The organism is Microbacterium sp. NPDC055903 (assembly GCF_053615555.1).
Map to the genome: position 1 here is coordinate 561029 of NZ_JBSHCA010000002.1, position 57113 is coordinate 618141.

Here is a 57113-nt window from a genome sequence, read left to right on the forward strand (position 1 = left end):
CTCGGACGTCCGCGCCGTCGCAGGAGAGGCCGAAGGGCATCGCCATTTCATCGGTTCGATCCTGTCCGCCAAGGACGCCTCGGCGACCGACCTGATCCTCATCGACGGGCAGCAGCGGATCACGACGCTGATGCTCCTCGTCGCCGCACTGCACCACACGGTGAGAGACGGCGACCCGACGATGGCCGCCGAGTTGGAGCGCGTGCTCGTCCGCGGTGAGGATGATCGCCGAACCCGGTTGCGCCCCCATGACGCATGGGCCGAGCTCTACGACTCCGTCGTCCTCGACCGTCGGGACGGCGATCGGGATTCGCGCTTCGACGACAACTACGCGTTCTTCCGCAGCCAGGTGCACGCCGATGAGGCGCCCCGAATCTGGCGGGGGTTGAAGAGACTCGAGCACGTCTCGATCACTCTCGGCCCAGACGCGAACGCCCAGCAGATCTTCGAGAGCCTGAACTCGACCGGCGAACCGCTGCGCGATCACGAGCTCATCCACAACTACATCCTGATGGGGCTCACCCACGCGGAGCAGCAGGACGTCGAGGAGCGCTTCTGGCTGCCGATCGAGCGGCACACCGGCGAGAGCATCGGTGCGTTCTGGCGGCACTACCTCGTGATGACCACCGGCCGAGAGGTCGCCATCGACGGAGAGCACGGCGTCTACAGCGCCTTCCGGCGGTCGTTCCCGCGCGTGGACGTCGCGCATCTGCAGGCGGATGCCGCGATCTGGCGGCACTACGCCGAACTGTACGAGGTGCTGCTCGACCCCTCGCTGGAGCCCGACGACGAGATCCGCCGACAGCTCGCCTTCGTGAACACCTTCGGCCGGGCGCCGTATCCCCTGGTGCTGAGCGCGTACAGCGATCACCGCCGAGGCGTCATCGACCGCGCGACGTTCATCGAGACGCTCGAATGGATCCAGGCGCTGTACCTGCGGCGGGCGATCGTGAACCTGCCCACCGACCGCCTCATCGCCCGGCTGTGCCGAGCCCGCCGCGAAGGCTCGACGGCACTGCGGCGTGCCTTCGCCAGGATCACGCCGTCCGATGAGCGGGTCAGCGCCTTCATCAAGTATCGGGAACTCCCCCACGCCGCGTATGTGCTCGCCCGGCTGGAGGGAGTGACGGACCCGAGCTCCTTCGACCTGGAGCACATCGTCCCGCTCGCACCGGGCGAGACCTGGTCCGGCGACGGCATCCGCCCCTGGAGCGATTACTCGGAGGACGAGCAGAACAGCCATCGCGCCCTCGCGCCCACCCTGGGAAATCTGACGCTGCTCGAAGCGCACCTGGCCGAACGGGTGTTCGGCGAGTCCTTCCCCGACAAGCAGCGGGGCGCGTACTCCCGCAGCGCGATCGCCGCGACGCGGGAGCTCGCCGAGATGGAGTCCTGGGGCACTGCGGCGATCGCCCGTCGCACCGAAGGCCTCACGGAGACGCTCCTGCGCATCTGGGCACGACCGGACTCGCAGGAGATCGACGACGACGGGCTCACCCCGATCCTCGACGCCGTGCGACGACGCGGATGGCCGGCGGGGTGGGATCGCGAGTTCGCCTATGTCGAGTACCGCGGCGAGCACTGGGATGTGCGCGACATCAAATACCTGTTCAACCGCGTGTTCCGTCGCGCCTGGACCGACGACCGTTCGGCAGCGCTGTCGTACAGCGCCGCCCACGGCGGCCCCCTCTACGACGCCATGGCCTGGAGAGGGCACTGGGACGAGCTCGACGAATCGCACTTCCTCTACATGGGTTGGGACTCCAACTACATGATGACCGCCGTGCAGGGCGTGCTCGAGGAGTCGGGAATCGCCGCGGAGGTCTTCGTGAAGTACTCCTACATCGGCGACGTGATGTGAGGACGCCGCGGGCCCGTCCCTGCGAAAGACAGCCCCGCGGCGCGTGGTTCACGCTCTCGATGCCTTCCGGCGGATCAGAAGCGCCGCCCCCGCCAGGGTCCCGAGCGCACCTGCTGCGACGAGCGGCGAGACGTCGGCCGACCCGGTCTGCGCGAGGCGGTCCGCCTCGACGTCGGTGCGTGTCGTGCTCGGGCTCTGCGTACCGCCCTGCGCGACGGGTTCGGTCGGCTCGGTCGGCTCCGTTGGCTCGGTCGGCTCCGTCGGCTCGGTCGGCTCCGTCGGCTCGGTCGGCTCCGTCGGCTCGGTCGGCTCCGTCGGCTCCGTCGGCTCGGTAGGCTCGGTCGGCTCCGTCGGCTCGGTAGGCTCCGTCGGCTCGGTAGGCTCCGTCGGCTCGGACGGCTCGGACGGCTCCGTAGGCTCCGTAGGCTCCGTAGGCTCCGTAGGCTCCGTAGGCTCGGTCGGCTCGGTCGGCTCCGTCGGCTCAACCACCACGCATCCACCAGGCAGCGGTGCGCCAATCGCATAGGCAGTGGTCGTGCCGCGCAGCTGAGCGAGGACGTTGGTGGCGTCGCCCTGGATCCCGGAGATCCGCGCGCGCTCATCCGATTCACGGGTGAACTCGAGCGTTCCCGTGCCGAGCTGCGTGGTACCGCCCACGACGACGAGATGCGCGTCTGCGGGACTCAGCACCAGGTCAGCAGCGAACGGCACGTCCGTGACGCTTCCCCCCTGAGCCGTCTGCGCGCTCCCCCACTGCACCCATTGCGTGCCGGTCGCGCTGTCGCAGCCGCTCGCGATCGGGACGTTATACGATCCGCCCGCCGCATGAGCAGGGCTCGCCGTCATCACGACTGCTCCGATGCCGACGATCACCACGATCATCCCCTTCGTCGCGCGCGTGCCGAATCTCATCATTATTCACTCCCCAGTTGTCGACGTCCCCTGGCTGCGGGAACAGCACGAAGCTACGGGTATTCGCGCACCGTTCAGGCGTACGAGGTCGCAATCGCCCCCGCGCGGGGGTCAGCCTGATGGTTCCGCGTAATAGAGCGACGAGTCCGCATTCTCTCCGAGATACATATCGTTTCGCTACCGCGCCGCGAGGCGGGCGTCAACCCCGTGGGTGAGGCCGTCGCCGCGGCATAACCTCGCCTCACCACGAGAGGAGAGCATCATGTCGAACCCGTTCCCGCCACCCCTTCCGCTCCCGGACGACGACCGGCACGTTCAGGATCCCGCCACGCGCGAGGTCGACGGCGAAGAGGTCCTCGACCCGGATACCGACCCCTCGGGGGTGGATAGTGCGGAGGCCGATCGACTCGCCACCGGTGCCGACGAGGAGAGACCGCTGTGAGCGCGCCGTCCGACGGAACACGGGTCCCCACGGAAGAGGAGGTCCCCACGAACGACCAACTGCGCGAACCGAGCACCGAGAAGGAACCAGGCGAGGAACCGAAAGCGCCTCCGAGGCCAGACGAAGAGCCCAGCCACGAAGCTGTGGGCATCGGAGTGATCGGGCGTCCGCAGGTGGAGTCGGAGGAGAGCTGAGGGAGCGAGTGGGGCCGGTGGGACTTGAACCCACGGATCGTCGAGTTATGAGCTCGCTGCCTTGACCAGCTTGGCTACGGCCCCGCGAAGATCCAGACTACCGGTGCTCCGCATCCCCGACGACGGTCGCCGCCTCATGGGCACGGACGTGGTCGAGGTACGTCTCTGCGTTCGCGACCAACCCCGCGCGCTCCTCGTCGGTGAGGGCTCGGCGGACCTTCGCAGGGACACCGGCGACCAGCGATCCGTCCGGCACGACCGCGCCGCCGAGGACGACGGCCCCTCCGGCGATCAGGCATCCGCTCCCGATCACCGCGCCGGAGAGGATGACAGCACCCATCCCGATCAGCGTCCCGTCCCCGATCGTGCATCCGTGCACGACCGCGTTGTGGCCGACGGAGACGTTCCTGCCGATCCGCGTGCCATGCCCGGAATCGACGTGCACCGACACGTTGTCCTGCAGATTGCTGTTCTCACCGAGGACGATCTCCGCCGAGTCGGCACGGATGACCGCGTTGTACCAGACGCTCGATCCCGCAGCGAGCCGGACTCCGCCGACGATCCGCGCGCCATCGGCGACGAACGCCTCAGGATGGATCTGCGGCGCACCGTTGGCGAGGGCGATGACGGATGCGGAAGACGAGACGCTCATAAGGCGAGACTATCCTTCCATCCCCGTTTTCCCGCGTGATTCCGGGCCTGTAAGCCCAGCCTCAGCTTGCTTGCGGAATGCCTCAGCCTGAGTAGCGTTGGGGATATCAGGTTCGAAGAAGCCGTTCCAGAGGAGCAGACATGAGCAAGGCAGACACCATTTCCACCACCGTCAGCGACCCGACCGTCGCGGCTGCGGCAGCGCAGTTCCTCTCCCCCGTCGTCCTCGGCCTCCAGGCGCTGACCATCAACGGCAAGCAGGCGCACTGGCACGTCCGCGGTGCCAACTTCATCGGCGTCCACGAGCTGCTCGACACGATCGTCGCCCACGCCGGCGACTTCGCCGACACGGCCGCGGAGCGCATCGTCGCCCTTGGCCTCCCGATCGACGCCCGTCTCGCCGCTGTCGCCGCCAAGGCGCCCACCACGGGCGTTCCGGCCGGCTTCGCGCAGTCGGACGAGATCATCCGCACGATCATCGCCGACATCGACGCCGTCCTCGTGGACGCGAAGGCCGCCATCGAGGGCCTCGACGAGATCGACCTCACCAGCCAGGACGTGGCGATCGAGATCGTCCGCGGGCTCGAGAAGGACCGCTGGTTCCTCGTGGCGCACATCGCCGCCTGAGTTCTCCGCGAACGAGGAAGGGCACCGGACGAACGTCCGGTGCCCTTCCTCGTTCGATCCGTCCTGATCTCAGCCCTCGTGCGTGAGCCGGCCTCCGAGCAGCGTGGCGAACACAGGCATCTCTCTCAACAGCGCCGGTGATGCCCTGCGAGGATCCAGCCCGACCACCGCGATATCGGCCACGGCTCCCGGTCGCAGGGCGCTGCGCGCACTCGCCCTGATCGCGTCATCGAGACCGATCGTCTCGTCCGCGTGCCAGGTCGCACCGGCATCGTCCTCCCTGCTGACCGCGGCGGCGATCGTGCGCCAGGGGTCCAGCGGGGCGACCGGAGCATCGGATCCGAGTCGCAGCTCCACCGCCGCATCGCGAAGCGAGCGCATCGGATAAGCGAGCGAGGTCTGTGCCCGCCACAGATGTTCGGCGAGGTCCCTGTCATCGACCGCATGCGCGGGCTGGATGCTCGCCGCGATGCCGAGCCGGGACATCCTGGCCAGATCCGCGTGGCGGATGAGCTGGGCGTGCTCGATCGTCCCCGTGGCGCCGGTCAGGGCGAAGGCATCCAGAGCGACGGCCGCGGCGACGTCCCCGATCGCGTGCGCTGCTACGGAGAGACCCGCTCCCGTCGCCCGTGTCATCAGCGCCGTCAGCTGCTCGGCATCCACGTTCAACGCGCCCCGGTCGTCCGACTCCGAGTACGCGTGCGTGCACGCGGCCGTGCGCGTTCCGAGTGAGCCGTCGGTGATGATCTTGAGAGGTCCGACGCGGACCGACGACGGTGTCCCGGGCAGCACCGCCCCCGAGGTCAGCCCCTCTGCGATCGCGCGCTCGAGGTCCTCCGGATAGGTCGCGAATTCCACACGGAGAGCGGAGAACCCGGCAGCGGTGCGGCGGGTCCACGTCTCGGCGTTCCAGGCCATGTCGAAATCGACGATCCCTGTGACACCACGCGTCGCCGCCCGTGCTGCGGCACGGAGCACGGCGGCATCCGCGTGCGCGACGTCCGCGCCGTTCAGCCGTTTCGAGATCTCGAACGCGTCGCCCTCACGGAGCATCCCGTCATCGCTGACGAAGCCCTCTCTGCGCAGCGCCGCGGAGTTCAACCACACGCTGTGCACGTCGGCGTTCACAAGATACGTCGGCACTTCTCCGGTCTTCGCATCCAGTACCGCGAGGCTCGGCGGCTCCGGCCAGAGCGCGTCACGGAAGCCGGCGCCGACCCTCCGTCCGTCCTCGAGCGGCACGACGTCCGCCATCCGGTGCGCAGCTCCGGCGGCCGACCTGATGTCGTGCAGGGCCGCACGTTCGGAGGCCAGCGCCCACTGCACCGTGTGCACGTGATGATCCCAGAGCCCCGGGGTAGCCCAGGCTCCGCCTGCTTCCCAGATGTCACCGGACGGGGGCAAGGCCCCGGTCGGCGCGATGTCGACGATCCGGCCGTCCGCGATGAACAGGTCGACCGGATCGTCGTCCATGAGGAACTCCGCGCCCGGGCCGACGAGTCGCACCGCGCGGAGCGTGCCGACCTCGCCGCCCGCCGTCACAGACTGCTCCGGGCCCGCGCATCCTGGGCGCGCCGCATCTCCGCCGCAAGAGCGGGGTTGCGGTACTCCCCCTCGCTCTCCAGCTCTGCGATCACCCGCTCGATCGTGGCGGCGTCCTTGTTCTGGCTCAGCTTCCGTTTGGCCACCACGCGGGTGGGAGTGAGGCGGAAGCCGACCGTGCCTGCTTCGAGGCGCCGCACGAAGGCCTCGTCGTTCGGACGCTCCCACATCAACCTCGGCTGGTTCATCCGCGACTCGAATCGCTCGACGAGGCGGTCGAGCACGGCGAGGTTCTGCTCGGTCGTCAGCAGTTCAGGGATGCCGGAGAGATGCACCGCCGTGTAGTTCCACGTCGGCACGCCAGGCGTCTCCGGTCCGTACCACCCCGGCGACACGTACCCGTGCGGACCCTGGAACGCGACCAGCAGCTCGCGCTCGCCCATGCCGTGCACCGCGTCATCCGGACGGCCGACATGACCGACCACCGTCAGATCGTCGCGGTCGTCGTCCAGCAGCACGACGTAGTGCGATGCGACCGGGCCATCCGGGCCCGTGCTCATGATCGTCGCCCACGGGTTCTGCTCGATCACCCGACGGATCTCCGCGACGTCCGCGAGGGTGAAACTGGGGTTCTGGCGCATCGTCCCAGCCTACGCGCGAGCGTCCCTGGTTCATCCCTTCGGCAGCGGTATCGCCTGGGTCTTCCAGTCCTCGTATCCCTTGTCGCCCGCCATGAACGCATCGACTTCCTCGGTGGTCGCACGCAGTTTCGGATCGTGCTGGAGGTACTTCCGTGTCTCTCTGGCGACGAGGCCGGACAGCACGAGCAGGCCGATCAGGTTGGGCAGCGCCATCAGCCCGTTCATCACGTCCGAGAACGCCCACACGACGCCGAGCTGCAGGGTGCAGCCGACGAAGACGACGAGGGAGAAGACGATCCGGAAGGGCATGACCGCGCGCCGACCGAGCAGCCGTTCGATGTTGCGTTCGCCGTAGTACGACCAGCCGAGGATCGTGGAGCCGGCGAACATCACAAGACCGATGGTGACGATGTAGTGCCCCCATTCGCCGGGCAGGCCGTGCGAGAACGCCTCCCCGGTCATGAGCGCGGGACTGATCTGAGCGCCCGTCTCCGGGTCGGTCATGTTCCAGACGCCGGTGGTGATGATGACCAGGCCGGTGCAGGTGACGACGATGATGGTGTCGATGAAGGTCTGGGTCATCGACACCAGCCCCTGGCGGACCGGGTGGCTCGTCTTCGCCGCGGCCGCCGCGATCGCGGCCGATCCCATGCCCGATTCGTTCGAGAAGATGCCGCGGGCGACGCCGAACTGCACCGCGATGATGATCGCAGATCCCGCGAAGCCGCCGATCGGAGCCGTTCCGGTGAAGGCATCCGTGAAGATCAGCGCGAACGCCGCGGGGACGTCTCCGATGTTCGCGATGAGGATGTACAGCGCCCCCAGCACATAGAAGATGATCATGATCGGGACGAGGCCCGCCGTCACGCGACCGATGGCCTTGATGCCGCCCACGAGCACGAGCAGGGCGAATGCCGTGAGCACGAGGCCCGTCACCCGCGTCGGCACGGCGAAGCTGTTCTCGAGATTGGAGGCGATCGAGTTGCCCTGCGTCATGTTCCCGATGCCGAAACAGGCGAAGACCGCCGCCACGGCGAAGAAGAGGGCGAGGAACCGTCCGAAGCGGTTCGGGATGCCACGCTCCAGGTAGTACTGCGGTCCCCCGGACTTGTCGCCGGCGGCATCCGTCTTGCGGAACCGGACGCCCAGGAAGGCCTCGGAGTACTTCGATGCCATGCCGAGCAGGCCGGTGACCCACATCCAGAAGAGGGCCCCTGGTCCGCCGATGCCGATGGCGGTGGCCACGCCGACGATGTTGCCTGTTCCGACCGTCGCCGCCAATGCCGTGGTGAGCGCTTGGAACTGGGAGATGTCGCCGTCCGCACCGGAATCCTTGCGGGTGAACAAGCCCAGTCTGAGGGCGGCGCCGAGGCGGAGGAACTGGATGCCGCCGAGGCGGAACGTCAGATACAGACCCGTGCCCAGCAGCAGGGGGATGAAGGACGAAAGGCCCCCAGACGATGCCGCTGAGCCACGAGAGGAAGGTCTCGACGCCGGATAGGTCCATGACGATCTCCTATCTCGCGATCGGGCGGAACGTGAGGTCATCCTGGCACGGGTGACACCGGTGCACCCGTCAGCGCACGCGGAATGCCCGATCAGGCCTGGCAGCGAGGGCACCAGTAGAGCTTGCGCGCGCCGATCTCCTCCAGGGCGATCTCCGTGCCGCAGATACGGCAGGGCAGGCCCGCACGGTGATAGACCCAGTGCCGATCGTCTCGGCTGGCCATCGCCGCACGGTACTGCTCGGGAGAAAGATCGTCCATCGTCATCATCTGACCGGTCTCCACGCCGATGGCGAGCAGTCGGACCCAGTCGTGCCAGAGCGCGCGGACGACGTCCTCCGGCACGCTCTTTCCTGCAGTGTGCGGGTTCAGCCGCGCGCGGTACAGCATCTCGGCGCGATAGACGTTGCCGATCCCGCTGACGACGGCCTGGTCCATGAGCAGCAGCGCGATCGGTGTGCTCTTCTTGCGCACCGCCGCGACGAATCGCTCCTCGTTCTCGAGAGGATCGCCGACGAGGGGGTCTGGACCGAGCTTGGCGACCGTGGCGAGCATCTCGTCCGGCGTCTGGAGCACGCACGCCGTCGGGCCTCGGAGGTCGGCGCAGGTGAGGTCCGTCAACAGGCGCAGCCGCACCTGACCGACCACGGGAGGCGGCCACTCGGAGCCGTCGTCGCTCAAGCCTCTGGTCTGCTCGGACATCCGCACGTGCACACGCGTGCGCCGCGGTGCTCCGATCGACGTCAGGGAGTTCTCCCCCGCATCGTCCATGATCGCGTCGTCGAGCTCGGTCCCGCGCTGGTTCGTCTGCCCCATCCTGCCGTTCGCGGAGGCGATGGTCGGATCGACGAGGATCTCTCCCGCGAAGTCCCAGGCGCCGTAGAGACCGAGGTGCACCCGCAGCCAGACATCGCCCTCTGTCTCGAGGAACATCTGCTTGCCGACTGCCGTGACGCTCAGAGCTTCGCGTCCGTCGAGAACCGCAGCCCCCTCGGCGAAACGGCCCTGAGGGCTCGACGCGCCAAGCGCCTTCCCGACGAAGTTCCGGTCGAACTGACGCGCGATCCGGTGGACGGAGTGCCCCTCGGGCACGTCAGGCCCGCGGATCCGGGAGGAGCGAGCCGTCGCGCTCGTAATCGGCGATCTGGCCGATCCTGCGCACATGCCGTTCGTCGTTCGAGAACGGCGTGGCGATGAAACGGTCGATGAAGCTCACGACCTCCTCGAAGGTGTGCTGCCTGGCCCCGATGGAGATGACGTTCGCGTCGTTGTGCTCGCGGGCGAGCTCGGCGGTGGAGAGGTTCCAGACGAGCGCCGCCCTGATCCCCGCGACCTTGTTCGCCGCGATCTGCTCGCCGTTGCCGGATCCGCCGAAGACGACGCCGAGCGCCTCGACCCCTGCGGCCTGGTCCCGCACCACGGCTTGCGCTGCCCTGATGCAGAACGCGGGGTAGTCGTCGACGGCGTCGTAGACCACAGGACCGTGATCGACGACCTCGTGTCCCGCGCCGCTCAGGTGCTCCTGCAGCTGAGTGGAGAAGTCGAGGCCTGCGTGATCGGTGGCGATGTGGATGCGCATGGAGACCATCCTAGGGAGCGATGCCGGCGGCGGCCGGCTTGAAGCCGGCCCTCACGTTCTCGCAGCATCCGGGGCGGCACACGTCGTACCAGGGTCCGAGCGAGGTCACGTGCGCACGATCGGCGGCCCCTCCCCCTTCGAGACGCTCCTGGATGAGGTCGACGATGCCGGCGACGAAGGCCTCGGACACTCCCGGCGTCGGCGTGCGCACGAAGCGGAGCCCTGCCTCTTCGGCCGCCTCCGCCGCCTCGGTGTCGAGATCCCAGAGGACCTCCATGTGATCGCTCATGAAGCCCACCGGCACGACGGCGACGGCGGCCTTGCCACGGTCCGCGAGCTCGCCGATCACGTCGCAGACGTCGGGCTCCAGCCAGGGCTGGGACGGCGGACCGGAGCGCGACTGGTACACGAGCTCCCAGGTGACCTCCGCGGCTGCGGGGATCTGCGCACGCACCGCATCCATCACCCAGGCGGCGACGGCCTCGTGCTGCGCCGCGTACGCGCCACCGGGCCCCCAGTCGATGTCCCTGGGGCCAGAGCGGAGCGCGTCGTCCGTCGGGATGCTGTGGGTGGAGAACAGGACGTGGATCGCCGCGGCCGCGACGCCGTCGGCGAGGAAGCCGTCCACGGCCGCCCTGACACCCTCGACGAAGGCCTCGACGAACCCAGGGTGGTCGAAGAAGGGGCGGATCTTGTCGATGGCGACCGCATCGCCGAGACCGGTCTCCGTGAGCACCTGGGCGAAGTCCTCGCGGTACTGCCGACAGCTGGAGAAGGAGCTGTACGCGCTGGTGGCGAAGGCGATGAGCGTATCGTCCCCGGCCGCGTGCGCTTCGCGCACCGCATCCGCGAGGTACGGCGTCCAGTTCCGGTTCCCCCAGTACACCGGCAGGTCGATGCCCCGCCGGGCGAGCTCGCCCTCCAGAGCGGCCTTCAACTCCCGGTTCTGCGCATTGATGGGGCTGACTCCGCCGAAGTGGCGGTAGTGGTGGGCCACCTCCTCCAGACGCTCGTCGGGGATGCCGCGGCCTCGCGTGACGTTGCGCAGGAACGGGATGACGTCGTCCTGTCCTTCCGGTCCGCCGAATCCGGCAAGCAGGATGCCGTCATAGGCGACCGGCGTCTCGACGTGTGCGGGCCCGGAAGCGGCCGCGGGGGAAGCGAAGGGCACTGAGATCGGTTCGTTCGCACTCACACCCCCATCCTTTCACCTCCCACCGCCGGATCGGCGCGCGTCCTGGCGTAGGCTGTCATGGTTGCCGTCGACGCCAGCAGCGTCGTGGAACGGTCACGCCCCTGACCCCTGGGAGAAAAGCTGTGCCTGGAGAGAACCTCACCCGAATCGAAGCGCAGGAGCGCCGCGCCCTCATCGACACCCATTCGTACGAGGTCTCACTCGACCTGACGAAGGGCGCGGAGGTGTTCGGCTCGCGCAGCGTGGTGCGGTTCGCGGCTCAGCCGGGCAGCTACACCTTCATCGACCTGATCGCCAGGGATGTCAGGGAGATCTCGCTGAACGGGGAGCAGCTCGACCCCGAGGAGGTCTTCGCCGACTCACGGATCGCGCTCCCCGAGCTTCAGGAGGAGAACATCCTCGTCGTCGACGCCGACTGCGCGTACACGAACACGGGCGAGGGCCTGCACCGGTTCGTCGACCCGGTCGATGACGAGGTCTACCTCTACTCGCAGTTCGAGGTGCCGGACTCCCGCCGGGTGTTCGCGGTGTTCGAGCAGCCCGATCTCAAGGCGACCTTCCAGTTCACCGTCACCGCCCCCGCGGCGTGGAAGGTCGTGTCCAACTCCCCCACCCCGGAGCCCATCGTCCATGACGACGCCCGGATCGCGACGTGGGGCTTCGAGCCGACGCCGCGGATCTCCTCCTACATCACGGCTCTCATCGCCGGCCCCTATGAGGCGACCTTCTCCGAGCTCACGAGCGCGTCCGGCCGGGTCATCCCGCTCGGAGTGTACGGTCGCAAGAGCCTCTGGCAGCACCTCGACGCGGACTACATCTTCGACAAGACGCGGGAGGGCTTCGCGTACTTCGAGTCGAAGTTCGGCGTGCCCTACCCCTTCGCGAAGTACGACCAGCTCTTCGTCCCCGAGTTCAACGCGGGAGCGATGGAGAACGCCGGCGCCGTGACCTTCACGGAGACGTACGTCTTCCGCAGCAAGGTGACCGACGCTGTGAAGGAGCGCCGCGTCGTCACGATCCTGCACGAGCTCGCGCACATGTGGTTCGGCGACCTCGTCACCATGAAGTGGTGGAACGACCTCTGGCTCAACGAGTCCTTCGCGGAGTGGGCGTCCACCATCGCCACCGCAGAGGCGACCGAGTGGACCGAGGCGTGGACGACGTTCAACGCCATGGAGAAGACCTGGGCCTATCGTCAGGACCAGCTGCCCTCCACGCATCCGATCACGGCGGAGATCAACGACCTCGAGGACGTCCAGGTCAACTTCGACGGCATCACCTATGCCAAGGGCGGCTCCGTCCTGAAGCAGCTCGCCGCGTGGGTCGGCATCGAGGCGTTCTTCGCCGGTGTCTCGCAGTACTTCCAGAAGCACTCCTGGGGCAACACCGAGCTCAGCGACCTTCTCACCGAACTCGAGGCGACCAGCGGCCGCGAGCTCGGCACCTGGTCGAAGAAGTGGCTCGAGACGGCGGGGGTCAACACGCTCGCGCCCGTCATCGATGAGGACGCCGACGGCGCCATCACCCGCTTCGCCGTCACGCAGACGGCGCCCGCCGACTATCCGACGATCCGTCCGCACCGGCTCGGCATCGGCTTCTACGAGCTCGCCGGCGGTGCGTTGACCCGTACGCACTACGTCGAGATCGACGTAGACGGCGACCGCACCGAGGTTCCCGAACTCAAGGGCATCGCGCGTCCCGACCTCGTCCTGCTCAACGACAACGACCTGGCTTACGCCAAGATCCGCCTCGACGAGCGCTCGCTCGCCACGGCCGTCGCGCATCTCGCCGACATCGCCGATCCCCTGGCCCGCTCGCTCGTCTGGGGCGCGGCATGGGACCAGACCAGAGACGCTGAGAGCGCCGCGAGCGACTACATCGACCTCGTGCTCGGCAACATCGGTCGCGAGACCGAATCCACCACGGTGCGCACCACGCTCGCCCAGCTGCGGACGGCTGCCTCGCTGTACGTCGCGCCAGCGGACCGCGACGCCGCGCGGCGCAAGGTCGCCGACGGCCTGTGGTCGCTCGCGCAGGGCGCCGCCGCGGGAAGCGACAGCCAGCTGCAGTTCGTCACCGCCTTCGCGAACTCGCTGGTGACCGAGGAGCACGCCGGCGTCGTCGGCCGACTGCGTGCCGGCGAGGACACCCTTCCCGGGCTCGAGATCGACACGGATCTCTCCTGGCAGCTGCTGGCGGGGCTGGCGTCCATCGGCGCCACCGATGCGGCATCCATCGACGCGGCGCTCGCCGCCGACAACACGGCCAAGGGCGGCGAGTTCGCCGCGCAGGCACGCGCCTCGCTTCCCTCCGTCGAGGCGAAGCGGACGGCTTGGGCATCCCTCATCGAGAAGGACGATGCACCAAACACGATCGTCCGCTCGGCGGCGCTCGGCTTCGTGCACCCCGCCGGTGCCGACTCGCTCTCGGCTTTCGTGCCCGCGTACTTCGAGATGCTCCTCCCCATCTGGGAGTCGCGCACGTACCAGATCGCCAACTACCTCATCACGGGGCTCTATCCGACTCCGCTCGCGAACGTCGAGCTCCGCGACGCGACCCGCGCATGGCTGTCGGCCAACCAGGACGCCGCCCCCGCGCTGCGCCGGCTGGTGAACGAGAACCTCGCCGACGTCGAGCGCGCTCTGGCCGCTCAGAGCCGGGACGAAGAGCGCTGACCGAAACCTCACCGGAACGGGCCTCGGCGGAGCTGAACCAGCTTCCGCAGAGGCCCGTTCCGTAGAATCGACGTGATGATGCTCCCCCTCGCGACCCCAGAGACACCTGCGCCCGCGGACGACGCCGTGACCTGGCTCTCCCAGGCATGGGCCAAGATCGCCGAGTTCTTCGGCGTCGTCGGAGAGAAAGCCGTCGGCGTCGCGCTCGTCGTGATCGTCGCCTTCCTCATCGGCCTGGCCCTGCGATACGTGGTGCACAGGGTCGTGAAGCGCATCGTCGACAGCGCCAAGTCCAAGGCGAACGTCGACGACACCCAGGCGCTCGAGCGCTCGCCTCTGGCGGATATGCGGCTGGTCCAGCGCACCAGGACCCTCGGATCGATCCTGCAGAACATCATCAACGTCGCGGTCACCGTCGTCGCGCTCCTCATGGTCGTCTCGGTGATCTCGCCCGATCTGATCGGTTCGCTCACCCTCCTCACCGCGGCCCTCGGAGCCGGCCTCGGCTTCGGCGCGCAGAACATCGTCAAGGATGTGCTCAACGGGCTGTTCATCGTCGCCGAGGACCAGATCGGCATCGGCGACGTCGTCGACCTCGGCCTCGCCTCCGGTGTCGTCGAGTACGTGAGCGTCCGCATCACGCAGGTCCGCGACGTCAATGGGACGCTCTGGTACGTGCGCAACGGCGAGGTGCTGCGCATCGGCAACATGTCGCAGGGCTGGGCCCGCGCGATCATCGATCTCGGCGTCGCGCCCGATGCCGACCTCGACACCGTGGAGCAGGCGATGCTCGAGACCGCGCAGGGGCTCGCCAAGGATCCGAAATGGCGCACCCGGATCGTCGAGAAGCCGGAGCTGTGGGGTCTGGAATCCGTCACCGGCGACGCGCTCGTCGTCCGCGTCGTGATCAAGACGCGCGCGAACGCGAAGGACGACGTGGCTCAGGAGCTGCGCACCCGGCTGAAGAGAAAGCTGGACGAGCTCGAGATCGCTCTGCCGAGCATGACCACCGTGACGCCGACGGGTTTGGACGGGGCGCGTCGCGTCCGAGGCGCGAATCCCCCGAAGACGAAGCCGAACGCCGTCACCGGGGTGCCTCCGGTCGCCGAACGCGGCATCTGGCGACGCAAGAAGAATGACGCTCCGGAAGGCGAGCAGAAGTGACGTTCTACGACGAGGTCGGCGGGATGCCGACCTTCCGGGCCATCGTCGATGTGTTCTACCGCGAGGTCGCGATCGATCCCGTGCTCAAGCCGATGTACCCCGAAGAGGATCTCGGCCCCGCATCCGAGCGTCTGACGCTCTTCCTCGCCCAGTACTGGGGCGGCCCCACCACCTACGGGGAAACGCGGGGACACCCCCGATTGCGGATGCGCCACATGCCGTTCCACGTCGACCCCGACGCCCGCGATCGTTGGCTGCGCTGCATGCGGACCGCCGTCGACGAGGCGCAGTTGTCGCCTCTGCACGAATCCACGCTCTGGGACTACCTGGAACGCGCGGCCTATGCCATGGTGAACACATTCGAGCCGTCCGGCATCGGCCCGACAGCGGCCGGCAGGACGACGCTTCAGACCCGCAGTCAGGATTCGACGGAGAACACATGACGACCACGCCCCTGTCCACGGATGTCCTGGTGATCGGATGGGGGCTCGCCGGCCTCGTCGCCGCGTCAGAAGCCAGTGCGGCTGGAAAGCGCGTGGTTCTCATCGACCAGGAGCCGCGGTCCAATCTCGGCGGGCAGGCCTGGTGGTCCTTCGGCGGGCTGTTCTTCGTGGATTCGCCAGAGCAGCGCAGGATGGGCATTAAGGACTCCCTCGACCTCGCGACGCAGGACTGGTTCGGCAACGCCGGGTTCGACAGAGAAGAGGATGCCTGGCCGCGACGATGGGCCGAGGCGTACCTGCAGTTCGCCGCCGGAGAGAAGCGCGCATGGCTGCGGGAGAAGGGCGTGGGCTTCTTCCCGGTCGTCGGATGGGCGGAGCGGGGCGGCTACGGGGCGCTCGGGCCAGGCAACTCCGTCCCCCGGTTCCACATCACATGGGGCACAGGGCCGGGCGTCGTCGCCCCGTTCGCCGCGGCCGTGCATGCTGCGGAGGAGGCCGGGACGCTGACGATCCTCCCCCGTCACAAGGTGACCGGGCTCACCGTCTCGGACGGCGTCGTGACCGGTGCGCACGGCGATGTCCTCGCCGAGAGCACCGCTGCGCGCGGCGTCGCCTCCGATCGCGAGAGGGTCGGCGTCTTCGAGATCACCGCGGGCGCGACCATCGTCGCCTCCGGCGGCATCGGGGGCAATCACGACCTGGTCCGCGCCGCCTGGCCCGCGCGGCTCGGAACCGCCCCGGAGAGCATGCTCTCCGGGGTTCCCGCCTACGTCGACGGCTCCATGCACGCGGTGGCGGCGACGGCAGGTGCCCACCTGATCAACGGCGATCGGATGTGGCACTACGTCGAGGGGATCAGGAACTGGGATCCGGTGTGGCCGGAGCACGGCATCCGCATCCTGCCCGGGCCCAGCTCGCTCTGGCTGGATGCCACGGGAAAGCGGCTCCCCGTGCCGCTGTTCCCCGGCTTCGACACGCTGGGCACGCTCGCACACCTGAGGCAGACGGGCCATGACCATTCCTGGTTCATCACTTCGCGTCAGATCGTGGAGAAGGAGTTCGCGCTCTCCGGAAGCGAGCAGAACCCGGATCTCACCGGCAAGGACGTCGGACTCCTGCTGAAGTCGCGCCTCGCCAAGGGGCCGACGGGGCCCGTGCAGGCGTTTCTCGACGAGGGAGCGGACTTCATCGTGGAGAACGATCTGGAGACGCTCCTCGAGCAGTTGCGCGCCGCCGACGGCGGCGAGCTGCTCGACATGGACCGCGTGAAGGCGGAGATCCTGGCCCGCGACCGCGAGATCGACAACGCATTCACCAAGGATGCGCAGATCGGGATGCTGCGGTCGATGCGCTCCTACAGAGGAGACAAGCTCATCCGCACCGCCGCGCCGCATCGGCTGCAGGACCCCTCGGCCGGCCCGATCATCGCCGTGAAGCTGCACGTTCTCACACGGAAGTCGCTCGGAGGCATCGAGACCGATCTGGACGGCAGGGCGCTCATGCCGACGGGCGACGTGATCCCAGGTCTGTACGCCGCCGGCGAGGCCAGCGGCTTCGGAGGCGGCGGTGTGCACGGCTACCGCGCGCTGGAGGGGACCTTCCTCGGCGGCTGCCTCTTCTCCGGCCGACAGGCGGGTCGCGCCGCCGCACGCTGAGCGCGACACGGATCTCGCGGCGACGCACCAGCCTGATCAGGCCGGTGTGGGAGGTCGACCCGTCGAGCGAACACCGGTCAGCCCCACGGCGACGGGACCACGGCTGAGCACATGCCCGCGCCGGAATCCGATACGGGTCCAGCGGCCGGAGACAGTGATGCTCGCCTTCTCCTCACCGGAGATGAAACCGAAGGCGTGAGCGGCGAATGCCACGCCCCGAGGGAGACCCGCGAGCTCGTCGTCCGGCTCCCCCCAGATGCCCGCGCGGAGCATCCGGACCGCTTCCTCGCCCGCACCGGGAGTCATGCCTCGCGCGACGGCGGAGATCCCCCACTGAGCGCGGCGCGCGACGGCTGCGGCATCCAGCTCCCCGACCCGCTCCCATCCGCCTCGCGGCGGAGCGACGCCGGCCCACGCAGGCGCGAGCCCCGTCTCCGGGAGTTCGAGCGCGCGGTCGTCCTCTGTCGCCGACAGTGCACCGACGACGACGTCGCACTCGAGCTCGGGATCGGCGTTCACGATACGCATCGCGAGGACGGTCGGCGTACTGTCGAAGAGCCCGTGGGGTGCCAACGCGGCGGCGGTCAGTGCCAGGACGCCTCGTGCTCCCTGCAGCCGCACTCCCTCGTCAGACACGGAAGCGGCTCTGCCCACGAACGTCCGCACATCGAGGGCGGTGTCGGCATCGGCGAGGACGAGTCGGGCAGGCACGCGTTCTAGACTACCCAGGAGGCGGTGCGTGACCGCGTGGAAGGACCGATATGAGCGACGACGCGCACGCCGAGGCATCCGTGGAGCTGCTGCTCGACGTCCTCGATCTCGACGAGGGATCGGCGAGGACGACCGAGGACATCTTCACCGGTCGTTCTCATCCCATGCCGACGGGGCGCATCTACGGCGGCCAGGTGCTCGCTCAGACGCTCATCGCCGCGGAGCGGACGATGCCCCGCGAGCGCGCCCTGCATTCGATGCACGGCTACTTCCTCCGCCCCGGCGACGCGGCAGAGGGTCTCACGATCGCCGTTGACCGTATTCACGACGGCCGTTCGTTCTCCACCCGCCGCTCGCAGGCCTATCAGAACGGCGTGCCGATCTTCTCGATGATCTCCTCGTTCCAGGACGACAGCCCCGGCATCGAGCACGCGGCCCCCATGCCGGAGGGGGTGCCCGCTCCGGAGACGCTCTCGCCCGACGAGGATCTCGTCGAAGGCGGGCATCCGCTCTCGATGCGCATGCTGCGCGATCGCCCGGCGGACATCAGGCACGTCGACGGCCCGATCTACCAGTCCGTCTCCGGAGAACGGCGGGCGCAGCAGTGCGTTTGGATGCGGATCCGCTCGAGCATGCCGGACGATCCGCGGCTGCACAGAGCGGCGCTGGCGTACCTCAGCGACATGACGATCCAGGAGTCCATCCTGCGGGCGCACGGTATCGTCTGGGCCCTGCCGGGCTTGAAGGTCGCGAGCCTCGATCATGCGATGTGGTGGCATCGGTTCGCTCGGGTCGACGAATGGCTGCTGTACGTCCAGGAATCGCCGAACGCCCGAGGCGGCCGCGGCCTGGCGAGCGGACGGATCTACACGCGCGACGGCGTTCTCGCGGCGAGCGTCGCCCAGGAGATCATGATCCGGGTGCCGGGGGCCTGACGCCGGCACCGTCCCGCACGCAGCCCTCGCTCAGCGGTGCTGGTAGACGATCGGCGCGCCCACATAAGGCTCCCAGGCCGCGCGCATCTCGGGCGTGAGCCTGACCGGGCGCCCACTGGCGGCGTCAACGAGCACGATGACCGCGGTCGAGCGGGCGTACTGAACGCTCTCGGACGCACCGGGATCGGCGTGCACCTCATAGCAGACCTCGACGCTGGATCCGCCGAGCTTTCCGAACCACATCTGCACGTCCAGCGGTAGACGCTGGTAGGGCACGGGTGCCAGATACTCGATCTCCTGCCGAGCGATGAGGGTCAGCAGGCCCTGCTCGATACCCGAGTCCAGGACAGCGGTCGACGGCCCCTCCTCCCCTGGCCCCGGCTTCCAGAAGGCGCGCACCCTCGCCTCCTCGAGCAGCTTGAGCATCGAGGTGTTGTTGACGTGGTTGAAGGCGTCGAGATCACCCCACCGCAGGTGGATGGGGATGTGCAGCCGCCGACCGGCGATCTCGCCCGAGGCCGACACGGCTCAGTCGCGTGTCAGCTTGCGGTGCGTCGACCGGTGCGGGTTGGCGGCGTCCGGGCCGAGGCGCTCGATCTTGTTCGCCTCGTACGCCTCGAAGTTGCCCTCGAACCAGTACCACTGCGCCGGCTCGTCGTCGGTGCCCTCGTACGCGAGGATGTGCGTGGCGATGCGGTCGAGGAACCACCGGTCGTGGGTGATCACGACCGCGCAGCCGGGGAACTCGAGCAGGGCGTTCTCGAGGGAGCTCAGCGTCTCGACGTCGAGGTCGTTCGTCGGCTCGTCGAGAAGCAGCAGGTTGCCACCCTCCTTGAGCGTGAGAGCGAGGTTCAGGCGGTTGCGCTCACCTCCGGAGAGCACACCGGCCTTCTTCTGCTGGTCCGGCCCTTTGAATCCGAACTTCGAGACATAGGCGCGCGAGGGGATCTCGGTCTTGCCGACCGTGATGATGTCCAGGCCGTCCGAGACGACCTCCCACAGGGTCTTGTCGGGGTCGATGCTCGCGCGCGACTGGTCGACGTAGCTGATCTTGACCGTCTCGCCGACCTTCAGGTCGCCGCCGTCCAGCGGCTCCAGGCCGACGATCGTCTTGAACAGCGTGGTCTTGCCCACACCGTTGGGGCCGATCACGCCGACGATGCCGTTCGGGGGCAGGCTGAAGCTCAGACCGTCGATGAGTGTGCGGTCGCCGAAGCCCTTCTGCAGCTTCTTCGCCTCGATCACGACGTTGCCCAGACGCGGGCCGGCCGGGATCTGGATCTCCTCGAAATCGAGCTTCCTGGTGCGCTCGGCCTCGGCTGCCATCTCCTCGTAGCGCGCGAGACGAGCCTTCGACTTGGTCTGACGTCCCTTCGCGCTGGAGCGGACCCACTCGAGCTCGTCCTTCAGGCGCTTGGCGAGCTTGGCATCCTTCTTGCCCTGGATGTCGAGGCGCTCGGCCTTCTTCTCCAGGTACGTCGAGTAGTTGCCCTCGTAACCGATCAGGCGACCACGGTCGACCTCGGCGATCCACTCCGCGACGTTGTCCAGGAAGTACCTGTCGTGGGTGATCGCGATGACGGCGCCCTTGTAGGACTGCAGGTGCTGCTCGAGCCACAGCACGCTCTCGGCATCGAGGTGGTTGGTCGGCTCATCGAGCAGCAGAAGGTCGGGCTTCTGGAGGAGCAGCTTCGCCAGCGCAACACGGCGGCGCTCACCACCGGAGAGCGGCGCGATCTCCGCATCCGCCGGCGGGGTGCGCAGAGCGTCCATCGCCTGTTCCAGCTGCGAATCGAGGTCCCAGCCGTCCGCGGCGTCGATCTCCTCCTGGAGCACGCCCATCTCGGCGAGAAGGGTGTCGAAGTCGGCGTCGGGGTCGGCCATCTGGGCGGAGATCTCGTTGAAGCGGTCCAGCTTCGCCTTGATCGCCACGCCGTCCTGGATGTTCTCCAGCACGGTCTTGGACTCGTCGAGCTCAGGCTCCTGCATGAGGATGCCCACCGTGAATCCGGGGGTCAGCTTCGCCTCGCCGTTGGACGGCGTGTCCAGACCGGCCATGATCTTGAGGATCGTCGACTTTCCGGCACCGTTGGGTCCCACCATGCCGATCTTCGCTCCGGGAAGGAACGACATCGTCACATCGTCGAGGATGAGCTTGTCACCCACCGCCTTGCGTGCACGGACCATCGAGTAGATGTACTCAGCCACCGGAAACCGCTCCTTCTGTCGCCATCGCGAATCGACACTCCAGCCTACCGGCTGACGCCTGCGCGGATGATCCGGGTGCCCGGCGCACGGTCACCAGTCGATGACGCGCGTGTTCCCGACGAGGCAACGGCCCTCGGCGAGCTGCGGGAGCACCGCCGTCACGGGGTCGCCCGTCGACGGCCCGATCTGGCCGACGAGGCACTGCGTCTCGCCCCAGCGCACGGAGAACTGCAGACTCTCGACGGCGCGACCGATGGTCGTCTCGTCGTCGGTCACCTGCATGGCGGCCTTGTCGAACCCCGCTGCCACGAGCGCGTCGATGTAGGCCCTGCCGCTGGCCTTCTGCTCGGTGGCCCAGACCCGCGCGGTCACGGCCTCGAACAGAGGGAGGTTCTCCTCGGCGGAACCGTCCGGAACGAGGGCGGGCCCCCGCGACTCGGTCGGCGTCGGCGAGGGAGTGCTCGCGACGATCTCGGTCTCCACCGGAGTCGGCTCCTGCGGGCTGCAGGCGACGAGCATCACGGAGGCGAGGACCACGAGGGCGGAGCCGCCGACACGCAGGCGGGAGTACTCGGTTCGACGGCGCACGATCCGATTCTAGGCACCACTCGCTTCTGACGTGCCGCGCGGCGAGGCGTACGCCGTCGATCCGCTCTCGCTCAGTCGCCCGCACTCGCCTCATGCCACCTGCGGCGCGCTCGCCTCCCAGACATCCGCCAGCTCGCCGTCCAGGCCCGCCGGTTCCTCTTCGACGTAGCCGGAAGGCTCGACGGCCCCTGGTTCATCCGTCGCCGACGCGCGCCCTTCCCCGGTCTGGACGTCGGCAGGAGCCGCCGGCCGCGAGATCCTCATGAAGTTGCTCGTGCCCCACTGGAGGTCGTGACCGATGGCCTCGGCATCCAGATCGAGACTCGCACCCTTCGCACCGTTGGCGTTCTCCCACTCGCGGAACTTGATCCGCCCGGTGATGATGACGGGATCCCCCTTGCGCAGCGACGCCTTGGCATGTTCGGCGAGCTGACGGTAGGCGGAGACGGCGTACCAGTTCGTCCCCGCGTCGATCCAGCTTTGCGTGTGCCGGTCGAAACGGCGTCGGCTGCTCCCCACTCGGAAGTTCAGCACGGGCACGCCCGTGCTCGTCATCGACGGCTGGGGGTCGTTGCCGACGAAGCCGCGGATGGTCAGTGTGTCGTTCATCGTCTCGTTCTCCTCTGGTTCTCGCACCGGATCGTTCCGGTTCACGCCAGCATGTCCGTGTCCTTCATCGCGACGCGTCGTCCGATCGCCGACCTCCTCGGCGCAGGTGGACAGCTGCCAGAACACCCTGTTCTGTGCAGGAGGAGACGAGGCCCGGTAGCCGTGCCGGCGCCAGCGGCGATGTCGGAGGCCGGTCGTATCGTCGGAGGCATACCGACCCCGAGGGGAGAGAACGATGCTCACGACCACCCTGAAGCTGCCGGATGCCCCCGCTGCGGCGCCGGCCCTCTCCTCGCGCCGCGAGCACCTCGTGCGGGCGGGCGATGCGCTCTGGCGAGTGCACGACGACGCCGATCGGATCCTCGGTCATCTGCGGATCGGAGTCGATCCTCTCGGTCTGCGCTACCGCGCCGAACGCCTGAACCTGGCCACGGGCGCTTTCCGGCTGATCGGAGAGTTCTGGAACCCCGACGAAGCAGTGCAGACGCTGCGCTATCTCCGCTGACGCCGACGGCGGTGTGCTCGCCCCGTCGCGCACGCACGGCGTGAGCACTCGCTAAGCTTGTGGGCGACCCTCAGTAGCTCAGCGGAAGAGCATCGATCTTCTAAGTCGCCGGTCGCAGGTTCGAATCCTGCCTGGGGGGCTGTCGGAGTGCGGTGTCTGCGCGCTCACTAGGATGCCTGTATGGCAACTGCGTCCGAGAATGATCGACTCGTCTGGATCGACTGCGAGATGACGGGCCTCGATCTCGAGGTCGATGAGCTCGTCGAGATAGCGATCGTGATCACCGATTTCGAACTGAGGCCGATCGATCCCGGATTCCAGGTCGTGATCAAGCCGAGCGATGCTGCGCTCGCGCACATGAACGAGTTCGTCACGGGCATGCACCGCGCTTCCGGCCTGATCGAGGAGATCCCCGCCGGGGTCGCGCTCGAGGAGGCGCAGGCGCAGGCGCTCGCGTACATCAAGCGCTTCGTGCCGATGGAGCGCAAGGCCCCGCTCGCCGGGAACACGATCGGCACCGATCGGATGTTCCTCGCCAAGTACATGCCGCAGATCGATCAGTGGCTGCACTATCGCAACGTCGACGTCTCCAGCATCAAGGAGCTCTCCCGCCGGTGGTACCCGCGGGTCTTCTTCCAGGCACCGGCGAAAGACGGCGGACACCGCGCCCTGGCGGACATCCTGGAGTCGATCCGTGAACTGCGTTACTACCGCGAGGCCGTCTTCGTCGACGAACCGGGCCCGAGCAGCGACGAAGCGCGCGCGATCGCGGAGCGCACCGTGTCATCGTTCGCCTCCGAGATGTAATAGACTCTTCTAGTTGCCTGCTGCGGCGGGCATATGGTGGCTATAGCTCAGTTGGTAGAGCACCGCGTTGTGGTCGCGGGGGTCGCGGGTTCAAGCCCCGTTAGCCACCCCAGAGCACGAAGCCCGGATGACGACCGTGGGAACCTCCACGGGATCCATCCGGGCTTCGTCGTCATCGGCACGCGTTTTCGGAGAGGGCCCCGCCGTTGTCACTGACCGTCTGGCTGTCGCTGCTGACAGCATCCCTCGTGATCAGCTTCACTCCGGGAGCGGGGGCGATCAACACGATGACCAACGCGCTGACCGAGGGCTGGCGGCGATCGTTCTGGGGCGTGATCGGCCAGCAGCTCGCACTCATCGTCCACGTCGTCATCGTGGCAGCGGGAATCGGACTGCTCGTCGCACGATCCGACCTCGCATTCACGATCATCCGCTACGCCGGCGCGGGGTATCTCGTCTTCCTCGGCATCCGGCTGATGCTGTCCCGCCCCACGCGCGACGATGGTACAGAGGTGCGACGCGACCGCGAGAGCGGCTGGTCGATGCTGCGCCGCGGCTTCTGGGTGAATCTTCTCAATCCCAAAGCCATCGTGTTCTTCCTCGCGTTCATCCCGCAGTTCATCCGGCTGGATCAACCTGCGCTGCCGCAGTACCTCATCCTCGTGACGACGGTCGTGGTGATCGATGTCCTCGTGATGTGGTTCTTCTTCGCTGCTGCGGCGAAACCGTTCGGCACGCTCACGCGCACGCCACGCGGTCAGCGCGCCCTCAACATCGTGTTCGGTGCGCTGTTCCTCGCGGTCGCCGCGCTCCTGCTCGTGGTGCATTGAGACGCACCATAGGCTTGGGGGTGATGGAGATGGATGCGGAAGCCTTCGAACAGCTCGTCATCGATGAGCTCGATCTGCTGCCCGACGACATGGTCGCGGGACTCGAGAACCTCGTCTTCGTCGTCGAGGACCGCCCCGAGGACGGCAGCCTCGATCTGCTCGGGCTCTACGACGGCCTCGCGATCACCGAACGCGGGTCATACGGGCTGGGCGAGCTGCCCGACCGCATCATCGTGTACCGGGAGCCGCACCTGGCGGAATGCGACACGATCGACGAGTTGCGCGATGAGATCCATACGACGCTCGTGCACGAGATCGCCCATTTCTACGGCATAGACGACGCGCAGCTGCATGAGCTGGGGTGGGCATGAGCACGCCGATCGCCACACCCGACGTCGATCAGGAGCACGATCTCTTCGCGGCGCCGCTGGAGCCATGGCAGGTGGTCGTCTGGAACGATCCGGTGAACCTCATGAGCTACGTGGTCCGCGTCTTCCGCACCTATTTCGGGTACTCGCAGGAGCGCGCGACGCAGCTCATGCTCGCCGTGCACAACGACGGACATGCGATCGTGGCGACCGGACCGAGGGAGACGATGGAGGTGCACGCCCAGGCGATGCACGATTACGGGCTGTGGGCGACCGTGCGAAGGGCCCCGCAATGACCGCGCGCACGATCGTGCTCCCTCTCGCGGTGTTCGAGTGCGCCCACCTCGGACGCCTCATCGACGAGCTGAGGGGGATGCTGACGGATGACGCCGCCGAGCGTGTCGACGATCCGGCGATCGACCGGCTCACCCCGGATGCCTACCCGGAGGATGCCGAGGCGTCTCTGACATTCACCCAGGCCACCAGGGACGAGCTCCTCGACCGCAGGGCTGCCGACGCGGCGATCGTCAAGGCCGCCCTGGCGCCATTCGATGAGGCAGCGGAGGAGTTGAGCGAGCGAGAGGCGCTGCGCACCTGCGACATCGTCGTCGGCGAGGCGGACGTCGACCCGTGGCTGCGCACGCTCACCGCGCTTCGCCTGGTCATCGCCGCTCGCCTGGGCATCGTGGACGACGATCAGGACGGCGACGGACCGTTGCGCGGCGTCTACGACTGGCTCGGATTCCGTCTCGAAAGCCTCGTCCAGGCGGCGGACGAGCTCCTCTGAGCGGGCACTGTCAGGGCACCGAGATGATCAGAGTCGCCAGGCTCCGCGGATCATCGCGTTCGATGTGCACGGCCTCCTGCTCGGCCCACCGGTCCCAATGCGCACGGAACCCATCGCCGTCGCGCGCCAGCGCGCGGCGCTTCCTGGATGCGTCAGGGGACTCCACCCAGACGCGCACGTCGGCGAGAGGCGCGGTCTGCGCGGTGATCGCACCGCAGCCTTCGAGGATCACACCACGCGCGGGGTCGACCGCATAGGACTCCGCCTCGGTCCCGTCCTCCCAGTCCCACCGCCGCCAGGTCCCTATCCGCCCCCGGCCGTGCGGCCGCAGGATGCCGTCGAGCGCCTTGGCCACGCCGTCATCCAGCCCATCCCAACCGGGGTACAGAGAATCCAGCGCGATGAGCTGCGGGTCTCCCGTCACCGGCCAGTTCGCTGCGACGAAGCGCGACAACGAGGTCTTTCCCGCGCCGCTTCGGCCATCGATGAGCACCACGGGGTTCGAGACGACGAGCGCCGATACCGCATCTCCGATGAGGGCGGTGGCGTCGTGGAGTGCTGCGGAGACCGGGTCGCTACTTCTTGAGGGCACGGATGACCCGGGCGAGCGCACGGCCTGCGACCCAGACGAAGGGGATTCCCACGGCGAGCAGCGAGACGATGTTCGGCTCGAAGCGCAGCCCTTCCTCACGACGCGTGTAGACGCCGAGCGGAACGGATATCCCGTAGCCGCCACCGCCTTCTCCGCTCTCCGCTCCCCCGCCGCCGAAGCCGGCGACGGTCAGGGCTACGGGCGTGATGCTCACGCCGTCGATGTCCTGCGTCTCGCCGTAGGCGCTCTTGACGCCGAAGGCCGCGGCCTGCTTTCCGAGTTCCAGTGCGATGTTCGGCATTCCTCCACGCTATCCCACGAGGAGACGGATGCCCAGATCACTCCACGCCGTGGGCCTTCGGATGCCGCGGCGCACCGCGACCGTCGCCGCGGCCGATGTGACGGGCCCTGGTGATCGTCGCGCTCCCGAACCGAGCGCGAGCATCGTCCAGGGCTCCCTCGACACGCTTCCAATCCTCGTCCTCGTCCCAGAGGGCGAAGGCTCCGACGCCGGACGGCTGAAGTCGCTCGGCGCGGACGCCGACGAGACGCACCGGGCTGCGGCGATCGATGTGCTCGAAGAGCGCCTGCGCCGCGGTTCCGATGCGCTGGCCGACGGCCGTCGGCTCCGGGAGGGTCTGCGACCGGTTCACCGTCGTGAAATCGTCGAACCGGATCTTGATGGCTACCGTGTTGGCTTCCCAGCCCGCCCGCCTCAGCCGGGCGGCGACACGGTCGGCGAGCCGGAGCAGCTCCGCCTTCAGCACCCCGCGGTCGACGATGTCGACGTCGAAGGTCTCCTCGTGGCCGATGCTCTTCTCGACGCGCGCGGTGTCGACGGCCCTCGGATCCTCTCCTCGGGCGAGCTCTGCGAGCCGGTGCGCGAGCGCCTGCCCGACCGCGCGTTCGAGCATCTCCGAGGAGCTGTCCCTGATCTCCCTGATCGTGCGGATGCCGCGGGCCTCCAGGGCCTCGGCGGCCTTCGGGCCGACCCCCCACATCGCCCGCACGGGGCGCGGCGCGAGGAAGTCCTGCGTGTCCGCGGCCGCGACGACGAGCATGCCGTCGGGCTTCGCCATCGTGGACGCCATCTTCGCCACGTGTTTGGTCGCCGCTACCCCGACGCTGCAGGTGATGCCGACGTCGGCGAGAACCCGCTCCCTGATGAGGCGGGCGATCGTCCCAGGGCTCCCCCAGAGCCTGCGGACGCCGTGCACGTCGAGGAAGGCCTCATCGACGGAAAGCGGCTCGACGAGCGGAGTGAACGACTCGAAGATCGTCATCACCTGCGCGGAGACCTCCTGGTAGCGAGAGAAGTCCGGCAGGACGATGCGCGCGGAGGGGCACAGGCGGATCGCCTGCGCGACAGGCATCGCCGCGCGCACACCGTAACGCCTGGCCTCGTAGGAGGCGCTGGACACGACCGAGCGACCGTCCGGTGCACCGATGATCAGCGGCAGGCCCTTCAGCGAAGGATCATCGAGCACGGCGACGGCCGCATAGAACGCGTCCATATCGACATGGAGGATGCGCGTTCCCGTGTCGTCCGCGCCGTCAGGAGAGACGATGCGTCCCGTTCCATCACCGCGTCCCATGATCCCATTCTCGCCGACGCCTCCGACATCGCCGGGGCCCGTGTCACGCCGAGGGGCCCAGCGGAGAACGTCCGCCAGGCCCCTCGGTCGTGCAGGACGTCACTGCGCGGCGCGCTCCAGAATCAGCTCGCGGACGCGGGCCGCATCAGCCTGCCCCTTCATCGCCTTCATGACCGCGCCGATGACCGCGCCCGCCGCCTGGACCTTGCCGTCCTTGATCTTGGCGAGCACATCGGGCTGCGCCGCGAACGCCTCGTCGATCGCGGCGATGAGCGCGCCGTCATCGGAGACCACGGCGAGCCCACGGGCGTCGACGACCTCCTGGGGCGTTCCCTCGCCGGCGATGACGCCCTCCAGCACCTGCCGGGCGAGCTTGTCGGTCAGCGTCCCCGCGTCGACGAGCTTCTGCAGAGCGGCGACGTTCTCCGGGGAGACGAGATCCGTCGCTTCCCGCTCCGCCGCGTTCGCCAGACGGGTGATCTCGCCCGTCCACCACTTGCGCGCAGCGGCGGGCGCCGCGCCGGCGGCGACCGTGGCCTCGACGGTCTCGAGGAGCCCGCCGTTGCGGACATCCTGGAACTCGAGGTCGGTGAAGCCCCACTCCGTCATCAACCGGCGACGACGGGCGACCGGCTGCTCCGGCAGCGCCGCACGCAGTTCCTCGATCAGTTCCGCAGCCGGCTGGACGGGCAGCAGGTCGGGCTCGGGGAAGTACCGGTAGTCGTCGGCATCCGACTTCGGACGCCCCGGCGAGGTGGTGCCGGTGTCCTCGTGCCAGTGCCGGGTCTCCTGGGTGATCGTCCCGCCCTCGGCGAGGATCGCCGCCTGACGCTGGATCTCATACCGCACGGCGCGCTCGACCGACCGCATCGAGTTCACGTTCTTCGTCTCGGTGCGCGTGCCGAGCTTCTCCTGGCCGCGCGGGCGCAGCGAGACGTTCGCATCGCAGCGGAGATTGCCGCGCTCCAGCCGGGCCTCCGAGATGCCGAGGCCGCGGACGATGTCGCGGATCGCCGCGACATACGCCTTCGCGATCTCGGGAGCGCGGTGCTCCGCACCGAAGATCGGCTTCGTCACGATCTCCACGAGCGGCACCCCGGCGCGGTTGTAATCGACGAGGGAGTATTCAGCGCCCTGGATGCGACCGGTGGCCCCGCCCATGTGCGTGAGCTTTCCGGCGTCCTCCTCCATGTGCGCACGCTCGATGGGCACTGTGACGAGCGTGCCGTCCTCGAGCTCCACCTCGACGGATCCCTCGTAGGCGATCGGCTCGTCGTACTGCGAGATCTGATAGTTCTTGCCGAGGTCCGGGTAGAAGTAGTTCTTCCGCGCGAACCTGCTGGACTCAGCGATCGAGCATCCGAGCGCGAGCCCGAGGCTGATCGATGACCGGATCGCCGTGGCGTTGACGACCGGGAGCGAGCCGGGAAGGCCGAGGTCGACCGGCGCGATGAGCGTGTTCGGCTCGGCGGCGTGGTACTTCTCGTTGGCCGGATTCGGCGCATCCGAGAACATCTTGGTCTCAGTGTTCAGCTCGACGTGAACCTCGAAGCCGAGCACCGGCTCGAACAGCTCGAGCGCCTTGTCGAAATCCATCAGCGTGGCGGCGGCCATCAGTTCTTCCCTCCGTCGAGCTGCGGTGCCCTCGTCAGCAGCGGTGCACCCCACGAGTCGACGAGCGCGGCCTCCAGTGCCGCCCCGACCCGATACAGCCTGGCGTCCTCACGGGCCGGAGCCAGGAACTGGATGCCCACCGGGAGCCCGTCCTCCGCGGCGAGGCCGGACGGGATCGAGATGCCTGGCACACCGGCGAGGTTCGCCGGGATCGTGGTGATGTCGTTCAAGTACATCTGCAGCGGGTCGTCGATCCGCTCCCCGATCTTGAAGGCCGTGGTCGGCGCCGAGGGCGTGGCGATGACGTCGACCTGCGCGAAGGCGGTGTCGAAATCCTGCTGGATGAGCGTGCGCACCTTCTGCGCGCTGCCGTAGTACGCGTCGTAGTAGCCGGCTGACAGGGCGTAGGTGCCGAGGATGATGCGCCGCTTGACCTCATCTCCGAAGCCGGCTTCGCGCGTGGCCGACATGACGTCCTCGACGGTCGCGCCGCCCTCGGGAGTCACGCGAAGGCCGAAGCGGACGGAGTCGAACTTCGCGAGGTTGCTCGATGCCTCAGCGGGGAGGATGAGGTAGTACGCCGCGACGCCGTACTCGAAGTGGGGCGTCGAGATCTCCACGATCTCCGCACCGTTCGCCTCGAGGATCGCCAGCGATTCGCGGAAGGAAGCCGCGACCCCGGGCTGGAAGCCGGAATCCGGGAGCTCCTTGATGATGCCGACCTTCAGCCCCTTGAGCACCTGACCGGTCGCGCCCTCACGCGCGGCGTCGGCGAAGGAGGGCCATGCATCCGCCAGCGACGTCGAGTCCTTGGGGTCGTGCCCGCCGATGACGTCATGCAGCAGGCCGGCGTCCAGCACGGTGCGCGTGACGGGGCCGACCTGGTCGAGGCTGGATGCCAGCGCGATCGCGCCGTATCGGCTGACCGCGCCGTAGGTCGGCTTCACGCCGACGGTGCCGGTCACGTGCGCTGGCTGACGGATCGAGCCGCCGGTGTCGGACCCGAGCGCGAGCGGCGCCTCGAAGGCTGCCACCGCGGCTGCCGAGCCGCCGCCGGAGCCGCCGGGAATCCGGTCGAGATCCCAGGGGTTGCGGGTCGGACCGTATGCCGAATGCTCGGTCGACGAGCCCATGGCGAACTCGTCCATGTTGGTCTTTCCCAGCGGGATGAGGCCCGCAGCGCGCGAGCGCGCGACGACGGTCGCGTCGTAAGGAGAGCGGTAGCCCTCGAGGATGCGCGAACCGCTGGTCGTCGGCTGGTCGGTCGTCACGAGGACGTCCTTGATCGCGAGGGGCACACCGGCGAGCGGGTGCAGCTGGTCGCCCGCCGCACGCGCCGCATCGACGGCATCCGCCGCCGCGAGCGCACCCTCGTTCACGTGCAGGAATGCGTGCACGTCGCCGTCGACGGCGGCGATGCGGTCCAGATGCGCCTGCGTGGCCTCACGGCTGGAGACGTCGCCCGCGGTCAGCGAGGCCGCGAGCTCTGCCGCGGTCATACGGATGATGTCGCTCACTGCTCCTCCCCCAGGATCGCGGTGACGCGGAAGCGTCCATCAGCCTGATCGGGAGCGTTCTGCAGCACCTGCTCGTGCGTGAGCGTCTGCCCGACGACGTCGGGGCGGAAGACGTTCGCGAGAGGGATCGGGTGGCTCGTGGCGACGACATCCGGCGTGGCCACCTCGGCGACCTTCGCGATGTTGTCGACGATGGCATCGAGCTGGCCGGTGAGCCGGGTCACCTCGTCGTCGTTCAGCTGGATGCGCGCGAGCACGCCGAGGTGGCGTACGAGTTCGGGGGTGATTTCAGACACCAGGACAGTCTAGTTCGCCGTCGGCGCCGCTCTGCGTGCCCCGCATCCCCATAGGCTGTGTTCCATGACGACGTACGATCCTCCTCGTCCCTGGGTCGCCAGCTACGCCGAGGGCGTTCCCGAAGACCTTCCCGCCGTCGACGGCTCGCTCATCGACATCGTCGCGGCATCCGCCAGGGACTACCCGGATGCACCGGCGCTGCAGTTCTTCGGCCGGGAGACCAGCTACTCCGAGTTGCAGGAGGCGATCGAGCGCGCCGCAGCGGGCCTCAAGGATCTCGGAGTCAAGGCCGGGGACCCCGTCGCCATCGTGCTCCCCAACAGCCCGCAGCACATCGTCGCCTTCTACGCGGTGCTCCGCCTCGGCGCCGTCGTCGTCGAACACAATCCGCTGTACACGCCGCGCGAGCTCCGCAAGCAGTTCGAGGACCACGGCGCGACGCACGCGATCGTGTGGAGCAAGGTCGTCAAGACGGTGCAGGAGTTTCCCGCCGACCTGGCTGTGTCCACCCTCATCTCCGTCGACGTGACAAAGGGCATGCCCCGGCTCACGCAGTTCGCCCTCCGTCTGCCGATCGCGAAAGCCCGCGAATCCCGTGCGGCGCTCACCGAACGGGTGCGCGGCGCCGTGGCATGGGAGCGCGTCGTATCGGCCGACCCGTTGCCGGCGTCGCATCCGAGGCCGCAGACCGACGACCTGGCGATCATCCAGTACACCTCCGGAACCACGGGCACGCCGAAGGGCGCGGCCCTCACGCACCGGAACCTCCTCGCCAACGCCGCGCAGTCGCGTGCCTGGGTGCCCTCCATCCACCGCGGCGAGGGCTGCGTGGTCTATGCCGTCCTGCCGATGTTCCACGCGTACGGCCTCACGCTGTGCCTCACCTTCGCGATGTCGATGGGCGCGCGCCTCGTGCTGTTCCCCAAGTTCGATCCCGACCTCGTCCTCGAGGTCGCCAAGAAGCACCCCGCCACGTTCCTGCCGCTCGTCCCGCCGATCGCCGAGCGCCTGCTCGCCGCGGCGACGGCGGAGGGCATCTCGCTCAAGGGCACAGAGGTCGCCATCTCCGGCGCCATGGCGCTTCCGCATGAGCTCGTGGTCCCGTTCGAGGAGGCGACCGGCGGATTCCTCGTGGAGGGGTACGGCCTGAGCGAGTGCTCGCCCGTCCTCATGGCGAATCCCGTCGCCGACAATCGGGTGCCCGGCACGGTCGGTCTGCCGCTCCCCGGCACGGAATGCCGCGTCATCGACCCGGAGAGCGGGCAGGACGTCGCGCCCGGCGCCGCAGGCGAGCTCGTCGTCCGCGGCCCGCAGGTGTTCTCCGGCTACTACGGCAAGCCGGAGGCGACCGAGGAAGCGTTCATCGACGGCTGGTACCGCACCGGCGACATCGTCACCATCGACGACGCCGGCTTTGTGCGGATCGTCGATCGCATCAAGGAACTCATCATCACCGGAGGGTTCAACGTCGCGCCGACCGAGGTCGAGAACGCGCTGCGCCAGCATCCGGATGTCATCGACGCCGCCGTCGTGGGTCTGGACAGCGACCACTCCGGCGAAGAGGTCGTCGCCGCGATCGTCGTCGACGGCGCGAAGGAGGTCGACGTGGAGGCGATCAGGGAGTTCGCCCGAAGCATCCTGACGCCGTACAAGGTTCCCCGGCGCCTGTTCGTCGTCGACGAGCTGCCGAAGTCTCTGATCGGCAAGGTGCTGCGCCGGCAGGTGAAGGAGAAGCTCGTCGCGCTCACGACCGGAGCCTGAAGGGTGCCCTCAGAGGCGGAATCCGGCGCGGAGCGCTACCTTTGATCAGTGACCCCTGAAGACGAAGCGACCACCGACGCCCCGCAGACCCCCGGATTCGAGGAGCTCGGCATCACCGGCGCCGTCCTCAAGGCGATCAAGGATCTCGGGTACGAGACGCCATCGCCCATCCAGGCGGCGACCATCCCGACCCTTCTGAGCGGACGCGACGTCGTCGGCATGGCGCAGACCGGAACCGGGAAGACGGCGGCCTTCGCGCTGCCCGTGCTGGAGCGCCTCGACCTCGCCCAGAAGACCCCGCAGGCGCTGGTCCTCGCCCCCACGCGCGAGCTCGCCCTGCAGGTCTGCGAGGCCTTCGAGTCGTATGCCACGCGGATGAAGGGCGTGCACGTCCTTCCCGTCTACGGCGGCCAGGGCTACGGTGTCCAGCTCTCCGCCCTGCGTCGCGGGGTGCACGTCGTCGTCGGCACGCCGGGCCGGATCATGGATCACCTCGCCAAGGGCACGCTCGATCTCTCCGAGCTGAAGTACCTCGTGCTCGATGAGGCGGACGAGATGCTCAAGATGGGCTTCGCGGAGGACGTCGAGCAGATCCTGGCGCAGACGCCGGACGACAAGCAGGTCGCACTCTTCTCGGCCACCATGCCCGCTCAGATCAGGCGACTCGCGCAGCAGTACCTGCACGACCCAGAAGAGATCACGATCACCTCCAAGACCGCGACGAACACGAACATCACGCAGCGCTATCTCGTGGTGTCGTATGCGCAGAAGGTCGACGCGCTCACCCGCATCCTCGAGGTGGAGAACTTCGACGGCATGATCGTCTTCGTCCGCACGAAGAACGAGACCGAGACACTCGCAGAGAAGCTCAGAGCACGCGGCTACTCCGCAGCGGCCATCAACGGCGACGTGCCCCAGGTGCAGCGAGAGCGCAGCGTCAATCAGCTCAAGGACGGCAAGCTCGACATCCTCGTCGCCACGGACGTCGCGGCCCGAGGCCTGGACGTGGAGCGCATCAGCCATGTCGTGAACTTCGACATCCCCACCGACACCGAGTCCTACGTGCACCGGATCGGCCGCACCGGCCGTGCCGGCCGCACCGGCGACGCGATCAGCTTCATCACGCCGCGCGAGCGCTACCTCCTCAAGCACATCGAGAAGGCCACCCGGCAGCAGCCGTCGCAGATGCAGCTTCCCAGCACGGACGATGTCAACACGACGCGTCTCGCGCGCTTCGACGATGCGATCACGACGGCCCTCGCCGAGACGGCGCGCATCGAGAAGTTCCGCGACATCATCGACCACTACGTGCGTCACCACGACGTCCCCGAGGCCGATGTGGCCGCCGCCCTCGCCGTCGTCGCGCAGGGCGAGACCCCGCTGCTCCTCGACCCCTCCGACGACGCTCTCGCCCGCTCCGTCGAGCGCGATAATCGTCCGGTTCGCGAGCAGGGCACTCGCGAACCGCGCCAGCCCCGCACGGAGCGCCGAGGTCGGGGCGACTACGCCGCCTACCGCATCGAGGTGGGCCGCCGTCACCGTGTCGAGCCGCGTCAGATCGTCGGGGCGCTCGCGAACGAGGGCGGGCTCGGCCGCGACGACTTCGGCGCGATCAACATCAAGCCGGACTTCTCCATCGTCGAGCTGCCGGCGAATCTCGACGCCTCGGTGCTCGAGAAACTGCGCGACACGCGCATCTCCGGGCGGCTCATCGAGATCAAGCCCGATCGCGGCCCGCGCGGCGGAGCACGGCGCGAGAACGGCGACCGTTTCGAGCGGTCTTCGCGCGGTCGCGACGACCGCGATGAGCGTCCGTACCGCAAGCCGCGTCACAAGGCCTGACCCTCGACACGCGGTCGCACGTTACGGTGACGGAATGGTCGAGGTGCGGTGGGCGAGGCCCGAGGATGCAGCAGGCGTCGCGAGGGTCCACGTCGATGGATGGCGTGCCGCGTATCGCGGGCTGATCGCGCAGGACGTGCTGGACGCGCTGGACGTGTCCCGGCGCACGACGATGTGGCAGGAGTGGATCTCGCGCTCCCTGGACGGTCTGCCGCCGCGCGGGTACGAGTATGCCGCGCATCGGATGCTCGTCGCCGAGGATGCCGGGGAGATCCTCGGCTGGGCGGGGTTCGGGCCGGCCCGCGATCCAGGACAACCGAGTCGCGGCGAGCTCGCCGGTCTGTACGTTCATCCCTCCGCGTGGTCGACGGGCGTCGGCCACGCGCTGATCGAGCGGGCCGAGCACGAACTGCGCCGCGAAGACTTCGCCGAGGCGTACCTGTGGGTGCTCGCCGGCAACGACCGGGCGATCCGCTTCTACGAGCGTCATGGCTGGATCGCCGACGGCGGTGAGAAGATCGACGACGCAGGAGGAGCGACGGGCCTCCACGAGCTGCGGCACGTCCGTGTTCTGCCCGGGTGAGGGAGAGGGCTCATCTCCCTCTTCCGCGAATGGAGAGGGTCGACACCAGCCGATCCACGTCCACAGGTGATGTCGTATCGACCCTGATCACGGGGAGCCCCGTCATCGGCCGCGCCGCACCGGCGGCTTGCTCCCATTCCGCGATCCGTGCGGTGTCGTCGTGGACACGATGCCGCGGGCGGGTGAGGTAGCGCTCGCGCATCACCGATCGCGGCGCCTCGCACCACACCTCGATGCCCGGCGGCGATCCCACGGATTCCCACCCGCGTCGGAACCACTCCTCGTCTCGATCAGCAAGCCAGACCGATTCCGCGACGACGAGGCCGTCCAGCATCCCGATGATGCGCCACAAGGCATCGGAGGCGAGCGCTCCGACCGCACGTGTCGGGAGAGGCGCATCGACTGCGTCCCCGAGCGCCTCCTTGATGGCGTCCTTCGAAACCAGCGCGGCGCCGAGAGCTGCGGCCAACGGCCGCGCGAGCGTCGTCTTCCCGGCACCTGCCATGCCGTTGAGCACGATGAGCCGCTCAGCCATCGTCGTCCGCGGCGGTTCGAGCGAGTCGCGCGGCGACATCGATGAGCGCCTCTGGGCGGCTGAGGAGAGTCCGCTGTGCGGGGGTGCTGATGAGGTGGGTGAGGAGCCGGTCTGCGCCGGTCACCGTGGGGGCCCAATACCCGCCGACGTGGTGTCTGCTCAGCGGCATCCGCCTGATCTCGCCGCGGACGACGAGCTCGACAGCCCCATCATCGGGGTCGAGATCCAGCGAGTCCAGCGTCAGGACGGTCAGAGCGCCGAGGACGAGCGTGCTCACGAGCCCCGGAAGCCGGAAGCGCGTCGTCGGAACCTCGATGGCGATGCTCTCGATCTCTTCCCACGAGAGCATCCCTTCGCTGTCCTTGCCATCCCGGATGATCACCGCGTCCGGCGTCAGCCGCAGATGGTGTCTGCCTGGGTCACCGAGAGCGAGCGCCTCCGACACCGCTATCAGGGGGCCGTACCGCTTCATGCCAGCGCGTCCGGCCCCTCGGTGACGAGGATGTGGAACTGTGCAGCATCGAGGATGCGGATGCCGAGCTCTTCAGCCTTGGCGAGCTTGGATCCGGCGCCAGGGCCTGCCGCCACGAAATCGGTCTTCTTCGAGACGCTGGACGCCGCCTTGCCCCCGGCCTGGATGATGGCCTCCTGCGCACCGTCCCGCGTGTAACCGTCCAACGAGCCGGTCGCCACCACGGTCAGCCCGTCGAGCACGCCCCCGCCTGCGGCGGCGGCGCCAGGGCCGGGGTGGCCCGGTGTGCTCCACTGCACCCCGGCCGCGGCCCAGCTCTCCACGATCTCGCGGTGCCAGTCGACCTCGAACCAGTTCAGCAGCGAGTCCGCGATGATCCCGCCGACGCCTTCGACCGCGGCGAGCTCCTCGCGGGACGCCGCCCTGATCGCGTCGAGCGAACCGAACCACTGCGCCAGGGCACGTGCGGCGACCGGCCCGACGTGACGGATGTTCAGCGAGACGAGCAGCCGCCAGAGATCTTTGGTCTTCGCCTTCTCGAGTTCCGCGAGCAGGGTGAGGGCCTGTGATGACGGCTGAGGCCCCTCCAGCCCCGCCTTGCGCTCCGCAGCGGTGGGATTGCGACGGAACGGCGCCCTCGTCACGATCTTTCCGTCCTCGTCCTCCTTGGGAAGACCCGTCTCGGCGTCCCGGACGAACAGCTCGATCGGGACGATCTGCTCGAGTGTGAGTGCGAACAGGCCGGCCTCGGTCACGAGCGGCGGAATGGACGGCGTGGTGGGCTGGGTGAGCGCTGCGGCGGTCACCTCGCCGAGCGCCTCCACGTCCAGCGCGCCGCGCGAGCCGATGTGCTCGACCCTGCCGCGCACCTGGGCAGGACACGAGCGCGCGTTCGGGCACCGCAGGTCGATGTCGCCTTCCTTCATCGCGCGCAGCGGCGTACCGCACTCCGGGCAGTTCTCGGGCATGACGAACTCCCGCTCGCTGCCGTCTCGCCTGTCCGCGACCGGGCCGAGGACCTCGGGGATCACATCGCCCGCCTTTCGGAGCACGATCGTGTCGCCGATGAGGACGCCCTTCGCCTTCACGACATCCTTGTTGTGCAGGGTGGCCTGCCGGACGACGGAGCCGGCGACATGCGCGGGCTCCATCACGGCGAACGGCGTCGCCCGCCCGGTACGACCGACGGAGACGACGATGTCCAGCAACCGCGTCTGGACCTCCTCCGGCGGGTACTTGTAGGCGATCGCCCAGCGCGGTGCACGGCTCGTCGCTCCCAGCTCATCGTGAAGATCCAACTCGTCGACCTTCACCACGATGCCGTCGAGCTCGTGCTCGATGTCGTGCCGGTGCTCGCCGAAATGCGCGACGAAGTCGGCGACCTCGTCGACGCTCCGGCAGACCTTCGTGTGCGGGCTCGTCGGCAGCCCCCAACCGGAGAGCAGACCGTAGATCTCGCTCTGCGCAGCGACCGGCGGATTGCTCCACGCGCCGATGCCGTGCACGTACATCGCGAGCGACTCGGTGCGCAGCAACCCGGCTTCGAGCTCCAGGCCGTCCTTCTTGTCGAGCTGCTGGCGGAGCCCTCCACTGGCGGCGTTGCGCGGATTGGCGAAGGCGGGGAACCTGCGCGCAGCAGCCGCCCTGGCCTTCTCCTCGTCGAAGGGCCGCTTCGCACCGCTTCGGGTCTCCCATCGGGCGAGCGAGTCCGTGTAGGCCCGCTCGCGGAAAGCCGCCTGCGCGGCGTTGAGGCGCTCGAAGGCCGCCACAGGGATGAACACCTCGCCACGGACCTCGACGATCGCCGGGTGTCCCTCGCCACTCAGCCGCTCGGGGATCTCCGGCAGCCGAAGGGCGTTCTCGGTGACGATCTCGCCGACGCGCCCGTCGCCGCGCGTGGCCGCGGACGTCAACACGCCGTTCTCATAGCGCAGGTTGATCGCGAGCCCGTCGATCTTCAGCTCGGTCAGCCAGGCGACGTCGCGACCAGCGGAGTTCTGGGTCTTCGCCGCCCACTCACGCAGTTCATCGAGCGAGAACACGTTGTCGAGGCTCAGCATCCGCTCGGCGTGCTCGATCGTCGCGAGGCCCGTCGTCTGCGCTGCCCCGACCATCTGCGTGGGCGAATCCTGACCCTGGAGCTCGGGGTAGAGCCGCTCGAGCTCCTCGAGCCGACGCATCCAGCCGTCGTAGGTGGCATCATCCACCGGCGAGGTATCGCGACCGTAGTACGCGTCCTTCGCCTCGAGGATGCGTTCGGTCAGCTCGGTCGACTCGATACGAGCAGCTTCCAGCGAGATGTTCTCCGGCACACGTCGAGTCTACGAGTGGGCTCCGACATCTCAGGGACCGGGTGCCGGCGCACTACGCGCCGACAGGAACCGCCGATACCGTCCGATCGATGGTGAACTGGCCGAGCACGCGGGTTCCCGTGTAGATCACCGCGGTCTGTCCCGGGGCGACGCCGTCGAGGGGCACGGAGGGAACCACCCGAACGCCCTCCTCCGATACATACGCCGTCGCGGGCACCGGTTCCGCGTGCGCTCTGATCTGCACGTCGCAGCGGAACTCGTCGGATGCCGGCGCAGATCCGGCCCAGCTGAACCGCTTCCCGGAGATCTCGGCGATGGCGAGCGCCTCCTTCGGGCCGACGACCACCGTGTTCGACACCGGGCGCACCTCGAGGACGAACCGCGGCTTGCCGTCCGCCGCCGGCACCCCGAGATGAAGCCCACGACGCTGACCGACGGTGTACGCGTGGGCACCCTCGTGGGAACCGACCACGGCACCCGCGCGATCGACGATCTCGCCCGTCGCCGTGCCGACCTTCTCCGCGAGCCAGCCGCGGGTGTCACCATCCGGGATGAAGCAGATGTCGTGACTGTCCGGCTTCTGCGCGACGCTGAGGCCGCGCTCGGCCGCCTCGGCCCGCACGAGCGCCTTGGACGGCGTCGAGCCGAGCGGGAAGTACGTGTGCGCGAGCTGATCGGCGGTGAGCACCCCGAGCACGTAGGACTGGTCCTTCGCGTTGTCGGACGCCCTGTGCAGCTCGAGCCCGTCCTCGCCGTCGACGAGCGTGGCGTAGTGCCCGGTGCACACGGCGTCGAAGCCGAGTTCGATCGCCCGCTCGAGAAGGGCCGCGAACTTGATCTTCTCGTTGCAGCGCATGCAGGGATTCGGGGTGCGCCCCGCCTTGTACTCGCTGATGAAGTCGTCGATGACGTCGTCCCGGAAGCGTTCGGAGAAGTCCCATACGTAGAACGGGATGCCGAGGCGATCGGCGGCCCGTCGCGCGTCCAGCGCGTCCTCGATGGTGCAGCATCCCCGGCTGCCCGTTCGCAGCGTCCCTCCGGCACGGGAGAGGGCGAGATGCACGCCGACCACGTCGTGGCCGGCCTCCACCGCGCGCGCGGCCGCGACGGCGGAGTCCACTCCTCCGCTCATCGCCGCAAGTATCCGCATGCCACCAGTCTACGAGCGGATTCCTGGCGACGGCCCTGCGCGCTTCGACAGGCTCAGCGAGCAGCCCGAGGACAGCGGCTTCATAAGCTCAGCGAGCAGCCCCACGACAGCGCTTCGACAGGCTCAGCGAGCGCTCCGCTCCGCGGCGATCACCGGGATGCAGAGGCGCGCGAGTACGCGTCGGCGATGACATCGAGTACGGCATCCACGTCGGCGTCCGTCGACGTCCGCCCGAGGCTGAAGCGAAGGACGCTGCGCGCGTCCTGATCGCCGCGGCCCATCGCCGTCACGACGTGGGAGGGCTCGGCGACGCCGGCCTGGCATGCCGATCCCGTCGACGCCGCGATGCCAGCGGCATCGAGGAGGAAGAGCAGGCTCTCCCCGACCGCACCGGGAAAGAGGACATGCGCGTTCCCCGGCAGGCGCTCGGCGGGGTCGCCGAGCAGTTCGGAGGACGGCACCCGCTCGCGGATCCCCGTGACGAGGCGGTCTCTGAGAGCTGCGAGACGGGCCCCCTCGCTCACGCGCTCCCGCTCTGCGAGCTCCAGCGCGACCGCGAAGGCGGCCGCTCCCGCGACGTCCTGCGTCCCCGCGCGCAGGCCGCGCTGCTGCTTCCCGCCGTGCAGGAGCGGCGCGAGCCGCGCCGTGCGGGCCACGACGAGCGCGCCGACGCCCGCCGGCGCGCCGATCTTGTGTCCCGCTGTACTCATCGCGACCAGCCCTTCGGCCGGGCGCGCGTCGCCGCGCCATGACCGGAAGGAGATCGGCACGTGCCCCAACGCCGCGACGGCATCGAGGTGCAGGGCGACCGAGGCCGTGGATGCCTCGCGCGCGAGGGCCGGTGCGTCGTTGATCGTCCCTGCCTCGTTGTTCGCGACCAGGGCTGTCGCGAACGCCGAACCGGGCAGCGCCGCGGCGAACGCCTCCGGCTCGATGCGCGCCGTCCGCGTCAGGGTGACGACGCGCTCGAGAGCCCCGTCGGCGACGAGCGCGGCGACCGTGTCGAGCGTCGCGTGATGCTCGCCGTCAGGGAGGACGATCGCTCCGGTCCCCTCCGGACGGCTGGTCCACAGGCCACGAAGGGCGGTGTTGATCGCCTCTGTACCGCCGGAGGTGAACACGACCTCGATCGGGTCGCAGTCCAGGATGGACGCCACCGACTCGCGCGATTCCTCGAGCAGCCGCCTGGCGTCCTGTCCCGCGCCATGCGTCGATGAGGCGTTGCCGGTCACCTCGGCCGCCGCGAGCCAGGCATCCCTCGCCTCCGGCCGCAGAGGCGTCGTCGCCGCATGGTCGAGATAATGGCGCATCCTACGATTCTCCCCCGGATTCGCACGCTCCGGGGTGGAACCGGGTACGACGTGACATGAGACTGCAACACATCGCGCTTAGGGTATTACCCATGCCCGCGTCCCGTGCCTTCGCCGCCCCCGGCGGCACTGCCCTCGACGATCTCGGCGTGCGCCTGCACGACGGAGTCGCCACCCTTCGTGTCTGGTCTCAGAACGCCTCGTCCGTCGAACTGGTCACCTTCGACGAGACCGACCTCGACTGGGTCACCGACACGGTGTCCCTCGAGCGGCGTCCCGGGGGCGTCTGGGAGGTCACCACACCGCTTCTGCAGCCCGGCACGCGCTACGCCCTGCGCGTGGGAGGACCGCACGGCCCAGGCAACACGTTCAATCCCGAGACGCTCCTGCTCGACCCGTACTCCCGCGGCCTCGCCCAGGGAGACGGCTACGAGGAGTGGCGCTCCGTCGTCATCGCCGACGGGTTCGACTGGGGCGGCGTCGCGAAGCCCCGCATCCCGCTGGATCGCACCGTCGTCTACGAAGGCCATCTCAAGGGCATGACCAAGCGGCATCCCGATGTCACCCCGGCGCTGCACGGCACCTACGCCGGGCTCGCGCACCCGGCGATGATCGAGTACTTCCACTCCATCGGCGTGACGTCGATCGAGCTCCTGCCGATCCACGCCTTCGTCCCCGAACCGCGCCTGCTGGAGCGCGGGCTGACCAACTACTGGGGCTACAACACGCTGAACTTCTTCACGCCCCACGCCGCCTACGCGAGCGACGAGGCACGCAAGGAGGGCCCGGAGGCGATCCTCTCCGAGTTCAAGGGCATGGTCCGCCTGCTCCACGAAGCCGGCCTCGAGGTCATCCTCGATGTCGTCTACAACCACACCTCGGAGGAGGGCATCGGCGGACCACGGTCGAGCCTCAGGGGGATCGACAACGCGAGCTACTACCGCCAGCAGCCGGACGGCGCCTACATCGACACGACAGGGTGCGGGAACACGCTCAACACCTCGACGGACGCTGCCGCGCGCCTCGTCCTCGATTCGCTGCGCTACTGGGCGAACGAGATGCAGATCGACGGATTCCGATTCGACCTCGCGACCACGCTGGGACGCGGCGCGAACCACGAATACGATCGCGAGCACCCGCTGCTGCTCGCGATCCGCGACGACCCCGCCCTGCAAGACGTCAAACTCATCGCCGAACCGTGGGACGTGGGTCTCGGCGGCTGGCAGACCGGCAACTTCCCCGACGGATTCCTGGAGTGGAACGACCGCTATCGCGATCGTGTCCGCAACTTCTGGCTGAGCGACATCGATTACGCCAGGCGCGCGTCGGCGCCGGTCGGCATCGGCGGGTTCGCCACGCGCCTCGCCGGCTCGTCGAACACGTTCTCCGAGGATCGCGGCCCGCTCGCCAGCATCAACTTCGTCACCGCCCACGACGGCTTCACCCTGCACGACCTCGTGTCGTACGACGTCAAGCACAACGAGGCCAACGGCGAGAACAACCACGACGGCGCCGACATGAACCGCGCGTTCAACCACGGCGCAGAAGGACCGACGGACGACCCCGCCATCCTCGCCGCGCGGCGCAAGGCGATGCGCAACATCCTCGGAACCGTGCTGCTCTCCGCAGGCATCCCCATGCTGACCGCCGGCGACGAGACCGGGCGCACGCAGCGCGGCAACAACAACGCCTACGCGCAGGACTCGGCACTGACCTGGCTCAGCTGGGAGTTCGAGCCGTGGCAGGAGGATCTGCGTGCGCACGTGACGACGCTCACGAGGCTCCGTCGTGAGAATCCCGCCCTGCGGCCGAGCAAGTACGCCAGGCTCGGAGAGCACATCCCGAACGCGAGCGTCATGGACTGGTACGACCAGAACGGCGAGACCATGGAGCAGCAGCAGTGGACGGATCCGGGCAACCGCACCCTCCAGTACGTGGCGGCGTCGACGCCGGATACCGAGGCGTTCAACCGCATCCTGCTGATCGTGCACGGCACGGAGGCTCCGATCGATGTCACGCTCCCCGACGCGATCGAGGGCGCGACGCGATTCATCCCGCTGTGGTCCAGCGCGGACGAGCGACCAGGGGCTGCCGACGAGGTCTACTCCCCCGGTGACGTGCTGCCGATCCCCGGCACATCGATGCATCTGTTCCGCGTGGAGTGACACGCGCGGGAACGGCGTGCGAACGTCTGTCAGAGCGGATGCCGGAGCGGTAGATTCAGGATGTGGCTGCACGTACGCTCTCCCGTCCCGCGGACCTTCGGAGTCCCTCCCAGATCCCGCTGAGGGCTCTCGCCTTCACGCAGGTGACCGATGGTCTGCGAACAGGTCGGATCCCGCTCGTCGATCCTCGGCCGAGCGTCCAGGGCGGGTTCGATGCGAGCGCGTTCGCCGGCGAGGTCGTGCCGTTCTCCGTCGTCGCGTTCCGGGAGGGACATGACCTCATCGGCGTGCACCTGCACCTCACGGCACCGGACGGCGCCGAGAGCCTGCACCGTCTCACTCCGCTGGGCGATGGCACGGACAGATGGCGTGCGGAGGTGGCCCTCGACGCACGCGGCATCTGGCGCTATCGCTTCGAGGCGTTCTCCGATGATTTCGCCACGTGGGCGCATGCCGCAGCGGTGAAGATCGCCGCCGGTGTGGATGCCGAGGTGATGACCGTGCTCGGCCGGGATCTCCTCGCCCGCGCGGCGGGCGAGAGAGATCGCCCCGCGGCGCAGCGCACGCGCCTCACGGAACTCGCCGCATCGCTCACGACCCCGGATGCGGCGCTGGCCACCGCCAGGAGCACGGACGTCGCCGATCTCTTCTCCGAGCGTCCGGTGCGCTCGCTCACCGCCACGACCGCCCCGCAGCGAATCCTCGTCGAGCGGACGAGGGCGGGCGTCGGTGCCTGGTACGAGTTCTTCCCTCGGTCGGAGGGCGCGAAGCGCCGCAAGGACGGGACCATCGTCAGCGGCACCTTCCGCTCCGCGGCCAAGCGGCTGCCCGCCATCGCGGAGATGGGTTTCGAGGTGCTGTACCTCCCCCCGATCCATCCGATCGGACGGACGAACCGCAAGGGCCCCAACAACACGCTGGATGCGGCGGAGAGCGACCCCGGGTCGCCGTGGGCGATCGGTGCGGCCGAGGGCGGCCACGACGCCGTCCACCCCGATCTGGGCTCACTCGCGGACTTCCGCGCCTTCGTGCGGGCAGCCGAAAGGGCGGGCATCGAGGTCGCGCTGGATCTCGCTCTGCAGGCTTCGCCGGATCATCCGTGGGTGAGCGAGCATCCGGAGTGGTTCACCACCCTTCCGGACGGCAGCATCGCCTATGCCGAGAACCCGCCGAAGAAGTATCAGGACATCTACCCGATCAACTTCGACAACGATCCTGACGGCATCAGCGCAGAGGTGCTCCGTGTCGTCAGGCACTGGATCGCGCAGGGTGTGCGCATCTTCAGGGTCGACAACCCGCACACGAAGCCGCTCTGGTTCTGGGAATGGCTGATCGCCGCGGTGAACGCGGAGTTCCCCGACGTGGTCTTCCTCGCCGAAGCGTTCACGCGACCCGCTCCCCTGCGCGGTCTCGCCGCCGCGGGCTTCCAGCAGAGCTACACCTACTTCACCTGGCGAAACACCAAGACGGAGCTCGAGGAGTTCCTCACCTCGCTCGCCGAGGAGACCGCCGATTTCCTGCGCCCCAACCTCTTCGTGAACACCCCGGACATCCTCACCGAGTATCTGCAGTTCGGCGGCAGGGCGGCGTACCGCATCCGCGCCGCCATCGCGGCGACCGCTGCTGCCTCGTACGGGGTGTACGCCGGATACGAGCTGTACGAGAACGTCGCACGTCCCGGATCCGAGGAGAACATCGACAACGAGAAGTACGAGTACAAGATCCGCGACTTCGACGCGGCCGAGAAGGCCGGCGATTCGCTGGCTCCCTATCTTCGGCGCCTCAACGAGATCCGCGCGGCACACCCCGCGCTGCGCCAGCTGCGCAATCTCTCCGTGCACTGGAGCGACGACGACAGCATCCTCGTCTATTCCAAGCACCTCGACGCCGCCTTCACGGGGACGGGTGCGTCCGACACGATCATCGTCGTCGCCAACGTCGACCCGCATTCCGTCCGTGAGACGACCGTGCACCTGGACACCCGCGTCTGGGGCGTCGAACCAGGCGATCTCTTCGACGTCGAGGACCTGATGACCGGCCAGGTGTGGACCTGGGCCGATCACGACTACGTGCGTCTGGATGCTTTCACGCACCCGGTCCACATCCTGGCAGTGAGGAAGCGATCATGAGCTACATCGAGGACATCACGGCTTCGCAGGGGTGGGAGCAGGTCGCATCGGGCTCGCACCATGCACCTCACGCGGTTCTCGGTGCTCATCCCTCCGAGGATGCCGCAGGCGCCATGACAACCACGGTGCGGGTCCGACGCCCCCTCGCGACCACCGTCGAGCTCGTCTTCCAGAACGGTGAGCGCCTCCGACTCTCGCATGCCGCGCACGGCATATGGGAGGGGCGATACGACGGGCCGAGCGTTCCCTACCGGATCGCGACGGTGTACGGCGAGGGCGCGGAGAGCATCGTCGGCGACCCCTACCGCCATCTCCCCACGCTCGGCGACCTCGATCTGCATCTCATCGCGGAGGGACGCCACGAGCGTCTCTGGGACGTCCTCGGCGCGCATCCGCGGGCGCACGGCTCCGAGCTCGGCACCGCGTTCGCCGTCTGGGCTCCCAACGCGCAGGCCGTGCGCGTCGTCGGCGACCACAACGACTGGGACGGCGCAGGTCACGCCATGCGCTCCATGGGATCGAGCGGCATCTGGGAGCTGTTCATCCCCGGAGTGGCCGTCGGCACGCGGTACAAGTACGAGCTCCTGACACGGGACGGTCGGTGGATCCTCAAGGCCGACCCGATGGCGCAGGCCGCCCAGCTCCCGCCGGAGACCGCGTCCGTCGTCACGGCATCAGCGCACTCCTGGCAGGACGGCGCGTGGATGACGCGCAGAGCGGCCACCCACGCGGTAGCGCAGCCGCTGTCGGTGTACGAAGTGCACCTCGGATCCTGGCGCGAAGGCCTCGGCTATCGAGACATCGCCGAGCCCCTCATCGAGCACGTCCAGGCCACGGGCTTCACCCACGTGGAGTTCATGCCCCTCGCGGAGCATCCCTTCGGGGGGTCCTGGGGGTACCAGGTGAGCGGCTACTACGCGGCGACGAGCCGCTTCGGCTCCCCGGACGACCTCCGCTACCTCATCGATCGGCTGCATCAGGCGGGTATCGGGGTGATCCTGGACTGGGTGCCAGGACACTTCCCGAAGGACGCCTTCGCCCTCGCCCGCTTCGACGGCCAGCCGCTGTACGAGCATCCGGATCCGCGGCGCGGGGAGCATCAGGACTGGGGCACGCTCATCTTCGACTACGGGCGGCCGGAGGTGCGCGGCTTCCTCGTCGCCAACGCTCTGTACTGGCTCGAGCAGTTCCACATCGACGGGCTGCGCGTCGACGCCGTCGCGTCCATGCTCTACCTGGACTACTCCCGCAAGGACGGCGAATGGGAGCCGAACGTCCATGGCGGTCGGGAGAACCTCGAGGCGATCCGATTCCTCCAGGAGGTCAACGCGACCGCCTACCGACTGCATCCCGGCATCCTCATGATCGCCGAGGAGTCCACGAGCTTCCCCGGGGTCACCGCGCCCACCGAGCATGCCGGCCTCGGCTTCGGATTCAAGTGGAACATGGGATGGATGAACGACTCGCTCTCGTACATCCAGCGCGATCCGATCCACCGCTCACACCACGAGGGCGAGATGACCTTCTCGTTCGTCTATGCTTTCGGCGAGAACTACGTCCTGCCCATCAGCCACGACGAGGTCGTGCACGGCAAGCGCAGTCTCGTATCGAAGATGCCGGGTGATCACGCGCACCGCCTCGCGAACGCGCGCGCCTACCTCGCCTACATGTGGGGCCATCCCGGCAAGAAGCTCCTGTTCATGGGTCAGGAGTTCGGGCAGCTCTCCGAGTGGTCCGAATCCCGCGAGCTGGAGTGGTGGCTGCTCGATCAGCCGGCGCACCGTCAGCTGCAGGGGTTCGTCGGCGCGATGAACGGCGTCTATCGCGCCCAGGCGCCTCTGTGGGAGCGCGACGGGGACGCCACCGCCTTCCGTCGGCTCGGGGCCCCGCACTGGGATCCGACCGTCGTCGCCTTCGAACGCCGGGATGCGCACGGCGGGCGCGTCGTCGTCATCAGCAACTTCGCCGGGGTCACCCGGCACGCCTTCCCCCTCGAGTTCCCGGCCGAGGGCGTCTGGCAGGAGATCCTCAACTCCGATGCGGCCGAGTACGGCGGCTACGGCATCGGCAATCTCGGGATGGTGGTCGCGCAGCGCGACGGCGAGGATGCGCAGATCACCGCGCCCGTGACCCTTCCCGCGCTCTCGACCCTATGGCTGCGCTACCAGCCGGCCCCGCACGTACCGACCATCACGCACGGGTGATCCATGGCCGGGGGCACGATGCCCTGCCGGCTCAGAACAGCAGCGACGCCAGTCTCGTGCGCGCAGCGCCGACGCGCGGATCGGCGTCTCCGATGAGCCCGAAGAGCTCGACGAGGCGTTCCCGAACGGGTGCGCGTTCCTCGGACGGCAGCCCGGCGAAGAGGTCGAGCAGTCGCCCGAAGGCATCGTCCACATGCCCTCCGGCGATGTCGAGGTCCGCGACCGCGAACTGCGCCTGGACATCCGTCGGGGCGGCAGCGGCGGCGGCCCTGGCCTGCTGGAGGTCCAGCCCCTGGACCCGATCCAGCAGCCGCACCTGGCCGAGACCGGCACGGGCGTCCTCATCTCGGGGGTTCTCGGCGATCGCCTTCTCGTAGGCGGCGATCGCCCGCGGGTAGTCGCCGTCCTCGATCGCCGAGAAGGCTTCCGCGTGCAGCGGCGGCATCGGGGCTTCGACGGTTTCCGCGTCCGCCGCCTCCGCGCCTTCGACGGCGAGCGTGCCCGTCACACCGTGCTGGGCCGCGAGCTGAAGGAGCTGCGCGAACACCTGGCGGACCTGCTCCTCCGGCACGGCGCCGGTGAACATCGGCACCGGCTGGCCGGCGACGAGCGCCACGACCATAGGGATCGACTGGGCCCTGAAGCTCTGCGACAGCTGCGGGTTGGCGTCGACGTCGACCTTGGCCAGGAGCACCCGACCCGCGAGTTCCTCGGTCACCTTCTCGAGGATCGGGCTGAGCTGCTTGCACGGCCCGCACCATTCCGCCCAGAGGTCGACGACCACGGGAACGGTCCGAGACAGCTCGAGGATCTCGCCGAAGGTGTCATCCGTGATGTCGCGCACCAGACCGGTCGTAGACGGCGTCGCGGGGGCGGACTGCCCCTGGGGCGGCGTCGGGCGGTTCCGCAGCGATGAGAGGTCGACGGCGCCGCGCAGGGCCGATGCTGAGATGTCGCTCACTTGATCACCTTCGCTCCGAGGATGTCCTGATGCACGGCGAGCAGTCGGATCTGCTCCCCGGATCCCTGCGTCGGAACGGCGAAGAACGCCTGCAGGCTGTAGGTCGTGGTCACTCCCTTGGCGGACTCCTCGACCCCGGTCAGCGCCTTGATCTCCGGGTTGTCGCCGAAGCGGATCGCGGCATCGCCGCTGGTGGGGGTGATCGTCTGGGTCTCGACGAAGGAGACGGCGACGATCGCTCCGCTGTCCAGCGTGGCCAGGGAGACCGGGTCGAGGTCCGTGGGCTCGATGCCGAACGCGGTCTTGGAGGTCTCTGCCGCTCCGGCATCCGCGAGGCTCTTGACCACCGTCTGACGGCTGGCCTGGATCGCTGTGGCGACCTCGATGGCGGCTTCGTCGAAGGCGTCGTACCAGGAGCTCTTCTCCCCCGCGTCGACGACGTCGGAGAAGGCCGCGCCGATCTCGCCGGGCGACACGGTGAGGAACGTCGAGTCCGGCGGAACGAGTGTCGTTCCGAGCCACGCCGGTGCGACCTCCGGCAGTTCGACGGATGCGTGCATCTCGGCGATGTCGGTGATCTTGTAGTTCGACCAGGGGTCGAGCTGGGTCATGGTGAGGATGACGGGGGCCACGGAGTCATCCCCTGCGCTCTGGGTCAGCGCGAGAACCGTGCGCGGCCAGCCGTCGTTCGCCTGCGGAAGCAGGATCTCGATGTCGTCGACGGGGATGGCGGCGGGCAGCGCCCGGTCGCTGAGCTTCTCCCGCAGCGTGTAATCCGTGCGCCTCGCGTCCAGCGCGACGCCGTCGAGGCGCGTCGCGGCGAGATCGATGTCCAGGTCGGCATCCGCCGTCGCCAGCGTCTCCGAGATGGACTGCAGGATGCGCGCTGCCTGCACCTCCGTGACGGCCGGCGGCTTCTGATTCTCCGGCGCGATGACCGTCGGTGTGGGGGTCGGCGTGGCGGACTCCGCACCGAACTGCGGCCAGGAGTCCGCGGAGCATCCCGTCATCATGATGGCTGTCAGCGCGAGCGCCGGAATCGCCAGGCGGCGACGCGGCGTGGAGGAGCGTCGCTCCGCCCTGCCCGTGCGCTCGTCGCTCGACGGCGCCGGTGTGGACGCGTCGTCCGGCCGAGCGTCCTCGGCAGGTCGCGATGCGTCCTCGGCAGGCCCCTCGATGGCTGCCCGATCCGCAGGGCTCTCCACGGAGAGATCGATCGGCTCCGTGACCGGCAACGGGCCGGGGCCCTTGCGCCGCGGCCCGCGTCCCCGACGCTGATGCCGGATGGCGAGGATGTAGAGCACGATGCCGATGAGCAGCACGAGACCACCGCCGGCGACGAGCGGGCCGGCGAGCGGCGTCGAGTTGTCCAGCGGCCAGGAGACGACGATGTCGTCCGGCGCGTCCTGCGTCCCGTCCCTGGCGACGAGGAAGCTCATCCCCTCGGGCAGCTGCGTGTCTGTGATGATCTGGTCCTGCTCGGCGAAGGACGCCAGCCAGAGGTCGGAGCCTGCGGGGTTCCTGCCGACGGCCGCTTCCTCGTCGTCGCTCGGCGCCGCCGTCTCGCCGCCCTCGGACTCCTCCTCGACCTCCGCCGTGACGAGGGCGGATACGGGCTCGCCCTCGTCTCCGAGGGTGATCGCGTTGTACTCGGTGTCCGAGAGCCAGGCTTCCAGATCGGTGGTGCGGCCGTACGCCGCGAACAGCTCGCCCTCGCCGCGGATGATCAGCGTCTGCTGACCCGCCTGCGTGCGCAGCACCTCGCTGTCGATCAGCGTGAACGCCGCCGGCTCGGTGGTCTCCAGAGACATCTCCTGGGAGGACGGCCCGACGAAGAGGGTTCGCTGAGCGATGCCAGCACCGATGAGGAGCGTGGCCAGGACGAAGGCCACGACGGCCCAGACGAATCGCACGAAAAGACTCCTTACGCGACCCGATCCGGTTCTCGGGCCATCGCTCGACATTTCAGACTATCGAACCGACCTGAGTGTTGCCCAGGACGGCCCCGTCGGCACGCTCGTCGACAGGGCTCCCAGTACGCTTGCAGCACCCGTCGACGATCAGGGAGCACGCCATGAAGGTCCACAATCCGTTCCGTACCGCGCTCGTCGCGACGCTCGGGGTCGGGCTGGGCATTCTGCTCATCAACAGCGTGCAGACGCTGTCGACGGTGCTGCTGTACGTCGGGACCGCGCTGTTCATCAGCCTCGGCCTCGATCCGCTCATCTCCTGGCTGGAGCGACGCAGACTCCCCCGCTGGCTCGCCGTGCTCATCACGATCGTGGCCGTACTCGGCGTCTTCACGGGGATCGTGCTCATCGTGCTGCCGATCATCATCTCCCAGGTCTCGCAGCTCGTCGAGCAGATCACCGCGCTCATGCAGCGCAGCAACGACATCTGGGGCGACCTGAACACCTGGCTGGGCGACCTCTTCCCCGCGCTCGACGTCGAGCGCGTCCTCGCCGAGGCGCAGAACTGGCTGCTCGCGAACGTCGGGAGCATCACCAACGGCGTCATCAACGCCAGTTTCGCCGTCGCCAACGGCCTCTTCGGCGCGTTCATCGTGCTGATCCTGACGATCTACCTGACCGCTTCCACACCGTCCCTGAAGCGCTCGGTCTATCAGCTGGTTCCCGCGTCGAAGCGCCCGCGCTTCATCGATCTCGCCGACCAGATCACGGACTCGGTCGGCTACTACGTCATGGGGCAGGTCACTCAGGGCGTGATCAACGGCGTGCTCAGCGCGATCTTCCTCAGCATCATCCAGGCGCCGTTCCCCGCCGTCCTGGCCGTGGTGGCCTTCTTCTTCTCACTGATCCCCCTCGTCGGCACCTTGACCGGATCGACGATCATCGTCCTCACCTGCCTCATCCCCGGACTCGGCTCCCCGGCGACGGCGATCGCCGCCGGCGTGTACTACCTCATCTACATGCAGGTCGAGGCCTACGTGCTCTCCCCGCGCATCATGAGTCGCGCCGTCGCGGTACCAGGCGCCGTCGTCGTCGTCGCAGCCCTCGCGGGCGGGTCCCTCCTCGGGCTGCTCGGCGCCCTCATCGCGATCCCCGTCGCAGCGAGCATCCTGATCATCTATCGGCAGGTGCTCATCCCTCGGATGAACGAGCGCTGAGGCGGAGCCGATTCAGCCCCAGGTCGTCGGAAGCGGAAGCGCCGCGGGATTCGCCGCTGCGACGATCTCCGTGAGCACCCGACGGGTCTGGCCCTCGCCGACCCAGAGGTGCTTGCCGCCCTCGACCGGGATGAGCACAGCCTCCGGGACGGCGGCGAAGCGCTCGCTCGCCTCATCGGGGCGCAGATAGTCGTCGAACTCGGGGATCAGCGCGATGAGCCTGCGGGGATCGTCTGCCCAGGAGGCGACGTCCGCGGGCGTCGCTCTGTGCAGCGGCGGCGAGAGGAGGACGGCCCCGACGATGTCGTGATCCCGGCCGTACTTGAGCGCGAGCTCGGTGCCGAACGACCAGCCCACCAGCCAGGGCGACGGCAAACCGTTCGCCTCGACGAATGCCATCGCGGCGGCGAGATCGAGGCGCTCCGCGTGGCCGCCGTCGAAGGCTCCCTCGCTCGTCCCCCGCGGCGAGGACGTGCCCCGCGTATTGAAGCGGAGCACGGCGAGGTCCGCGAGAGCCGGAAGGCGCGCAGCGGCCTTGCGGATGATGTGCGAGTCCATGAACCCGCCGGCCGTCGGCAGTGGATGCAGCGTCACGAGAGTGGCGACGGGATCGCCGTCCGGAGGGAGCGCCAGCTGTCCGACGAGCCGGAGCCCGTCGGCAGTGCGCAGCTCGATGTCGCTGCGCCGCGCGGGCAGCTCCAGCGGGCCGCGGATCTCGATGCTCACGTGATCTTCCAGCAGTGCGTGTGCCAATGGCGCCGCGCGGCGAGATCCGCGCTGTCCCCGAGCACTCCGTCGCCTCGCCACGCGACCAGATGGGCCGTGCCAGGCGGGATGGTCCGTCCGCAACCGGGGCAGGTGTACTCCTTCACCGCCTGCACGCCGGACACGGGTTGCACCACCCAGTCGCGACCTCCGCGGGTCTCGGTACGTTTCCAGCCCGCGAGGAGTCGGTCGAAGGATTCGTCGGCTCCGGAGCGCTCCGGTCGCCGCCTACGCGAACGTGGCATGGCGGGCCGCTCTCACCACCAGTGGTTGCTGCGCCAGAAGTTGTACGCGTCCGCCCAGCTGCCGTAGCGGCCTGTGGCGTAGCCGTTACCCCAACGCAGGTTGTCGACAGGGTTGTATCCGTTTCCGGGGACCTTGCTGCACGGGAGCGCCTGCACGAGACCGCAGGCACCGGACGACTTGTTCGTCGCGTTCGGGTTCCAGCCGCTCTCCCGCGAGACGATGTAGTCGACGTAGCCCCAGTCGCTCTCCGCGATGCCGGCCGCCGCCATCCACTCGGCGGGCGAGCCGCCTCCGGTGTACTTCGGCCTGCTGCCGGATCCGGACGACGAGGACGCGACCTCCGGCTCGGGCTCAGGAGTGGGCGTCGGTGTGACGTAGACCTCGAAGGCACCGCGTTCGACGGGAGCGAAAGAGGAACCCTCGACCGTCACCGTCAGATCCTGAGAATCCTCGGCTGCCAAGGAGAACACCGTCTGAGCCTGAGCGGGCTCTGCCGGATCCGCCAGCGCGATGCCGGTGGGAGCGACGATCGCCGCAGCGAACCCGACCACTGCGACCGAGGCGAAGACGCCGACGACACCGCGACGACGAGACCAGCGCGCACGCGGAGCGGCGGCCGTTCCGGCGGCGGATCGCACGGCGACGGGCTTCGAGGATCCGCCGACCTCGATCACGTCATGCTCGTGGGATGAAGTCACAATATCGTCAGTTTAGCCAGTCGATGCTGAGCACGCCATGAGAACACTCAGCGGACCGCGAGCATGACCTCGATGGTCGCGTCGAGGAGCGCATCCACCTGCTCCTCGCGATATCCCCGCCGCTGCATGCGGAACGCGGTGGAGCGGAGCTGCTCGACCGACAGCTCCTCGCCGTCCCTGAGATAGCGGACGATGCGTCGTGCGACGTGATCGACCTCGTCGATCCGGTACCCGAAGGTGAGCAGGCCCGTGCGTGCGAACCGCTGACGACGAGGGCGCGCGAGGTGATCGAGCACAAGCTGCGCCTCGTTCCTCGCCTGCTCGACCCACGCCTGCGGCCCGTCGGCGCGGACGGCACGCTGGCGGGCGCGTGCGGCGAATGCATCCTCGATCCGGCCGAGCGCCGCATCGACCTCGGCGATCTCGTAGCCCTTCTTGACGAGGGGGAACGATGCCTCCCGGACGTCGGCGGCGGAGAGCGCGTCATCATCGCGCTCGAACGTCTCCTTCGCCGCGGCGAGGAAGGCGTCCACGGCGGCAGGGTGGTATCCCCTGCTCCGTCCCGACGTCAGGGAGAAAGCGGCCGGTTGCGGATCGCTGCGGTTCTCGGTCACATCGACAACGGTATCGGAGGTCATCAGAGCACCGCCCATGGGGAGAGGAGGAAGTAGAGCAGGAGTGCGGGGATCGTCGACGGCAGGATGCTGTCGAGACGGTCGAGGAGCCCGCCGTGGCCGGGCAGCCAGGAACTCATGTCCTTGATCCCGATGTCCCGCTTCAGCATGGACTCCGCCAGGTCGCCGAGGGTGGCGGACACGAGCACGGCGGCGCCAAGGATCGCCCCGGACCACCACGGCATCTCGAGCAGGTAGATCGCCAGGAGCACGCCCGCACCGATCGCGGTGAGCGCACCGCCGGCGAAGCCCTCCCAGGTCTTCTTCGGACTGATCCGCGGCGCCATCGGATGCTTCCCGAAGGCCAGACCGCTCGCGTAGGCGCCGGTATCGGCCGCGACGGCGATGGCGATGAAGCCGAGGACCCACCACTGACCGCCCTCCTGCGCGAGGAGGATGAGGGCCACGCTCGCGAGGAACGGGACGTAGACCTGGACGAACCCGCTCACCAGGGCGTCGCCGAGTACATCGCCGTAGGTACGGCCGTCCTTGGCGATCATCTGCGCCGTCAGCCGCCAGACGATGACGAGCGCCACGGCGACGATGAGCACGACCCAGCACACCCAGGGCTCCGCGAAGTATCCGCTGAGCACCAGCAGCCCTCCGGCGACGAGCTGAGGGGCGATGTCGATCCTGCGTCCGGCACCTCGAAGGGCGAGTGAGAGCTCGTACACCCCGAGAAGCGCGGCAGCCACCGCGATCGGGACGAACAGCCACTTGATGAACAGCAGGGATCCGAGCAGCACCGCCCCGAAGGCCACGCCGATGAGGATCGCCACGACGAGGTCGCGCCCCGTGCGCTGCTTGATGCGCTCATTGGCCTGATCGAGCTGGTCTCGCGCGTGCGAGACCTTGCTGTCGAACTGGTCGCGCGCCTGGGAGACCCGATTGTCCAGCTCGTCCCTCGCGTGCCGCCACTGATCGCGGATGGCGTTGTGCTCACCCGTCGTCATCTCGTCAGCGGGCAGGGGCGGACGGGGAGGCACCTGCTCGGCGTCGAACTGGGGAAAGGCGGAGTCGTCGAGAGGCGCGGGCGAGACGGCGTCCCTTCTCGGAGGGAACGCCGGATCGTCGCCTGCGCGCCCCGGGTCGTCAGTCATCCGCGCTCACACCTCGAGCAGTTCAGCCTCTTTGCGCTTCAGCGCCTCGTCGATCAGATCGACGTGCTGCCGCGTCAGAGCATCCAGTTCCTTCTCACCACGGGCGATCTCGTCCTCGCCGACCTCGGACTTGAGGGCGTCGAGCTCGTCCTTGGACTTGCGACGGATGCCGCGGACGTGGACCTTCGCGTCCTCGCCCTTCGAGCGCACGAGCTTCACGTACTCCTTGCGGCGCTCCTCCGTCAGCTCCGGCATCGTCACGCGGATGAGGTTGCCGTCGTTGGTGGGGTTGGCTCCGAGGTTCGGCATATCGCGGATCGCCTGCTCGATCGCCTTCAGAGCCGACTTGTCGTACGGCGTGATGAGGAGGGAGCGCGCTTCGGGGTTGGCCAGCGAGGCGAGCTGCGCCAGCGGGGTCGGCGATCCGTAGTAGTCGACGAGGACCTTCTGGAAGAGCTGCGGGTTCGCGCGTCCGGTGCGCACCGTGGCGAAGTCCTCCTTCGCGGCTTCGACCGCCCTGGTCATCCGGGTGCTGGTATCTGCGAGGACGTCCGCGATCACGGCGACTCCAATCATCTGGGGTGTTCTTGCAAGTCTATCCGGGACGTGCCGCCCGGAACGGAGGCTCAGCTCAAGCCGTGACGAGGGTGCCGATGGTCTCGCCGAGCAGGGCCCGCGTGATGTTACCGGCGGGCTCCATGCCGAACACCCGCATGTCCATGTTGTTGTCCATGCAGAGGCTGAATGCCGTGGAGTCCACGACCTTGAGCCCGCGCTGGAGGGCGTCGCGGTAGGTGACCCGGTCGATGCGGGTCGCGCTGGCGTCCTTGTTCGGGTCGGCCGTGTAGATGGCGTCGACGCCGTTCTTCGCGACAAGAACCTCCTGGGCGCCGATCTCGAGGGCGCGCTGTGCAGCGACGGTGTCGGTAGAGAAGTAGGGCAGGCCCGCACCGGCGCCGAAGATGACGACGCGGCCCTTCTCCATGTGGCGCTCCGCACGGCGCGGGATGTAGGGCTCCGCGACCTGAGTCATGGCGATCGCCGACTGCACGCGGGTCGCCGCGCCCGCCTGCTCCAGGAAGTCCTGCAGAGCGAGAGCATTCATGACGGTGCCGAGCATGCCCATGTAGTCGGCTCGTCCGCGGTCCATGCCGCGCTGGCTGAGTTCCGCGCCGCGGAAGAAGTTGCCGCCTCCGACGACGACGGCGATCTCGACCTGTTCGACGGCCGCAGCGATCTCACGGGCGATCTGGCTGACGACGTCGGGGTTCACGCCCAGCTGCCCGGCACCGAAGGCCTCGCCGGAGAGCTTCAGGAGGACGCGGCGGCGTCCAGTTCGTTCCGTCATGGGGTGGTTCCTCTCGTCCGAATTCAAGATAGTGCCTTCCGGGCATGAAGAAGGGGTTCGGACCCTGCGGATCCGAACCCCTTCGACGGTATTACGCGCCGACCTTGAAGCGCGCGAAGTCCGTCAGCGTGATGCCGGCGTCCTGCGCGACCTTGGCCACGGACAGCTTGTTGTCCTTGGCGTAGTCCTGCTCGAGCAGGGCGACCTGCTTGATGAACGCGGTGACGCGGCCCTCGACGATCTTCGGGAGAGCGGCCTCCGGCTTGCCCTCGTTGCGGGAGATCTCGGTGACGATCTCGCGCTCCTTCTCGACATCGGCAGCCGGGACGTCCTCACGCGAGAGGTACGACGGGTTGGCGAACGAGATGTGCTGGGCGATGCTACGCGCGGTCTCTGCGTCGTCACCCGAGTAGGCGACCACGACGCCGATCTGCGGCGGCAGGTCCTTGCTCGTGCGGTGCAGGTAGACCTCGAAGTGGTCTCCGGACAGCGTGCGCACCCGGCGCAGCTCGACCTTCTCGCCGATGATGGCGGCCTCGTCGGCGATGAGCTGCTCGACGCTCTGGCCGTCGGCGTCAGCGGCGAGGGCCGCCTCGACCGAGTCGGCCTTCACGGCTGCTGCGGCATCTGCGACCTTGTCGGCCAGCGCGATGAAACGGGCGTTCTTCGCGACGAAGTCCGT

At 68.5% G+C, this 57113-nt stretch carries 54 protein-coding genes, 3 tRNA genes and 1 pseudogene (2 of these 58 running past the window's edge); 23 read left to right on the forward strand and 35 right to left on the reverse strand.

All coding sequences use genetic code 11. The annotated features are described in order from the left end of the window. Positions 1-1861: the 3' portion of a DUF262 domain-containing protein gene (locus ACWGJP_RS12105; RefSeq protein ID WP_452330031.1), read on the forward strand. Its footprint begins 134 nt before the window's first position; the window shows 1861 of its 1995 coding nt (coding positions 135-1995); its start codon lies off the left edge, out of view; its stop codon occupies positions 1859-1861. Between the two features lie 48 nt (positions 1862-1909). Here the strand turns inward: ACWGJP_RS12105 and ACWGJP_RS12110 are convergent, their stop codons facing one another. Then, positions 1910-2776, reverse strand: coding sequence for an LPXTG cell wall anchor domain-containing protein (locus tag ACWGJP_RS12110; protein ID WP_452330032.1), 867 nt, complete (start codon positions 2774-2776; stop codon positions 1910-1912). 259 nt (positions 2777-3035) lie between these two features. Between ACWGJP_RS12110 and ACWGJP_RS12115 the strand changes: the two genes are divergently transcribed. After that, positions 3036-3215 (forward strand): hypothetical protein, encoded by a 180-nt coding sequence (locus tag ACWGJP_RS12115; protein WP_452330033.1) that lies wholly within the window; start codon positions 3036-3038, stop codon positions 3213-3215. Positions 3216-3418: 203 nt separating this feature from the next. Here ACWGJP_RS12115 and ACWGJP_RS12120 read toward each other — a convergent pair. Together ACWGJP_RS12120 and ACWGJP_RS12125 are read right to left on the reverse strand one after the other, a co-directional pair. Beyond that, positions 3419-3493 (reverse strand) — tRNA-Ile (locus tag ACWGJP_RS12120). Positions 3494-3506: 13 nt separating this feature from the next. Beyond that, entirely contained in the window at positions 3507-4061 is a 555-nt protein-coding gene (locus ACWGJP_RS12125; protein ID WP_452330034.1) for a gamma carbonic anhydrase family protein, read from the reverse strand. Positions 4062-4201: 140 nt separating this feature from the next. On the opposite strand from ACWGJP_RS12125, the gene ACWGJP_RS12130 reads away from it, so the two are divergent. After that, entirely contained in the window at positions 4202-4687 is a 486-nt protein-coding gene (locus ACWGJP_RS12130; RefSeq protein WP_452330035.1) for a Dps family protein, read from the forward strand. A 69-nt stretch (positions 4688-4756) separates the two neighbouring features. Here the strand turns inward: ACWGJP_RS12130 and ACWGJP_RS12135 are convergent, their stop codons facing one another. The 6 genes and pseudogenes from ACWGJP_RS12135 to ACWGJP_RS12160 form a co-directional block, all read right to left on the reverse strand. Further along, on the reverse strand, positions 4757-6229 hold the full coding sequence (locus tag ACWGJP_RS12135) for an amidohydrolase (RefSeq protein WP_452330036.1): 1473 nt from the start codon (positions 6227-6229) through the stop codon (positions 4757-4759). Next, positions 6226-6870, reverse strand: a complete 645-nt coding sequence (locus ACWGJP_RS12140) for an FMN-binding negative transcriptional regulator (protein WP_452330037.1) — start codon at positions 6868-6870, stop codon at positions 6226-6228. The genes ACWGJP_RS12135 and ACWGJP_RS12140 overlap by 4 nt, the downstream gene beginning before the upstream one ends. 30 nt (positions 6871-6900) lie before the next feature. After that, positions 6901-8377: pseudogene (locus ACWGJP_RS12145) on the reverse strand (alanine/glycine:cation symporter family protein). Between the two features lie 91 nt (positions 8378-8468). Continuing rightward, entirely contained in the window at positions 8469-9467 is a 999-nt protein-coding gene (locus ACWGJP_RS12150; RefSeq protein WP_452330038.1) for an Fpg/Nei family DNA glycosylase, read from the reverse strand. Between the two features lies 1 nt (position 9468). After that, complete coding sequence (locus ACWGJP_RS12155) at positions 9469-9954, reverse strand: ribose-5-phosphate isomerase (RefSeq protein ID WP_452330039.1); 486 nt, start codon at positions 9952-9954, stop codon at positions 9469-9471. Positions 9955-9964: 10 nt separating this feature from the next. Further along, a complete protein-coding gene (locus tag ACWGJP_RS12160; RefSeq protein WP_452330040.1) occupies positions 9965-11149 on the reverse strand; it encodes a ferrochelatase in 1185 nt (394 codons plus the stop codon). Positions 11150-11271: 122 nt separating this feature from the next. Here ACWGJP_RS12160 and pepN point away from each other — a divergent pair, with 122 nt between their 5' ends. From pepN to ACWGJP_RS12180, 4 genes are all read left to right on the forward strand, one after another. Then, on the forward strand, positions 11272-13824 hold the full coding sequence (gene pepN, locus ACWGJP_RS12165) for an aminopeptidase N (protein ID WP_452330041.1): 2553 nt from the start codon (positions 11272-11274) through the stop codon (positions 13822-13824). 75 nt (positions 13825-13899) lie between these two features. Beyond that, positions 13900-14988 (forward strand): mechanosensitive ion channel family protein, encoded by a 1089-nt coding sequence (locus ACWGJP_RS12170; RefSeq protein ID WP_452330042.1) that lies wholly within the window; start codon positions 13900-13902, stop codon positions 14986-14988. Then, positions 14985-15431 (forward strand): globin, encoded by a 447-nt coding sequence (locus tag ACWGJP_RS12175; RefSeq protein WP_452330043.1) that lies wholly within the window; start codon positions 14985-14987, stop codon positions 15429-15431. The genes ACWGJP_RS12170 and ACWGJP_RS12175 overlap by 4 nt, the downstream gene beginning before the upstream one ends. Further along, the gene (locus ACWGJP_RS12180) at positions 15428-17086 is read left to right on the forward strand and encodes an FAD-binding dehydrogenase (protein WP_452330044.1); all 1659 of its coding nucleotides are present in this window, start codon (positions 15428-15430) and stop codon (positions 17084-17086) included. Before ACWGJP_RS12175 ends, ACWGJP_RS12180 begins: the two co-directional genes overlap by 4 nt. Positions 17087-17122: 36 nt before the next feature. On the opposite strand, the gene ACWGJP_RS12185 is transcribed toward ACWGJP_RS12180, so the two are convergent. After that, the gene (locus ACWGJP_RS12185; RefSeq protein ID WP_452330045.1) at positions 17123-17797 is read right to left on the reverse strand and encodes a hypothetical protein; all 675 of its coding nucleotides are present in this window, start codon (positions 17795-17797) and stop codon (positions 17123-17125) included. A gap of 50 nt (positions 17798-17847) precedes the next feature. Between ACWGJP_RS12185 and ACWGJP_RS12190 the strand changes: the two genes are divergently transcribed. Next, positions 17848-18732, forward strand: a complete 885-nt coding sequence (locus ACWGJP_RS12190; protein ID WP_452330046.1) for an acyl-CoA thioesterase — start codon at positions 17848-17850, stop codon at positions 18730-18732. Positions 18733-18762: 30 nt separating this feature from the next. Here the strand turns inward: ACWGJP_RS12190 and ACWGJP_RS12195 are convergent, their stop codons facing one another. The 4 genes from ACWGJP_RS12195 to ACWGJP_RS12210 form a co-directional block, all read right to left on the reverse strand. Continuing rightward, positions 18763-19257 (reverse strand): acyl-CoA thioesterase, encoded by a 495-nt coding sequence (locus tag ACWGJP_RS12195; protein WP_452330047.1) that lies wholly within the window; start codon positions 19255-19257, stop codon positions 18763-18765. A gap of 3 nt (positions 19258-19260) precedes the next feature. Continuing rightward, on the reverse strand, positions 19261-20940 hold the full coding sequence (ettA, locus tag ACWGJP_RS12200) for an energy-dependent translational throttle protein EttA (RefSeq protein ID WP_452330048.1): 1680 nt from the start codon (positions 20938-20940) through the stop codon (positions 19261-19263). A gap of 90 nt (positions 20941-21030) precedes the next feature. Continuing rightward, complete coding sequence (locus ACWGJP_RS12205; protein ID WP_452330049.1) at positions 21031-21528, reverse strand: DUF6993 domain-containing protein; 498 nt, start codon at positions 21526-21528, stop codon at positions 21031-21033. Between the two features lie 90 nt (positions 21529-21618). Beyond that, entirely contained in the window at positions 21619-22137 is a 519-nt protein-coding gene (locus tag ACWGJP_RS12210) for a single-stranded DNA-binding protein (RefSeq protein ID WP_452330050.1), read from the reverse strand. 235 nt (positions 22138-22372) lie between these two features. Between ACWGJP_RS12210 and ACWGJP_RS12215 the strand changes: the two genes are divergently transcribed. From ACWGJP_RS12215 to ACWGJP_RS12250, 8 genes are all read left to right on the forward strand, one after another. After that, positions 22373-22642 carry a hypothetical protein gene (locus tag ACWGJP_RS12215; protein WP_452330051.1) on the forward strand — a complete coding sequence of 90 codons (270 nt, stop codon included), beginning with the start codon at positions 22373-22375 and terminating at the stop codon, positions 22640-22642. A gap of 67 nt (positions 22643-22709) precedes the next feature. Beyond that, positions 22710-22781: transfer RNA gene (locus ACWGJP_RS12220), tRNA-Arg, on the forward strand. Positions 22782-22822: 41 nt separating this feature from the next. Continuing rightward, a complete protein-coding gene (gene orn, locus ACWGJP_RS12225; protein ID WP_452330052.1) occupies positions 22823-23449 on the forward strand; it encodes an oligoribonuclease in 627 nt (208 codons plus the stop codon). A 36-nt stretch (positions 23450-23485) separates the two neighbouring features. Beyond that, positions 23486-23561: transfer RNA gene (locus ACWGJP_RS12230), tRNA-His, on the forward strand. Positions 23562-23655: 94 nt separating this feature from the next. After that, a complete protein-coding gene (locus ACWGJP_RS12235; RefSeq protein ID WP_452330053.1) occupies positions 23656-24279 on the forward strand; it encodes a LysE family transporter in 624 nt (207 codons plus the stop codon). 23 nt (positions 24280-24302) lie between these two features. After that, entirely contained in the window at positions 24303-24650 is a 348-nt protein-coding gene (locus ACWGJP_RS12240) for a metallopeptidase family protein (protein ID WP_452330054.1), read from the forward strand. Then, complete coding sequence (clpS, locus tag ACWGJP_RS12245; protein ID WP_452330055.1) at positions 24647-24943, forward strand: ATP-dependent Clp protease adapter ClpS; 297 nt, start codon at positions 24647-24649, stop codon at positions 24941-24943. Before ACWGJP_RS12240 ends, clpS begins: the two co-directional genes overlap by 4 nt. Continuing rightward, complete coding sequence (locus tag ACWGJP_RS12250) at positions 24940-25434, forward strand: DUF2017 family protein (protein ID WP_452330056.1); 495 nt, start codon at positions 24940-24942, stop codon at positions 25432-25434. The genes clpS and ACWGJP_RS12250 overlap by 4 nt, the downstream gene beginning before the upstream one ends. 10 nt (positions 25435-25444) lie before the next feature. Here the strand turns inward: ACWGJP_RS12250 and ACWGJP_RS12255 are convergent, their stop codons facing one another. From ACWGJP_RS12255 to gatC, 6 genes are all read right to left on the reverse strand, one after another. Continuing rightward, a complete protein-coding gene (locus ACWGJP_RS12255; protein ID WP_452330057.1) occupies positions 25445-26026 on the reverse strand; it encodes a hypothetical protein in 582 nt (193 codons plus the stop codon). Next, positions 26010-26327, reverse strand: a complete 318-nt coding sequence (locus tag ACWGJP_RS12260) for a hypothetical protein (protein ID WP_452330058.1) — start codon at positions 26325-26327, stop codon at positions 26010-26012. The genes ACWGJP_RS12255 and ACWGJP_RS12260 overlap by 17 nt, the downstream gene beginning before the upstream one ends. A 37-nt stretch (positions 26328-26364) precedes the next feature. Beyond that, positions 26365-27621, reverse strand: coding sequence for a DNA polymerase IV (gene dinB, locus ACWGJP_RS12265; RefSeq protein WP_452330059.1), 1257 nt, complete (start codon positions 27619-27621; stop codon positions 26365-26367). A 99-nt stretch (positions 27622-27720) separates the two neighbouring features. Then, on the reverse strand, positions 27721-29235 hold the full coding sequence (gatB, locus tag ACWGJP_RS12270; protein WP_452330060.1) for an Asp-tRNA(Asn)/Glu-tRNA(Gln) amidotransferase subunit GatB: 1515 nt from the start codon (positions 29233-29235) through the stop codon (positions 27721-27723). Continuing rightward, on the reverse strand, positions 29235-30752 hold the full coding sequence (gene gatA / locus ACWGJP_RS12275) for an Asp-tRNA(Asn)/Glu-tRNA(Gln) amidotransferase subunit GatA (protein WP_452330061.1): 1518 nt from the start codon (positions 30750-30752) through the stop codon (positions 29235-29237). The genes gatB and gatA overlap by 1 nt, the downstream gene beginning before the upstream one ends. Beyond that, entirely contained in the window at positions 30749-31048 is a 300-nt protein-coding gene (gene gatC / locus ACWGJP_RS12280) for an Asp-tRNA(Asn)/Glu-tRNA(Gln) amidotransferase subunit GatC (protein WP_452330062.1), read from the reverse strand. Before gatC ends, gatA begins: the two co-directional genes overlap by 4 nt. Positions 31049-31112: 64 nt before the next feature. Here gatC and ACWGJP_RS12285 point away from each other — a divergent pair, with 64 nt between their 5' ends. The 3 genes from ACWGJP_RS12285 to ACWGJP_RS12295 are packed head-to-tail and all read left to right on the forward strand — an operon-like array spanning position 31113 to position 35235. Then, the gene (locus tag ACWGJP_RS12285) at positions 31113-32810 is read left to right on the forward strand and encodes a long-chain-fatty-acid--CoA ligase (protein ID WP_452330063.1); all 1698 of its coding nucleotides are present in this window, start codon (positions 31113-31115) and stop codon (positions 32808-32810) included. Positions 32811-32858: 48 nt separating this feature from the next. Further along, the gene (locus ACWGJP_RS12290) at positions 32859-34652 is read left to right on the forward strand and encodes a DEAD/DEAH box helicase (protein ID WP_452330064.1); all 1794 of its coding nucleotides are present in this window, start codon (positions 32859-32861) and stop codon (positions 34650-34652) included. Between the two features lie 34 nt (positions 34653-34686). Beyond that, the gene (locus tag ACWGJP_RS12295) at positions 34687-35235 is read left to right on the forward strand and encodes an N-acetyltransferase family protein (RefSeq protein WP_452330065.1); all 549 of its coding nucleotides are present in this window, start codon (positions 34687-34689) and stop codon (positions 35233-35235) included. Between the two features lie 10 nt (positions 35236-35245). Here the strand turns inward: ACWGJP_RS12295 and ACWGJP_RS12300 are convergent, their stop codons facing one another. The 5 genes from ACWGJP_RS12300 to ACWGJP_RS12320 form a co-directional block, all read right to left on the reverse strand. Further along, positions 35246-35809, reverse strand: coding sequence for an AAA family ATPase (locus ACWGJP_RS12300; protein WP_452330066.1), 564 nt, complete (start codon positions 35807-35809; stop codon positions 35246-35248). Further along, complete coding sequence (locus tag ACWGJP_RS12305) at positions 35763-36242, reverse strand: hypothetical protein (RefSeq protein ID WP_452330067.1); 480 nt, start codon at positions 36240-36242, stop codon at positions 35763-35765. The genes ACWGJP_RS12300 and ACWGJP_RS12305 overlap by 47 nt, the downstream gene beginning before the upstream one ends. Beyond that, on the reverse strand, positions 36239-38554 hold the full coding sequence (gene ligA / locus ACWGJP_RS12310; protein WP_452330068.1) for an NAD-dependent DNA ligase LigA: 2316 nt from the start codon (positions 38552-38554) through the stop codon (positions 36239-36241). The genes ACWGJP_RS12305 and ligA overlap by 4 nt, the downstream gene beginning before the upstream one ends. Before the next feature lie 52 nt (positions 38555-38606). Next, on the reverse strand, positions 38607-39704 hold the full coding sequence (mnmA, locus tag ACWGJP_RS12315) for a tRNA 2-thiouridine(34) synthase MnmA (RefSeq protein WP_452330069.1): 1098 nt from the start codon (positions 39702-39704) through the stop codon (positions 38607-38609). Positions 39705-39853: 149 nt separating this feature from the next. Next, a complete protein-coding gene (locus ACWGJP_RS12320; RefSeq protein ID WP_452330070.1) occupies positions 39854-41014 on the reverse strand; it encodes a cysteine desulfurase family protein in 1161 nt (386 codons plus the stop codon). 92 nt (positions 41015-41106) lie between these two features. On the opposite strand from ACWGJP_RS12320, the gene glgX reads away from it, so the two are divergent. From glgX to glgB, 3 genes are all read left to right on the forward strand, one after another. Next, positions 41107-43179, forward strand: a complete 2073-nt coding sequence (gene glgX, locus ACWGJP_RS12325; protein ID WP_452330071.1) for a glycogen debranching protein GlgX — start codon at positions 41107-41109, stop codon at positions 43177-43179. A gap of 62 nt (positions 43180-43241) precedes the next feature. After that, positions 43242-45308 (forward strand): maltotransferase domain-containing protein, encoded by a 2067-nt coding sequence (locus ACWGJP_RS12330; RefSeq protein ID WP_452330072.1) that lies wholly within the window; start codon positions 43242-43244, stop codon positions 45306-45308. Then, on the forward strand, positions 45305-47512 hold the full coding sequence (gene glgB, locus ACWGJP_RS12335) for a 1,4-alpha-glucan branching protein GlgB (RefSeq protein ID WP_452330073.1): 2208 nt from the start codon (positions 45305-45307) through the stop codon (positions 47510-47512). Before ACWGJP_RS12330 ends, glgB begins: the two co-directional genes overlap by 4 nt. Positions 47513-47543: 31 nt before the next feature. On the opposite strand, the gene ACWGJP_RS12340 is transcribed toward glgB, so the two are convergent. Together ACWGJP_RS12340 and ACWGJP_RS12345 are read right to left on the reverse strand one after the other, a co-directional pair. After that, positions 47544-48473, reverse strand: coding sequence for a tetratricopeptide repeat protein (locus tag ACWGJP_RS12340; RefSeq protein WP_452330074.1), 930 nt, complete (start codon positions 48471-48473; stop codon positions 47544-47546). After that, positions 48470-50386, reverse strand: a complete 1917-nt coding sequence (locus tag ACWGJP_RS12345) for a glycosyl transferase (protein WP_452330075.1) — start codon at positions 50384-50386, stop codon at positions 48470-48472. The genes ACWGJP_RS12340 and ACWGJP_RS12345 overlap by 4 nt, the downstream gene beginning before the upstream one ends. A gap of 161 nt (positions 50387-50547) precedes the next feature. On the opposite strand from ACWGJP_RS12345, the gene ACWGJP_RS12350 reads away from it, so the two are divergent. Next, the gene (locus ACWGJP_RS12350) at positions 50548-51600 is read left to right on the forward strand and encodes an AI-2E family transporter (protein WP_452330076.1); all 1053 of its coding nucleotides are present in this window, start codon (positions 50548-50550) and stop codon (positions 51598-51600) included. A 12-nt stretch (positions 51601-51612) separates the two neighbouring features. On the opposite strand, the gene ACWGJP_RS12355 is transcribed toward ACWGJP_RS12350, so the two are convergent. The 8 genes from ACWGJP_RS12355 to tsf all read right to left on the reverse strand — a co-directional run. Further along, the gene (locus ACWGJP_RS12355; protein WP_452330378.1) at positions 51613-52320 is read right to left on the reverse strand and encodes an alpha/beta hydrolase; all 708 of its coding nucleotides are present in this window, start codon (positions 52318-52320) and stop codon (positions 51613-51615) included. 2 nt (positions 52321-52322) lie between these two features. Beyond that, positions 52323-52610 carry a hypothetical protein gene (locus ACWGJP_RS12360; protein ID WP_452330077.1) on the reverse strand — a complete coding sequence of 96 codons (288 nt, stop codon included), beginning with the start codon at positions 52608-52610 and terminating at the stop codon, positions 52323-52325. Positions 52611-52622: 12 nt separating this feature from the next. Continuing rightward, entirely contained in the window at positions 52623-53309 is a 687-nt protein-coding gene (locus ACWGJP_RS12365) for an aggregation-promoting factor C-terminal-like domain-containing protein (protein WP_452330078.1), read from the reverse strand. A 47-nt stretch (positions 53310-53356) separates the two neighbouring features. Next, positions 53357-53947 carry a DivIVA domain-containing protein gene (locus ACWGJP_RS12370; RefSeq protein WP_452330079.1) on the reverse strand — a complete coding sequence of 197 codons (591 nt, stop codon included), beginning with the start codon at positions 53945-53947 and terminating at the stop codon, positions 53357-53359. Continuing rightward, entirely contained in the window at positions 53947-55083 is a 1137-nt protein-coding gene (locus ACWGJP_RS12375) for a phosphatidate cytidylyltransferase (protein WP_452330080.1), read from the reverse strand. The genes ACWGJP_RS12370 and ACWGJP_RS12375 overlap by 1 nt, the downstream gene beginning before the upstream one ends. Positions 55084-55089: 6 nt before the next feature. After that, positions 55090-55644, reverse strand: coding sequence for a ribosome recycling factor (gene frr / locus ACWGJP_RS12380; RefSeq protein WP_452330379.1), 555 nt, complete (start codon positions 55642-55644; stop codon positions 55090-55092). 70 nt (positions 55645-55714) lie between these two features. Continuing rightward, positions 55715-56431: a UMP kinase gene (pyrH, locus tag ACWGJP_RS12385; RefSeq protein ID WP_452330081.1), complete on the reverse strand. Its 717-nt coding sequence runs from the start codon at positions 56429-56431 to the stop codon at positions 55715-55717. A 91-nt stretch (positions 56432-56522) separates the two neighbouring features. Next, positions 56523-57113: the 3' portion of a translation elongation factor Ts gene (gene tsf, locus ACWGJP_RS12390; protein ID WP_452330082.1), read on the reverse strand. 237 nt of this gene lie beyond the right edge of the window; only the last 591 of its 828 coding nucleotides appear in the window; its start codon lies beyond the right edge, outside the window; the stop codon is at positions 56523-56525.

Bases quoted from the DNA above. Each gene is read 5' to 3' on its own strand.
- ACWGJP_RS12110 (WP_452330032.1), bottom strand. From the start codon at position 2,776: ATGATGAGATTCGGCACGCGCGCGACGAAGGGGATGATCGTGGTGATC.
- ACWGJP_RS12115 (WP_452330033.1), top strand. From the start codon at position 3,036: ATGTCGAACCCGTTCCCGCCACCCCTTCCGCTCCCGGACGACGACCGG.
- ACWGJP_RS12125 (WP_452330034.1), bottom strand. From the start codon at position 4,061: ATGAGCGTCTCGTCTTCCGCATCCGTCATCGCCCTCGCCAACGGTGCG.
- ACWGJP_RS12130 (WP_452330035.1), top strand. From the start codon at position 4,202: ATGAGCAAGGCAGACACCATTTCCACCACCGTCAGCGACCCGACCGTC.
- ACWGJP_RS12140 (WP_452330037.1), bottom strand. From the start codon at position 6,870: ATGCGCCAGAACCCCAGTTTCACCCTCGCGGACGTCGCGGAGATCCGT.
- ACWGJP_RS12155 (WP_452330039.1), bottom strand. From the start codon at position 9,954: ATGCGCATCCACATCGCCACCGATCACGCAGGCCTCGACTTCTCCACT.
- ACWGJP_RS12170 (WP_452330042.1), top strand. From the start codon at position 13,900: ATGATGCTCCCCCTCGCGACCCCAGAGACACCTGCGCCCGCGGACGAC.
- ACWGJP_RS12180 (WP_452330044.1), top strand. From the start codon at position 15,428: ATGACGACCACGCCCCTGTCCACGGATGTCCTGGTGATCGGATGGGGG.
- ACWGJP_RS12190 (WP_452330046.1), top strand. From the start codon at position 17,848: ATGAGCGACGACGCGCACGCCGAGGCATCCGTGGAGCTGCTGCTCGAC.
- ACWGJP_RS12210 (WP_452330050.1), bottom strand. From the start codon at position 22,137: ATGAACGACACACTGACCATCCGCGGCTTCGTCGGCAACGACCCCCAG.
- ACWGJP_RS12215 (WP_452330051.1), top strand. From the start codon at position 22,373: ATGCTCACGACCACCCTGAAGCTGCCGGATGCCCCCGCTGCGGCGCCG.
- orn (WP_452330052.1), top strand. From the start codon at position 22,823: ATGGCAACTGCGTCCGAGAATGATCGACTCGTCTGGATCGACTGCGAG.
- ACWGJP_RS12240 (WP_452330054.1), top strand. From the start codon at position 24,303: ATGGAGATGGATGCGGAAGCCTTCGAACAGCTCGTCATCGATGAGCTC.
- clpS (WP_452330055.1), top strand. From the start codon at position 24,647: ATGAGCACGCCGATCGCCACACCCGACGTCGATCAGGAGCACGATCTC.
- ACWGJP_RS12250 (WP_452330056.1), top strand. From the start codon at position 24,940: ATGACCGCGCGCACGATCGTGCTCCCTCTCGCGGTGTTCGAGTGCGCC.
- ACWGJP_RS12260 (WP_452330058.1), bottom strand. From the start codon at position 26,327: ATGCCGAACATCGCACTGGAACTCGGAAAGCAGGCCGCGGCCTTCGGC.
- dinB (WP_452330059.1), bottom strand. From the start codon at position 27,621: ATGGGACGCGGTGATGGAACGGGACGCATCGTCTCTCCTGACGGCGCG.
- gatB (WP_452330060.1), bottom strand. From the start codon at position 29,235: ATGGCCGCCGCCACGCTGATGGATTTCGACAAGGCGCTCGAGCTGTTC.
- ACWGJP_RS12285 (WP_452330063.1), top strand. From the start codon at position 31,113: ATGACGACGTACGATCCTCCTCGTCCCTGGGTCGCCAGCTACGCCGAG.
- ACWGJP_RS12295 (WP_452330065.1), top strand. From the start codon at position 34,687: ATGGTCGAGGTGCGGTGGGCGAGGCCCGAGGATGCAGCAGGCGTCGCG.
- ACWGJP_RS12300 (WP_452330066.1), bottom strand. From the start codon at position 35,809: ATGTCGCCGCGCGACTCGCTCGAACCGCCGCGGACGACGATGGCTGAG.
- ACWGJP_RS12305 (WP_452330067.1), bottom strand. From the start codon at position 36,242: ATGAAGCGGTACGGCCCCCTGATAGCGGTGTCGGAGGCGCTCGCTCTC.
- mnmA (WP_452330069.1), bottom strand. From the start codon at position 39,704: ATGCGGATACTTGCGGCGATGAGCGGAGGAGTGGACTCCGCCGTCGCG.
- ACWGJP_RS12320 (WP_452330070.1), bottom strand. From the start codon at position 41,014: ATGCGCCATTATCTCGACCATGCGGCGACGACGCCTCTGCGGCCGGAG.
- glgX (WP_452330071.1), top strand. From the start codon at position 41,107: ATGCCCGCGTCCCGTGCCTTCGCCGCCCCCGGCGGCACTGCCCTCGAC.
- glgB (WP_452330073.1), top strand. From the start codon at position 45,305: ATGAGCTACATCGAGGACATCACGGCTTCGCAGGGGTGGGAGCAGGTC.
- ACWGJP_RS12350 (WP_452330076.1), top strand. From the start codon at position 50,548: ATGAAGGTCCACAATCCGTTCCGTACCGCGCTCGTCGCGACGCTCGGG.
- ACWGJP_RS12360 (WP_452330077.1), bottom strand. From the start codon at position 52,610: ATGCCACGTTCGCGTAGGCGGCGACCGGAGCGCTCCGGAGCCGACGAA.
- ACWGJP_RS12370 (WP_452330079.1), bottom strand. From the start codon at position 53,947: ATGACCTCCGATACCGTTGTCGATGTGACCGAGAACCGCAGCGATCCG.
- ACWGJP_RS12375 (WP_452330080.1), bottom strand. From the start codon at position 55,083: ATGACTGACGACCCGGGGCGCGCAGGCGACGATCCGGCGTTCCCTCCG.
- pyrH (WP_452330081.1), bottom strand. From the start codon at position 56,431: ATGACGGAACGAACTGGACGCCGCCGCGTCCTCCTGAAGCTCTCCGGC.